The organism is Streptomyces beigongshangae (genome assembly GCF_019710745.1).
Lineage (GTDB): Bacteria > Actinomycetota > Actinomycetes > Streptomycetales > Streptomycetaceae > Streptomyces > Streptomyces beigongshangae.
The window spans coordinates 1-57,671 of sequence record NZ_JAHKJW010000028.1; the positions used below are offsets into that span (position 1 = coordinate 1).

46 protein-coding genes and 5 pseudogenes (1 of these 51 running past the window's edge) are annotated in these 57,671 nt (G+C 67.6%); 31 read left to right on the top strand and 20 right to left on the bottom strand.

All coding sequences use genetic code 11. The annotated features are described in order from the left end of the window. Positions 1-16 precede the first annotated feature (16 nt). A complete protein-coding gene (locus KM933_RS22020; RefSeq protein WP_221354805.1) occupies positions 17-577 on the bottom strand; it encodes an FRG domain-containing protein in 561 nt (186 codons plus the stop codon). 516 nt (positions 578-1,093) lie between these two features. On the opposite strand from KM933_RS22020, the gene KM933_RS22025 reads away from it, so the two are divergent. The 4 genes and pseudogenes from KM933_RS22025 (at position 1,094) to KM933_RS22040 (ending at position 8,695) form a co-directional block, all read left to right on the top strand. Then, a complete protein-coding gene (locus tag KM933_RS22025; RefSeq protein ID WP_308013504.1) occupies positions 1,094-1,969 on the top strand; it encodes a hypothetical protein in 876 nt (291 codons plus the stop codon). Then, positions 1,966-6,531 carry an NACHT and WD repeat domain-containing protein gene (locus tag KM933_RS22030; RefSeq protein ID WP_221354806.1) on the top strand — a complete coding sequence of 1,522 codons (4,566 nt, stop codon included), beginning with the start codon at positions 1,966-1,968 and terminating at the stop codon, positions 6,529-6,531. Before KM933_RS22025 ends, KM933_RS22030 begins: the two co-directional genes overlap by 4 nt. Before the next feature lie 139 nt (positions 6,532-6,670). Continuing rightward, a pseudogene (locus KM933_RS22035) lies at positions 6,671-7,851 on the top strand (IS3 family transposase). Between the two features lie 589 nt (positions 7,852-8,440). Continuing rightward, positions 8,441-8,695: a helix-turn-helix domain-containing protein gene (locus KM933_RS22040; RefSeq protein WP_308013507.1), complete on the top strand. Its 255-nt coding sequence runs from the start codon at positions 8,441-8,443 to the stop codon at positions 8,693-8,695. Between the two features lie 15 nt (positions 8,696-8,710). Here KM933_RS22040 and KM933_RS22045 read toward each other — a convergent pair whose 3' ends face one another. Beyond that, positions 8,711-9,364: a hypothetical protein gene (locus tag KM933_RS22045; RefSeq protein ID WP_221354809.1), complete on the bottom strand. Its 654-nt coding sequence runs from the start codon at positions 9,362-9,364 to the stop codon at positions 8,711-8,713. A gap of 32 nt (positions 9,365-9,396) precedes the next feature. Further along, positions 9,397-9,831 carry a hypothetical protein gene (locus KM933_RS22050; RefSeq protein WP_221354811.1) on the bottom strand — a complete coding sequence of 145 codons (435 nt, stop codon included), beginning with the start codon at positions 9,829-9,831 and terminating at the stop codon, positions 9,397-9,399. Positions 9,832-9,914: 83 nt separating this feature from the next. Between KM933_RS22050 and KM933_RS22055 the strand changes: the two genes are divergently transcribed. Continuing rightward, the gene (locus tag KM933_RS22055; RefSeq protein ID WP_221354813.1) at positions 9,915-10,076 is read left to right on the top strand and encodes a hypothetical protein; all 162 of its coding nucleotides are present in this window, start codon (positions 9,915-9,917) and stop codon (positions 10,074-10,076) included. Positions 10,077-10,477: 401 nt separating this feature from the next. Then, positions 10,478-10,708, top strand: a complete 231-nt coding sequence (locus KM933_RS22060) for a hypothetical protein (protein ID WP_221354815.1) — start codon at positions 10,478-10,480, stop codon at positions 10,706-10,708. Positions 10,709-10,759: 51 nt separating this feature from the next. Here KM933_RS22060 and KM933_RS22065 read toward each other — a convergent pair whose 3' ends face one another. The 4 genes from KM933_RS22065 to KM933_RS22080 all read right to left on the bottom strand — a co-directional run bounded on the left by KM933_RS22065 (position 10,760) and on the right by KM933_RS22080 (position 14,085). Continuing rightward, on the bottom strand, positions 10,760-12,223 hold the full coding sequence (locus tag KM933_RS22065; RefSeq protein ID WP_221354817.1) for a UvrD-helicase domain-containing protein: 1,464 nt from the start codon (positions 12,221-12,223) through the stop codon (positions 10,760-10,762). 76 nt (positions 12,224-12,299) lie between these two features. Further along, positions 12,300-12,773 carry a hypothetical protein gene (locus KM933_RS22070; RefSeq protein ID WP_221354819.1) on the bottom strand — a complete coding sequence of 158 codons (474 nt, stop codon included), beginning with the start codon at positions 12,771-12,773 and terminating at the stop codon, positions 12,300-12,302. Next, entirely contained in the window at positions 12,770-13,651 is an 882-nt protein-coding gene (locus tag KM933_RS22075) for a DUF6083 domain-containing protein (RefSeq protein ID WP_221354821.1), read from the bottom strand. Before KM933_RS22075 ends, KM933_RS22070 begins: the two co-directional genes overlap by 4 nt. A gap of 161 nt (positions 13,652-13,812) precedes the next feature. Continuing rightward, positions 13,813-14,085 carry a helix-turn-helix transcriptional regulator gene (locus KM933_RS22080; protein ID WP_221354823.1) on the bottom strand — a complete coding sequence of 91 codons (273 nt, stop codon included), beginning with the start codon at positions 14,083-14,085 and terminating at the stop codon, positions 13,813-13,815. 167 nt (positions 14,086-14,252) lie between these two features. Between KM933_RS22080 and KM933_RS22085 the strand changes: the two genes are divergently transcribed. Next, positions 14,253-15,263 (top strand): hypothetical protein, encoded by a 1,011-nt coding sequence (locus tag KM933_RS22085; protein ID WP_221354825.1) that lies wholly within the window; start codon positions 14,253-14,255, stop codon positions 15,261-15,263. Between the two features lie 13 nt (positions 15,264-15,276). Here the strand turns inward: KM933_RS22085 and KM933_RS22090 are convergent, their stop codons facing one another. Continuing rightward, positions 15,277-15,699 (bottom strand): hypothetical protein, encoded by a 423-nt coding sequence (locus tag KM933_RS22090; RefSeq protein WP_260333972.1) that lies wholly within the window; start codon positions 15,697-15,699, stop codon positions 15,277-15,279. A gap of 355 nt (positions 15,700-16,054) precedes the next feature. Between KM933_RS22090 and KM933_RS22095 the strand changes: the two genes are divergently transcribed. The 4 genes from KM933_RS22095 to KM933_RS22110 all read left to right on the top strand — a co-directional run bounded on the left by KM933_RS22095 (position 16,055) and on the right by KM933_RS22110 (position 19,483). After that, positions 16,055-16,690, top strand: coding sequence for a hypothetical protein (locus KM933_RS22095; protein ID WP_221354827.1), 636 nt, complete (start codon positions 16,055-16,057; stop codon positions 16,688-16,690). A 37-nt stretch (positions 16,691-16,727) separates the two neighbouring features. Continuing rightward, positions 16,728-17,819, top strand: coding sequence for a helix-turn-helix domain-containing protein (locus KM933_RS22100; RefSeq protein WP_308013505.1), 1,092 nt, complete (start codon positions 16,728-16,730; stop codon positions 17,817-17,819). A gap of 96 nt (positions 17,820-17,915) precedes the next feature. After that, a complete protein-coding gene (locus KM933_RS22105) occupies positions 17,916-18,416 on the top strand; it encodes a hypothetical protein (protein ID WP_221354832.1) in 501 nt (166 codons plus the stop codon). 5 nt (positions 18,417-18,421) lie between these two features. Then, complete coding sequence (locus tag KM933_RS22110; RefSeq protein ID WP_221354834.1) at positions 18,422-19,483, top strand: protein kinase domain-containing protein; 1,062 nt, start codon at positions 18,422-18,424, stop codon at positions 19,481-19,483. Here KM933_RS22110 and KM933_RS22115 read toward each other — a convergent pair. Then, positions 19,429-19,836 carry a hypothetical protein gene (locus tag KM933_RS22115; RefSeq protein WP_221354836.1) on the bottom strand — a complete coding sequence of 136 codons (408 nt, stop codon included), beginning with the start codon at positions 19,834-19,836 and terminating at the stop codon, positions 19,429-19,431. The genes KM933_RS22110 and KM933_RS22115 overlap by 55 nt on opposite strands. 370 nt (positions 19,837-20,206) lie before the next feature. Then, positions 20,207-20,644, bottom strand: a complete 438-nt coding sequence (locus KM933_RS40655; protein ID WP_430727353.1) for a TniQ family protein — start codon at positions 20,642-20,644, stop codon at positions 20,207-20,209. Between the two features lie 361 nt (positions 20,645-21,005). Between KM933_RS40655 and KM933_RS22120 the strand changes: the two genes are divergently transcribed. Then, positions 21,006-22,643, top strand: coding sequence for an IS1182 family transposase (locus tag KM933_RS22120; RefSeq protein WP_308013508.1), 1,638 nt, complete (start codon positions 21,006-21,008; stop codon positions 22,641-22,643). Positions 22,644-22,804: 161 nt separating this feature from the next. On the opposite strand, the gene KM933_RS40325 is transcribed toward KM933_RS22120, so the two are convergent. After that, complete coding sequence (locus KM933_RS40325; RefSeq protein ID WP_221354840.1) at positions 22,805-23,059, bottom strand: helix-turn-helix domain-containing protein; 255 nt, start codon at positions 23,057-23,059, stop codon at positions 22,805-22,807. A gap of 75 nt (positions 23,060-23,134) precedes the next feature. Between KM933_RS40325 and KM933_RS22130 the strand changes: the two genes are divergently transcribed. Together KM933_RS22130 and KM933_RS22135 are read left to right on the top strand one after the other, a co-directional pair. After that, on the top strand, positions 23,135-24,910 hold the full coding sequence (locus KM933_RS22130; protein ID WP_221354842.1) for a TniQ family protein: 1,776 nt from the start codon (positions 23,135-23,137) through the stop codon (positions 24,908-24,910). Beyond that, the gene (locus KM933_RS22135; RefSeq protein WP_221354844.1) at positions 24,907-25,197 is read left to right on the top strand and encodes a hypothetical protein; all 291 of its coding nucleotides are present in this window, start codon (positions 24,907-24,909) and stop codon (positions 25,195-25,197) included. Before KM933_RS22130 ends, KM933_RS22135 begins: the two co-directional genes overlap by 4 nt. Before the next feature lie 287 nt (positions 25,198-25,484). On the opposite strand, the gene KM933_RS22145 is transcribed toward KM933_RS22135, so the two are convergent. Further along, positions 25,485-25,739, bottom strand: coding sequence for a helix-turn-helix domain-containing protein (locus tag KM933_RS22145; protein ID WP_221354840.1), 255 nt, complete (start codon positions 25,737-25,739; stop codon positions 25,485-25,487). A gap of 68 nt (positions 25,740-25,807) precedes the next feature. Here KM933_RS22145 and KM933_RS40660 point away from each other — a divergent pair. The 5 genes and pseudogenes from KM933_RS40660 to KM933_RS22165 all read left to right on the top strand — a co-directional run. After that, positions 25,808-26,266: pseudogene (locus KM933_RS40660) on the top strand (TniQ family protein); the annotation flags it as partial. A 75-nt stretch (positions 26,267-26,341) separates the two neighbouring features. Further along, positions 26,342-27,598, top strand: a complete 1,257-nt coding sequence (locus tag KM933_RS22150; RefSeq protein WP_260333975.1) for a hypothetical protein — start codon at positions 26,342-26,344, stop codon at positions 27,596-27,598. Further along, positions 27,595-28,362, top strand: a complete 768-nt coding sequence (locus KM933_RS22155; protein ID WP_221354850.1) for a TnsA-like heteromeric transposase endonuclease subunit — start codon at positions 27,595-27,597, stop codon at positions 28,360-28,362. Before KM933_RS22150 ends, KM933_RS22155 begins: the two co-directional genes overlap by 4 nt. Next, positions 28,362-30,506, top strand: a complete 2,145-nt coding sequence (locus tag KM933_RS22160; RefSeq protein ID WP_221354852.1) for a transposase — start codon at positions 28,362-28,364, stop codon at positions 30,504-30,506. The genes KM933_RS22155 and KM933_RS22160 overlap by 1 nt, the downstream gene beginning before the upstream one ends. Before the next feature lie 5 nt (positions 30,507-30,511). Beyond that, positions 30,512-31,699, top strand: coding sequence for a TniB family NTP-binding protein (locus KM933_RS22165; protein WP_221354853.1), 1,188 nt, complete (start codon positions 30,512-30,514; stop codon positions 31,697-31,699). A 371-nt stretch (positions 31,700-32,070) separates the two neighbouring features. Here the strand turns inward: KM933_RS22165 and KM933_RS22170 are convergent, their stop codons facing one another. Continuing rightward, positions 32,071-33,030, bottom strand: a complete 960-nt coding sequence (locus KM933_RS22170) for a S66 peptidase family protein (RefSeq protein WP_308013506.1) — start codon at positions 33,028-33,030, stop codon at positions 32,071-32,073. Positions 33,031-33,508: 478 nt separating this feature from the next. Here KM933_RS22170 and KM933_RS22175 point away from each other — a divergent pair, with 478 nt between their 5' ends. After that, entirely contained in the window at positions 33,509-34,885 is a 1,377-nt protein-coding gene (locus KM933_RS22175) for an IS1380 family transposase (RefSeq protein WP_221354856.1), read from the top strand. Between the two features lie 427 nt (positions 34,886-35,312). Here KM933_RS22175 and KM933_RS22180 read toward each other — a convergent pair whose 3' ends face one another. From KM933_RS22180 to KM933_RS22200, 5 genes are all read right to left on the bottom strand, one after another. After that, complete coding sequence (locus KM933_RS22180; RefSeq protein ID WP_221354858.1) at positions 35,313-36,185, bottom strand: PhzF family phenazine biosynthesis protein; 873 nt, start codon at positions 36,183-36,185, stop codon at positions 35,313-35,315. Beyond that, a complete protein-coding gene (locus tag KM933_RS22185) occupies positions 36,182-38,869 on the bottom strand; it encodes an AMP-binding protein (protein ID WP_221354860.1) in 2,688 nt (895 codons plus the stop codon). The genes KM933_RS22180 and KM933_RS22185 overlap by 4 nt, the downstream gene beginning before the upstream one ends. Positions 38,870-39,202: 333 nt before the next feature. Then, positions 39,203-40,543, bottom strand: a complete 1,341-nt coding sequence (locus KM933_RS22190) for an MFS transporter (RefSeq protein WP_221354862.1) — start codon at positions 40,541-40,543, stop codon at positions 39,203-39,205. A gap of 901 nt (positions 40,544-41,444) precedes the next feature. Continuing rightward, positions 41,445-42,644, bottom strand: a complete 1,200-nt coding sequence (locus KM933_RS22195; RefSeq protein ID WP_221354864.1) for an ATP-grasp domain-containing protein — start codon at positions 42,642-42,644, stop codon at positions 41,445-41,447. 280 nt (positions 42,645-42,924) lie between these two features. Beyond that, positions 42,925-43,533 (bottom strand): LmbU family transcriptional regulator, encoded by a 609-nt coding sequence (locus tag KM933_RS22200; RefSeq protein WP_221354867.1) that lies wholly within the window; start codon positions 43,531-43,533, stop codon positions 42,925-42,927. Positions 43,534-44,335: 802 nt separating this feature from the next. Between KM933_RS22200 and KM933_RS22205 the strand changes: the two genes are divergently transcribed. Together KM933_RS22205 and KM933_RS40665 are read left to right on the top strand one after the other, a co-directional pair. Beyond that, the gene (locus KM933_RS22205) at positions 44,336-44,614 is read left to right on the top strand and encodes a hypothetical protein (protein ID WP_221354869.1); all 279 of its coding nucleotides are present in this window, start codon (positions 44,336-44,338) and stop codon (positions 44,612-44,614) included. 9 nt (positions 44,615-44,623) lie between these two features. After that, positions 44,624-44,784, top strand: a pseudogene (locus KM933_RS40665) (ISKra4 family transposase); the annotation flags it as partial. Positions 44,785-44,974: 190 nt separating this feature from the next. Here the strand turns inward: KM933_RS40665 and KM933_RS22210 are convergent. Continuing rightward, a complete protein-coding gene (locus KM933_RS22210) occupies positions 44,975-47,575 on the bottom strand; it encodes a DEAD/DEAH box helicase family protein (RefSeq protein ID WP_221354871.1) in 2,601 nt (866 codons plus the stop codon). Between the two features lie 500 nt (positions 47,576-48,075). On the opposite strand from KM933_RS22210, the pseudogene KM933_RS22215 reads away from it, so the two are divergent. The 6 genes and pseudogenes from KM933_RS22215 to KM933_RS22240 all read left to right on the top strand — a co-directional run. After that, positions 48,076-48,489, top strand: a pseudogene (locus tag KM933_RS22215) (TadA family conjugal transfer-associated ATPase); the annotation flags it as partial. A 32-nt stretch (positions 48,490-48,521) separates the two neighbouring features. After that, positions 48,522-49,358: a type II secretion system F family protein gene (locus KM933_RS22220; protein WP_221354940.1), complete on the top strand. Its 837-nt coding sequence runs from the start codon at positions 48,522-48,524 to the stop codon at positions 49,356-49,358. After that, entirely contained in the window at positions 49,355-50,239 is an 885-nt protein-coding gene (locus KM933_RS22225; RefSeq protein WP_221354873.1) for a type II secretion system F family protein, read from the top strand. The genes KM933_RS22220 and KM933_RS22225 overlap by 4 nt, the downstream gene beginning before the upstream one ends. 91 nt (positions 50,240-50,330) lie before the next feature. Beyond that, complete coding sequence (locus tag KM933_RS22230) at positions 50,331-50,567, top strand: DUF4244 domain-containing protein (RefSeq protein ID WP_221354875.1); 237 nt, start codon at positions 50,331-50,333, stop codon at positions 50,565-50,567. Positions 50,568-50,643: 76 nt separating this feature from the next. Then, positions 50,644-51,015, top strand: a complete 372-nt coding sequence (locus tag KM933_RS22235) for a TadE family type IV pilus minor pilin (RefSeq protein ID WP_221354942.1) — start codon at positions 50,644-50,646, stop codon at positions 51,013-51,015. Between the two features lie 26 nt (positions 51,016-51,041). Beyond that, on the top strand, positions 51,042-51,524 hold the full coding sequence (locus KM933_RS22240) for an Rv3654c family TadE-like protein (RefSeq protein ID WP_221354877.1): 483 nt from the start codon (positions 51,042-51,044) through the stop codon (positions 51,522-51,524). On the opposite strand, the gene KM933_RS22245 is transcribed toward KM933_RS22240, so the two are convergent. Continuing rightward, positions 51,521-54,082 (bottom strand): DEAD/DEAH box helicase, encoded by a 2,562-nt coding sequence (locus tag KM933_RS22245; protein WP_260333977.1) that lies wholly within the window; start codon positions 54,080-54,082, stop codon positions 51,521-51,523. The genes KM933_RS22240 and KM933_RS22245 overlap by 4 nt on opposite strands. An 80-nt stretch (positions 54,083-54,162) precedes the next feature. Here KM933_RS22245 and bldG point away from each other — a divergent pair, with 80 nt between their 5' ends. From bldG to KM933_RS22260, 3 genes and pseudogenes are all read left to right on the top strand, one after another. Then, on the top strand, positions 54,163-54,504 hold the full coding sequence (bldG, locus tag KM933_RS22250) for an anti-sigma factor antagonist BldG (RefSeq protein ID WP_003975386.1): 342 nt from the start codon (positions 54,163-54,165) through the stop codon (positions 54,502-54,504). A gap of 150 nt (positions 54,505-54,654) precedes the next feature. Then, the gene (locus tag KM933_RS22255; protein ID WP_221354881.1) at positions 54,655-55,098 is read left to right on the top strand and encodes an ATP-binding protein; all 444 of its coding nucleotides are present in this window, start codon (positions 54,655-54,657) and stop codon (positions 55,096-55,098) included. Between the two features lie 528 nt (positions 55,099-55,626). Next, positions 55,627-57,671, top strand: a pseudogene (locus KM933_RS22260) (sodium-translocating pyrophosphatase); it runs 410 nt beyond the window's last position.

Genomic DNA, 57,671 nt, shown 5'->3' on the forward strand with positions numbered 1-57,671 from the left:
TGGCGACCCGCCCCGTCTACTCCTCGCGGGCGCAGTTCCTCCACTCCAGCCGTTGCCGGGGAGGCGCGAGGGAGATGGTGTCCGGATGGCCGTTCAGCCTAGCCGGAAGCTCGATTACGAAGAGGCGGCCGTCTAGGCCCAAGTCGTGGTCGACGGCGAAGAACAGAGCTTCGAGTGGCAGGTCGGACACGTCGATGAGACGGGTGGGGATGCCCCAGTGCTGGAGGACAGCGAGCAGTTCGCCGTCAGTCATCCGCCGACCGATTCCTTCCTCGGCCCTCATGTGGCGAATTAGGGTCTGCTCGGCATGGTTCATGTCCTCCTCGGTGGCCGTCTCCTTGAAATTCATAAGAGTTCTGAAGAGGCTGGACGAGAGGTTGTTGTCCGCGTTCGACTGCCTGCGGTAGTAGATTCGGTCGGAATCGGAGGGAGGTTGCATAACTCCCTTCGGGCGTGGCGCGGGAGTATCCGCTTCTATCCACTGCCAAAGGGCTTCTTTCGAATCAATTCCGACCTTGTCGTTTATTTCTCGCTCGCCGAAGAATCTCCGAGTCAAGGGGGACTCATCACGGTCCATGGCAACTTCTCGTGCCGCGCGCACCCCTGGGTCGAGCGTGCCACGCCACCCCGGCGCGCGCGGCAGCCGGCCTGCGGCGGCGGGGCCGTCGAGCAGTGCGATGGGTATTTTTTCGGCTATCGGAAGGAAGGGCGACTGACTTGACCGCCGAATGCTAGAGCCGTGAGGAAGATCGGGTGTGAGCTTCCCTTGCTTGTCGCGCTGGCGACGGTGACGGTGTCCGAGTCACTCGCAAGGTCAGTGCGAGTTCTTCGTACGGTCCCTACCGGACCGGCTCCGGCAGCGCCAGCCGGGCGCGGCGGGGCACAAGTGATTGCCCTCGGTCAATAGGCCACAGCCGTGGCGCGTGCCGCTCGGAGTCATAGGCCAGCAGATACGTGAGTACTGTCCACGTTGGCCTCCGGCGTTGAAACGCCCCTGTGCCCACACCACATGCAGCACAATGGTCCTCAGCCCGGAGCGGGCTAAAGCAGATCCGGGGCTTGCAGGCACACGGTGAGCGAGGCGGGGTAAGGCGTGCAGACAGTACGGGTCGTCGGCGTGCACGGCATCGGGCAGTCGAAGACTTCCCAGCATCAGTTGACCGCCGACTGGGGCCGTGCGCTTAAGCGCGGCATCGACTCGTTGCCCGACGTAACAGCCTGTGTGGCGTCCCTCGAAGTACCGCATTGGACGGCACTCCTGGCGAGGGGAACAGACCGTCTTGGCCCCGAGGACGACATCTTCGGCGAGTCCGTGCCGATGGATCCAGCGGAAGAGGAGTTCGTCGCCGAGGTCTTTGCCGACCTTGTACGGCCCGAGGACGTAGTCTTCGCCGAAACCCAGCCCCTGGCCACTCTGGGGCCGCCCAAGCTGTGGTCACCGCGCCTGACCCGGCTGGCGATGGCCTATGACCGCCGTCGACCGAGCGGTGGCGTGCAGTTCATCGTCCGGCGCATGCGTGAGGTGCGCTATTACCTCACCAAGCCGGCCCTGGCCGCCGAGGTCCGGGCGTTCATCCGAGACGGGTTCACGCCGGATGACGCCGTGGTCATCGGCCATTCGCTCGGCAGCGTCATCGCCTACGATCTGCTTCGCCACAAGGAGGTCGGTGCTGCGGGCACCGGCTCTGCCCTCCACACACTGGTGACCTGCGGCTCGCCACTGGGCATCCCCGCCGTGCGACGGCTCATGGGCATCACCGATGGCACGCCCCTCCAGCTCGACTCGCACATCAGGTGGGTCAACGTCTTCGACCCCGACGACTTCATCACCGGGGGCGCATGCCTGTCCGCCATCGCGCGGGAGCTCACTGAAGTCCAGGTGGACAACGGCATCGGCGACCCACACAGCGCCTTGCGGTATCTCCGCAGTGTGCCGGTGGCCCGCGCCGTGGCGGGCGGCCGACCGTGACACGCGCGCCAGCCCCGGATACCTTCGCCCGCCGCCTCGTCGTCATCGCGGTCTCGGAGTACGACGACGGATCTGCCGCCGAGCGGGAGGCGTTCCGCAAGGAAATCACCGCGCAGGTGACGACCGTGAAGGATTGGTGGGCACACCCCTCTCTCGACGGCGCGCGCCGTTTCGAGCCTTCCGAAGCGAAGCAGTTGCACGACCTGCGCGATCTGCGCACCTTCCTCATAGAAGAAGACCTCGGGAACGCGGACGACGACGAAGCCCTCGTTGTCTACATCACCGGGCACGGTTTGGCCCCGACGAACTCCCCTCAGCATTTCCTTCAGTTGCGGGACACGTACGTGGAGAGGCCGTACGCCACTGCGTTCCCGACCGCCGAGATCATCACCACCGTGCTGGACTCTCACGCCTCGCACGTCCTGGTGATGGTGGACTCATGCTTCTCGGGTCAGCTCGAGTCCGAGCTCAAGAGCATGCTGAAAGGCCTGCGGCAGGAGCGCCGCGACCTTGCCTCGCTGGTCGTCCTTGTTGCCGGGAACGATCAGAGCACGCCCCGCACGAACGCCTTCGTCAACGTCCTGCGGGCCGTGCGCGCACACTGTGAGGACGAGACGAACGGCTTCGCCGAGCCGCACCTCAGCTGGCAGGAATGGAAGAGCATCGTTCGTGAGGTGTTCGACCAGAGCACCATGGCCGACCCAACGTACGTCTGGCCCACGCTCTCGGCCAGCACGGAGAGGGCGCAGGAACAGTTGAGTCCCTGCCTGCCCAACCCCGGCTACACGGGGAGCGAACCGGTGCTGATGGCTTCCTCCCGCCAGGTCGGGTGGACACGGGCCCAGCTCGACGTGTTCTGGATCTCACGTGCGACCGGCACCTCCGAACCGGACAGTCCGGGCTGGTACTTCACCGGTCGCACCGAGCTGGTCAAGCGCATCCTCGCCTTCATGACCGGAACCGAAGGCGTACTGATCGTCACCGGCGTGGCCGGCTCCGGGAAATCCGCCCTCCTCGCCCGTACTGTGACCCTCAGCGACACCCGCTTCCGGGCTGACGAGACGTACCGCGCGCTGGTCGCCGGGATACCGGAGGAACTCCAGGTTCCGGAAGGCTCGGTGGATGCTGCCGTTCTTGCCCGCAACACCGACCCGGACGATCTCGCCCGGGTGCTCTGCGAGGCGCTCGGCGACTCCCCGGGCCTGGCAACCCCATCTCGGACTGGCGGCGACGAGAGCGGACATCTCGCTCGGCTGCGGAGCCTGGTGCAGAGCACGGCTCGGCAGCGGGGCGAGCCGCTCACCCTCGTAGTGGACGGCATTGATGAAGCCAGGAATCCGACGCGCACCATCACCGACCTTTTGCGGCCGCTGGCGGATCTGCGGATGCCGGACGAACGGCCCGCCGTCCGGCTGCTGCTCGGCATCCGCAGCAGTCGGCTCGGTACTTCGGCCGAGGCCGACGCTCCGACCGCCCGCGCCCAGACCTTGGATCTCCTCGACCTGCTGGTACGGGCCACTGCCGCCGGTACCCCACTCCGTACGGACGGTCCCGACGCCGCGCCGGACATTGCCGCGTACGCCTTCGCGTTGCTGGAGGCGCCGCTCGGGGACCAGGAAGGCGGAGAGGTTCCGTCGGCGTCGCTGCTGGACCGTTACGGAGAACTGGCCGAGGCAGTGGCCCGGGAGGTGGCCCCTTCCTTCCTGGACGCACGCATCGCCGCCCAGCGGCTCCGGGCACGGTGCACCCTGCCCGATCCGGAGGACCCTGGATGGCTCCAGACCCTGCGTCAGGGCACCGAAGCCCTCCTGCGGGAAGACCTCATCGAGGTCGCCGACACGCACTCCACGGCCGCTAAGCAACTCATGTCCGTACTGCGCGCCACCGCATTCGCGCACGGAGCCGGCCTGCCATGGGCCGACATCTGGCCAGCCGCCGTACAGTGCCTGTCACCGTCCTCCGTCACCGACCCAGACGACGTCATCCGGAAGGTTTGGGACAGCCGCCTTTCCGGCTACCTCATCACCGCTGTCGAGGACGGCCGGACTGTATACCGGCCAGTGCACGAGCGGATCAGCGAAACACTCCGGTACACCCCGCATAGACTCGTCGGCGCCCCGGAAACAGGCGGGCGGGAGAGACTCTCGGACGAGGAGATCTCGGGCACTCACCGGTCGCTGGTCGAGGCATTCGAGCGGCTGATTCCCCGCGCGGGCCAGCATCAGGCACCGCACCCCTATCTGCGGCGTCACCTGGTGGCCCACTGCGCAGCTGCGAAGGCCCTCGACGGCAGTCACGTTCCGACGCACTTCCTCCCCTGGGAGACCAGCGGCACCGTACGGGGCGCTCTCGGGCTCCCTGCGAACCCAACGTCCCGGACGCTGCACCTGGCCTCCTGGGCGCGTGTCGAGCCTTTCCTCGCCGATGCCCCGCACTCGGCACGCGCCGACAGCCTGGCCCTGGCCGCCCTCGGAATGGCCAGCGAGTACGACGGCATCGCATTCAGCGCGCAGGACCTGACGGTGGACGAAGCGGGGCCGACCACTCGCAGAGAGCACGATGAGGCACCTGCGCAGCCCCGTCTCGCCCCGCAGTGGAACGAATTGCGGCTGGCCGGAAACCTGCTGGGTCGCTCCTACGCGCCAGTCTCCTCCCTCGTGTCCTTCAATCTGCCCGACGGCACCCTCCTCGTGGCGGCAGGAGACACCAGTGGTGAGGTCCGCCTGTGGGACCCGCTCTCCGGCACCGACTTCGGGCTGCCCGTACGCCGCGCTCCATACGCACGTGCCCTGGCTGTGCTAGCTGGCCCCCTGGGAGAACCCCTCCTTGCGGTCGGCTGCAACAACGGCGCGTGGCTCTACGATCCGCAGAGCGGCCGGATCGACCACCTCCCCGTTTCAGTCCCTGTGCACGCCTTGGCCGTCTTCGCCACAGCGCGCGGCAGTGCCCGGCTAGCGCTGGGCACCACCGAGGGCCTAGTGATCTGCGATCCTCTCGCCCGGCAGGTGCTGTCCAGAACACCCCGGGCAACCATGTGGGGCAATTCAGTCAAGGCCCTTGCGGCGCTACGGCTGCCCACCGGCCAGCACCTGCTCGCGGTCGGCGGAGAAGGCAGCACGGTCGAGATTCTCGATGCCGATTCGCTCCGGCCGGTCGTTGAGGTCGCGGGCCAAGGGCGAGGTGTCTCGGCGCTCGCCCTGCACCTCGACCCTCATGGCAGGCCGCGGATGGCCGCGGCCTCACGGTCCACGGGGTCCGTGCGCAACTACAACGCGTGGACAGGCGAGCAGACGGCACCTGTCATCCGCGAGTCTGCTGTGGCCATCTGCTTGTACCCCGTCGGCCCCGATCACCGCAGAGGAACGCTGCTTGCTCTAGGCCCCAGCCGAGGAGGGACTGTACGCCTCTGGGATCCAGAAACCGGGGCGGCAGTGAGCGAGTTCGCAGCCGACCACGACAAGAGGGTCAAGGGCCTGGCCATCCTCGACACAGGTGGGAGCGCACCGCTGCTGGTGTCCGGATCCGACGATCACACCGTGCGGATCTGGGACCCTTCCGCCCCCGCGTCACACCGAGACACACGCTGGGAAGAGCCGAATGACGGCTCACTCCTCGCCGCGCTGCCCGTGCCGGGAGGAGCGACCCGCCTCCTGAGACCGATCTCCACACGCTTCCTCAACATCACCGCAGCCGCCACCGGAGAAGTACTACAGCAGTTCAGTCTGCCCGAAGAAGCGGCCCCCGAGGGACTGACCGCTATCACCAGCCACCTGTGGCCCAATGGATCGGTATCAGTGATCGCGGGCACGTCCCGCGGCGACATCTTCCGGTGGGACCAAGAATACGGCTGGTTTCGCATGCATGATCCGATCCAAGCCACAGACCGGATCATGCCGGTACATAGGCTGACCCGGACACGTGCCCTGACCACGTTCCAGGCAGATGACCCGGACCAGGTGTTCCTGGCCAGCGGTACCAGTTCAGGCACCGTGACCTTCCACGACTTGGACACCCGCGAGCCGTGGTCTGTCATCCATGAAAGAGGAGCCGTCCGCGCCCTGGCAGCCCTACCACACCCAGAAGGCATGATGGTGGCCTTCTCGGCCGCTGCCGCCGTACGGTTCTGCCGTCCCGAGCAGCCATCCGCACCACTCCTCCCCCGGCGTATCGGCGTCGTCGGCTGCCTGACCACATGGGCGGCGGAGGACGGGTCTGTCCTCCTCGCCACCGGAGGCTCCGACGGCACCGTCCGCTCCTGGTCCCCGGAGGCACCGAGGCGGGAGGCGTATCCCGTGCTGCACGGCCATCAGGGCCCGGTCACCGCCATTACTAGCTTCCAAGCTTCACCCACCGCACCATGCCTCCTTGCCACGGCGGGTCAACAGGACACCACCGTGCGCGTGTGGGACCCCCGCACGGGCGATGAGCTGGCGCGTGTCGTCACTGGCGCTGCTCTGACGTCGCTCTGCGCCCTGCCCATCGGGGGCGATCCGCAGCTCTCGGATCCACTGCTCGCCTTCGGCGGACCGGCGGGCGCGGGTGCGATTTCGATCAAGCTGTGAGCCAAGGCAACTCGTAATGCGTAGGGCGCGGGTACGGGCCCTACAAGCAGGTCTGTTGATTGAGGTAAGGGGTGAGGGGCCCCGAAGTTTCCGGACAGGGACCCAATAGGGTTGTCCTGGACAAGGAAACGAGGAAGAAGTGGTGCCACCCAGTAAGTACTCGCCGGAGTTCCGCGAGGAAGCCGTCCAGATCGCGTTGAGGTCAAGCAAGACGATCTCCGAAGTCGCCCGGGAACTTGAGCTGAACTCGGAGACGCTATGCGGCTGGGTGAAGAAGCATCAGAAACAGCAGGAACCGGCACCCGATGCGGAACTGACGGTGAACGAGCGGGCGCGCCTGAAGGAACTCGAACGACGCAACCGCGAGCTGGAGATGGAAAACTCCTTCCTGAAAAAATGCGCGGCGTACTTCGCGAAGGATCCCCGGTAGAAAGCAAGTACGAGTTCATCGACGAGATGTGGCTCGACACTGCGGAGTGCGCATACAGCGTCGAGTTCATGTGCGGCCGACTCGGCGTGTCCAGATCCGGCTACTACGACTGGCGATCCCGCCCGGAATCCGCGACGGCCCAGCGGCGCGAGGAACTGAAACTGCTCATCAAGAAAGCCTTCGACATGTCCGACAGCACCTACAGCGACCGTCGCATCCAGGCCCAGCTGCACCGCTGGGGCGTCGCCGTGGGCGTGAAGTTGGTCCGCCGTCTGATGCGCGAGCTGGGCCTGGTGCCCTGCCAGCCGCGGCCGAAGAGGTTCAACCTCACCAAGGCCGCGGCCGGCCAGGTGCCGGACCTCGTCGGCCGTGACTTCACCGCGGACGCCCCCGGCTAAAAGCTCGTCGGCGACATTACTTATATCGCGACCGGGGAAGGCTGGCTGTACCTCGCAACAGTCATCGACTGCTGCACGAAGGAAGTCATCGGTTATGCGATGGACGACCACTACCAAACCCCACTGATATCCAGGGCGATCCGCAATGCGGCACGGAACAGGAGCCTCTCGGCTGGCGCGATATTTCACTCGGACCGCGGAAGCAACTACATGTCGACTGAGTTCGGGAAGACGCTCGACCGGTTTGGACTCCGCAGATCTTCCGGCCGTACCGGGATCTGTTTCGACAACGCCATGGCCGAATCGTTCTTCGGTGCCCTGAAGAACGAGCGCGTAGCAAGGGTGACTTACCTGACTCGCGAAGCTGCCCGGCAGGACATCACTCGGTACATCGAATTCTGGTACAATCGCAAACGCCTCCACTCGGCGGTGGGTTACCGCTCTCCGCGCGAAATCCATGCCAAGTGCGAAAAGTTGCGAATCTCTGCGTGAAATAGACGGTCAGACTCTTGTCCGGAAAACGCGAGGCCCCTCACAACATCCCGCTCTACCGATGACGGATGCCGCCCTTGTGGGTTTGGAACTCGTCCGTTGGCGATCGCAGAGACTGTCCTGAACCCCGCCAGCGCGAGGCAGCACTGCCCTCGGACCGACGAATTGCGTGATCCACGTTGACCAACCCGGGATCGGCCACGCAAGTCGAACCTGCGCACTGCTCTGCACCGGCGCGGGAAATGCAACCTCGCCCCCATCCCGGACACGCAAGTTGACGAGGAAGCCCATCCTTCGTCCCGCGGCCCCGAGGACCGCCGCCTGCGGCTGGACGGCTATTGAGTTGGTCTTGAGTTCACGTTTCGCCACGTGAGTCGTCGTTCGTTTCAGATTGCGGTTTGGGCCGTGACGGCGGTTGACGGCTGCGGTCTGTTGGAGGAGTGGGCGACAGCAGGCTGCAGCCCTGGAGTTATTTGAGGACGAGCGGCTGATTTTGCAGGGGTGGGCGAAACGTCGGACTGTCGCGCAGGGCCTCGCCAAGCGAGCACGCATCGTGCTGGCCTGTGCGGACGTGCTCAGCAACACCGCGGTGGCCGCGCGGCTGGACACCGATCGCGGGACCGTGCGCCGGTGGCGGACCAGATTCCTGCGGGACCGGCTCGACGGACTGTCCGACGAGCCCCGCCCGGGAGTGCCCCGCACCCTCACCGATGCCCAGGTGAAGGAGGTGGTAGTGCGCACTCTCGAAGAGGTGCCCGCGGGTGCGACCGCTGGTCGAAGCGGGAGCTGGCCAAGAGGGTGGGTATCTCGCCCACGAGCGTGCTGCAAGGAGCCGACACCGTAGCGATGGCACAGCGCTTCAGTAGCCGGCCGTGTCCATGGCCTCCATGTACTCGATTTGCCAGTTCTCATACTCACCGAGATGAGCCGAGTAGCCACCCGACAGCAGGTGGGCCAGCTTGTGCAGCTCGTTCACCTGCTCGTAGAAGTTGACGTTCTGCTGCACGGGCCGGGCGGGAGCCCGGCCAGGGCCGTGGCCGACCACGGCATACCGGTAGGTCTCCCCTGTCGCATCCTCGCTGTCCAGCCAGTTCAGCTGACTCCAGGATTCTGGATCGATGCGCTGTTCCACCTTGGGCAGGTCAAGCAGGGCCAGGTACCGGTTGAGGCAGTCCGCCAGTCTCCTGATGTTGTGCGTGCGTAGACGCTTGTCCAACTGGTCGGGGCTGAGGTCTTCTTCTCCTCTGTAGCCCTCGCTCAGCGCGCACTGGGCGGCCTTGCGGATCAGCCACTTCAGCGACAGCTCGATGCTGTGCCGGTAGTTGTAGAGGATGGGGAGGGGCAGCAGGTCGTCCGGGCCGTGGGCGATCCAGTGTCGGGCGGCGGTTTCGGCCACTCGCAGATAGCCGTCCGCGAGGGCGAGATCGTCCTCGCTAGCACCTCCCCAGACGGCAATCTCGGCATTCGCCCAGCGGGGCCGGGGCAGGCTCAACCGGTCTTCTGCTTCCTCCATCCCGTCAGGATGGCAACCGCCCGCCTCATCCACTACCGCTTTTGACAACTGCCCGCCGCCGCAGCCTCCTTGGGCGTCGCCGACGGCCGTCCGCGTGGGGCCGTCGTCGTCGCACTCATCCCACTCCTCCTCGAACGCGCCACGCCGCAAAACAGCCGGGCCTCGCCGAAAGCGCCCAGCGTGCCGTCGGCGCCGACCCGCGACGGCTGCTGCCCCTGGCCACCCAGAGGGTCACCGCCGAACTGAGCACCGACCGTGCCCGCCAGTGGCTTGCCGGCATTAAGCAGGCAGTCGTCCACCGCGCAGCTCAGCCCGGCGCCGACCCGGACATCTACCGATAGGCCGCCGACCTCATCACCGAAGTCCAGCACCGAGTCGAAGAAGACGACGCTCTGGAAGACCTCGTAGCACCCCTTCTGCAAGTCGCTGCTGCACCCGACGACGAAGTCGGCCCGGAGGCCGACCACGAGATGGCCCAGGCACGCTGCTCACCCCCGATGACCGCTTCGTCCTGGTCAAGCCGCAAGCACGCTGGTCCATCAGGACCGTTGTGACCGCACTCGCCCTGTGCCATCTGGTCCTGGTCACCGGCGTCACGTCCTACGTGCCGCTGACCACCGACCTCAAGGACGACGGCTGGGTGCTGTCGTTCTTCGTGCCACTCAACGTGTTCATGCACCTGGCCGTCGCCAGTGTCTTCGGCGGCCGGTAACTCGGCCGGGTGCCGCTGACCTGGGTCGCGTCGCTCTTCGCTATCGGCTTGACCACCCTCACCGCGCTCATGGCCGACCTCCCGCTGCCCCTCCCAGGCCGCCCTGGGCGCTGTGGATCACCGTGTTCTCCGCCGGCCTGTGCACCCTCACCTTCGCCTGGTGCCTCTGGTTCGGCCAACGGCAACCGCGCGACGAACCCGCGCCATAGCGCCCGAGCCGGTTGACCGCCCGCACCGCCACGACGCAGAAGCAATTGATCCGTTGTGGGGCTGGAGCCCAGGACTGCAGACCGGCTGCCGTGCGGGTGCCCGGCGCCGGGGCGTTATCCACAGGCCGGCGGGAGGCCGGCCGCAGGCCCGTACGGTATGGGTTTCGCTGATCACGAGCACGGGGGTGCGTTGTGCCGTACGAGGTCGATTTGGCGGTGCGGGTGGAGGATGCGCTGGATGAACTGCCGCCGGAGGGACGGCAGGAAGTCATGGAGACGGTTGCCGCGGCGCTGGTGCGGCCTCGCGAGTGGCCGCAGCCCGGCGGCTGGCACGCTGCGCTGGTCTTCGGGCCTCGCTCGTGGGTGTCGTTCACCGCCTTCCTCGGCGGCATCGAGGTGATCGATGTCGGCTGGGCCGGCTGACATCGGCGGGCGGCCTGCGGCACCGGGCTGCTGGCCGCCGCCTTGCGCGGATCATCCGCTTTCTGCCTGCTGGGCGGGGGCGGTCCACGCCAGGCCGCCGAGGTCGAGTCGGTGGCGGGCACGGGTGACGGCGACGTAGGCGAGACGGGCGTCCGCGTCGCTCACCTCAGGGGCCTGGCCGGCCGCAGGCGGGCCAGCATCGGGGTCCTTCGGCTGCGGAAAGTCGTTGCCGATCCTGACTGTCGGCCATTCGCGGCCTTTGGCCTTGTGGGCGGTGGAGACGGTGACGTCGGCGTGGGCCTCCTCGGCGAGTTGCGACACGGCGGCGAGGATGGAGTCGGGGCCGTGGGTGTCGACGAGGTCCACGAAGGGCTGCAGGTCGCGGCCGGCCGGATCGTAGGCGGCGTAGTCCTGCAGGTCGCCCCAGGACGCGAACAGGACGAGTTCGGGGTGGTGAGTGCGGCGGCCTTCCTTCAGATCACGGGCAGCGAAGGAGAGTTGGGCCAGTTGCTGTCCTCCCCGGGTGAGGGCGACGCGGTGTCCCTCACCGAGCAGGCGCATGACCTCCGTCATTGCACCGATGTTGGTCCGGCACAGAACGGCGTCGGGGTGGTCGACGCTGCTGACTTCCGCGGGAATGCCGGTGGTTCCCGTCAGGCGGATGGGGGCGTCGGCGAGCGTGAGCCACCGGTTGGCCTCTTCGGCGATCTGCGGCCCAAAGCGGAACGAGCGGGTGAGGGTCAGCTGTTCAGCGTCGAAGCCGGTCATTACGTCGGTTGCGCCCCGCCAGCCGTAGATGGCCTGCGCCGAGTCACCGACCATGACGAGCTGGGCGTGTTCCCGCTGGGCGGTGAACACCTGCTCCAGCACCGGGTTGGTGTCCTGGGCCTCATCGAGGAAGAGGAAGTCGGCTTCGATCTTCGGGCCGGTCAGCGCCCACATCTTGAGGTAGTGGTCGTGCTCGAAGCGGACGACGCCGTGGTCGGGGCGTTGCAGGTCTGCCCAGGCTTTGGCCGCGAAGGGGAGCACGAGTTCGGCGAACTGCTGGTGGTCGGCGGGCCGGTCGAGGCCACGCAGGCGCGGCACGTGGTGGCGCACCAGGGTGGCGTCGGAGGAGTGGCAGAAGCGGGTGACGGTGTGCAGCACGTTGTGGGACAGGGTTCTCTGGCTGATCTCGTGGTCGGCGATCCGCACGGGGCGCAGGATGCCGAGGGCCTGGCCGGTCTTCCAGGCCGGCTGGCGGGGGCTGTTGAGCCGGTCGGCGTAGCGGTGGCCCAGTGCGGCGAAGGCGGTGGCGTGGGCGGTGCGGCACTGCACCGTGGACGGGAAGCGGGCGGCGGCGTCGCGCGCGATGTCCTTGTTGAAGGCCAGGTAGCGGCCGCGGCGTTGAGTGTCGGCGGCGAGCAGGCACAGCGTGCTGGTTTTCCCGGTTCCGGCGCCGGCCTGCAGCGCAAGGTGCCGGCCGGCGTGGAAGGTGTCCGCCGCGTGGACCTGCTCGGGGGTGGGAGTGTGCAACAAGGGCTCCTTGGGATGGGAACGGTCAGACCGGGGCGCAGCTGGTGCTGCGGCCGTCAAGGCAACGGCGGCGGGTTCAGGCGTGCGGGCGCGCTTGGAGAAGGCGGCCTGCGGCGCAGGCCAGGACTTCCTCCGGGGTGTGATGGGCGAGCAGGCGCCGCAGCTGTGACTCGAGGCAGTGACGCCGTTCGCGCTGCTTTCGTGCAAGGTCGGCGGCGATCAGCTCGCGCAGGACTTCTCCGGGGAGGCTGCCGCTGGCGGCAGCCTTCTGGCGGATCTGCGCGTCGGCGCGGCGGCTGAGGACGACGTTGAGCCGGACGTGGCCGTGGCGGTCGGGGTAGTGCGTGGTGAGCACGTCGATTGGCAGGACCGCGTCCAGCTGGCGCCGGAGTCGGTGCAGGGCGCGGCCTGGGCTCTTGGCGCTTTGCACCGTCATCAGGCGGCTGCGGTCGGCATTCGCGGCGAACGTCACGCGGTGGCGGGCCCGGTGAAGCTCCCGGGCGGAGGCGGGCCGGGTCAGGGCGATCTCGACGGCGTACTGATGCGTCACGGCCGGGCCTGCCGTGGGGCGTGGCCGCCGGGGCGGCGTCCACGCGAGGGCAGGCGGGTGCCGATGTGTTCGTGGTGGCGGATCGGGTCGAAGGGCTCCCAGTCGGCTACCGCGAGGTCGCCGGCCACGGTGGCGGCGGCATGCTGTTCGCACCGCTGGGCGCGCCAGCGCAGCTGTTCCTGGTACGGCAGCGCGGACAGGCTGTAGACGGCCATGACATCCGACGGCAGGGCCAGCTGACCGTGGTGCGCGCTCACCGGCACCAGAGTCCACACACCTTGTAGAGCGCCGGGTCCGAGGACCTCGGCGGTGCAGCGGGTACGACGCAGGGTCTGGGCGACGCACTGGATCTCGTCGACGGGACGGGAGGCAAGGTAACGGACGAACAGCAGCTGCACGACGGGCCGGGCCGGACGGCAGACGGCCTCGCCCGGCGGCGGGCCGCCGGCCGGTGTGGCATGCGGAGCGAGGACTCCGGCATCGAGCAGACGACGCGTGCGCAGGGCGAGAGAACGGCGCAGCCCGGACAACTGCTGCGCGGCCGGCGATGTCGGACGGGCGGGACACAGCAGGGCGTGCGCGAGCCGGCACCAGCCGCTCCCGTCTCCCACAGGATGGGCGATGCCGCAGCTGACGTGCCAGCGGCAGGACTCCGGCACCCGGGCTGCGGATAGTTCGTGCGGGTGCAACTGCACCAGACGGTCGTCGGCGCGCAGGTACCACTCGACCGGATTGCCGCATTCGCGACAGGAGGCGGTCTGGCCGCAGCGCAGCAGGCGGCTGGTGCTGTCGGGGGCGATACGCAGGGACCGCCGCCGAGGCGCGCTCGCGCGGCTGCCGTCCCAGCGCCGTGCAGAAGGAGAAGATGAGGAGCACATGCGGGCGAACCTGCCAGCCGACACGCCGCACCGGCGGCACCTGGCCCGGAGGATCCCCCGGGCAGAGCAGAACGGGGCGGCAAGAGTGCGAACGACTGCTCAGAGGTTCGAAACAGGGTTGCCGGATCGGGTGAATCGCCACGGGTGCAGGACGGCCCGGATCAGCTGCCGGAGCTGTAGCCGGCTCCGGGCAGGTCGTGCTCGTGGCAGAGGGTGACAAAGAGCTCGTCGAAGGGTGTGTCCAGGGCATGTGCGAGGGCGTGCCACGTCTTAAGGGTGCCGATGGTGCGGCCCTGCTCGATCTCGATCAGGGTGCGCCTGGCCAGGCCGCTGCGGGCGGCGAGCTCGTCGTAACTCCACCCGCGCTCAGCCCGCAGACGCCCCAGCTCCAGCCGGAGCGCGTCGAGGTCGGGATCGGGAGGCAAGATCGTCACTCGACCATCCGACGGTGCAGACCCCTGCCCTGTCAGTGCAGACCTCTGCCCTATTTCTCCCAATGGCTCCCCGGCAGGAGGGCAGGGGTCTGCACTACGGTGTCGGCCGCCCCGCCGTACGGCGCGGTAGGGCCGGCGCCGGATCGGGAAGGGAGGGACACACGCCCATGAGGCTGCGCACCGTGCGTCCTCAGGCGCCGCGGACCTGGACGGTGGAACTGAGATGCCAGACTGGCGGGCTCGTCCTCGTCTGCCAGCACTGCCCCCAGGACGGTCGCCGGGTCGCCGCGGAGTCCGCGCGCTCGGCGGCCCTCGCCCACCTCGCCCTGCACGCCCGCAGCGATCTCCGGGCGCCCCACCTGCGGATCTGCCAGTGTCATGAACGCGGCTGCCGCTGGCACCGCCGCCACCGCGGGTGTACCGGCCCCATCCGCCTGCTCCTGGCCTGCGAGCGCGGTGGCCGCATCTGGCGCCTCGCCGACGCGTGCGGAGCCTGCGCCGCGGCAACCGCCCAGGCCGCCATCGTGCCCGACACCGTGCTGGCCGTACCGCTCCACCCGCTCCCTGCGCGACCGCGCCGCCCCCGGCGGCCCAGGGGGCCAGGAGAACGCGTCCGCGTCAGCGAGATCCTCAGCTACCTGGCCGCGGCCCTGCCCGCAGACGCATCCGCCGGGGCACGGCTCCTCGCCCTGCAGTGCGCGCTGCGCATGAACGCCTACATGCGAGTCGAATTTTCCGCGGGCCTGCTGCGCGGTCTGTGCATCGACGCGGAGGAGGCCTGTCACGAGTTGGAGCGGGCGCGGTGGCTGAGAGCGGTGAACGGCCCCGGAGCGGCTGGGGTCGCCGCGGAGCTTCGCGATGCCACACTGCTCGCCCAGTCACCGGCCCGCCCCGACCGGCGGCGCGCCGCCGAATGGGCAGTGCGCACCGGGTGCCCCGCCCGGATAGGGGAGGCCGAGCCCTGGCTGCGGCTGTCGGGCGTCTATCTCGCGGCGCACAGCGATCCGTCCTCCGGAGCGGGGCAGCGTGAATGCGACCGGATCATCCGTGACTGCGGCCTGCACGATCAGGGGTTCCACGGTGTGCTGAGCCGCCTGACGGCGAACGGCGTCCTGGAGGGGTGGCGGATCTGCCCGGACTCGGGGGACGTGCACTGGACGCTTGCGCCGGGGCGCTGACGAAGGGGCCGCCTTACCGGCGGGCGCGGGGCCGCGAAGGGTCCGGGGCGTGGACTGCCCACGGGGCCGGCACCGTCAATCGTCCCTCGCGGCAGCCTGTGCCAGTCGGGAAAGGCCTTTCCCGTACCTCGCGGATGTGACGGCTGATCAGCCAGCGCAGGACGGGCCACTGCTCAACCAGCAGTTCACGATCAAGGAACGCGATCAGATCACCCTGCTGGCCCTCGGCGAGCATGGTCCGGTACAGGCCCATCCGCGATTTGGGCCCGTCCAGGGCGAAGCTCGTACGCCCCGACCAGGCCACGTGCAGGGGAAGTGCCACAATGCCGCAGATGAGGCCCGCCAGATCCTCGAGCCGCTCGGGCAGGCGGCGGCGGTAACGCGCCCGAAGGATCTCGCCAACGGCCGCTGGATCGACCGGAGTGCCCGTGTCCATGCCGTCAGTATCCGCCGGACCCCACCGCCGCGACGGACCGCCGGCGTGGCAGGCCAAGCCCGATACCCGTCGGCAGGGCAGGCGGCCCCGGCGGCACCGAGCAGCCGCACCGCCAGGGCTGCGGCGGACTGCAAAGAGGCTGCCACGCGGGCCGCAGGAGAGCGCGGAGGCACGGAAAGTCCGCCGAAGCGGGATGATCATGAGCGGGCTGCCGCACGGACGCCTGGCCCCTGCGGACGACCGGGGGGGCGGAGAGATGACATATTCGAACTGACATGCGATGATAATCGAGGTTTCAAAAACGCCACCTCGAATGAGGTATGGTTTTTGAAACCCACGGTTGTCTGGAGGGGCTGTGCAGAACCTGGATCCCGAGTGGTGCGTGCAGCGGCTCGCGCAGCTCGACTTCTCGAACGACCTCTTCCACGGGGCGCTCGACCTGGCGGCGGCTGATGTCCGCAATTGCACCGACTTCGATGCGCCGGCCATGGCCGGGTTCACGTTCTGGAGCCGCACCAACCGGTACCTCGCCGAGGCGCTCGACCCCGACGGGTGGGGCCGCACCTCGCGGGACAGCATCCTCCGGATGATCCACCCCAGCATGAGTCACGCGGTCACGGCGATCAGCGCCCAAGGAGGCGTCGGCGATCTGAAAGCCAGGGTGAAGTCGAAGAACCCGAAGGGTCCTGCCATGGCCCGCCTGGTGGAGAGGAACGGCCAGATCGCGTTCCTCAGCCACGACGAGGTGCTGTACGGCCGTGAGCTCGACCAGATCCCGACGTGGTGCCTGCTCTACAAGTGGGACAAGGGAGTGATCTCCGCCGAGCTGTCGCTGCCGATCAAGATGAACGGGAAGTTCGTTGACGAGTGGCAGGAGCGCATCCCTCTGGTGCTGCCCGACCTGGGCGACCCCGGTGCGGACATCGCGCTGCTGGACGATCCGGGCGACGACAGCGGCCCGGAGGTTGTCGTGGAGCTGCTGGGGGGCTGACCGAAATGTAGGAGTGCGGACGTGGGAGCTGAGGAAAGTGTTCACCCCTGAACGGCTGGTCCTTGCCCGTAAGAGGCGACGGATGACGTTGGCCGAGCTGGCCCGGCGGTCGGGGTTCTCGGCGCAGAGCATCACTGCCTTCGAGAACCACCGCAGACCACCGTCGCCGGAGACGCTTTCCTCCCTCGCGGCCGCACTTCACTACCCGGTCACGTTCTTCGAGGCCCCTCCACCCCCCCAGCTGCAGCTGGACGCCGTCAGCTTCCGGGCACCTTCCAAGATGTCGGCCGCGGAGCGCGACAGCGCGCTGAGCTCAGGGGCCGTGGCGGTGGCGCTCAACACCTGGCTGGCAGGGCTGTTCAAGCTGCCGAAGCCCAACGTACCGACCTATCCGCACCTCAAGCCGGAGGCGGCCGCAGAGCAGGTGCGAGCCGCGTGGGGCCTCGGGGAGGCGCCCGTCCCCAATACGGTGCACCTGCTGGAGGCCAACGGCGTGCGCGTGTTCTCTCTGCCGTCGGACTGCCTGGACATCGACGCCTTCTCAACGATCAACGCGGGCACCCCCTATGTCTTCCTCAACACGCGTAAGACCGGGGAGCGCGGCCGCTTCGACGCCGCCCACGAGCTCGGGCACCTTGTACTGCACTGCGAGCACCGCATCCCCCACGGACGGGACTCCGAGGGGGAGGCCAACGACTTCGCCTCCGCCTTCCTCATGCCGCGTGCCGGGATTCTCGCCCAGAGACTCAACAACGCCTCTCTCGACCGGATACTGAGCGCCAAGCGCAAGTGGGGGGTCTCGGCCATGGCGCTGACCTACCGGCTGCGCAAGCTCGAGCTGCTCTCCGAATGGCGTTACACCCAGACCGTCAAGGAACTCGCGCGGCGGGGATACCGCCGCGACGAGCCGGGCTCTTCCCTGGTCCGCGAGAGCAGCCAGTTGCTGGCGAAGGTGTTCGAGGCCCTGCGCCAGCCCTTGAGCATGTCTCCGGCAGATGTCGCGGCCGAGTTGAACATCTATCCTGAGGAACTCAATGAGTACGTCTTCGGCCTGGTACCCATCGGCGTCGACGGAGGTGGCAGGCAGTCCGCGCCCGTGCGGCCCGACCTGCGGCTGATCAAGGGGTAGCTGGCGCGGCTCACCGCCGCGCACGAAACAACGAACCGCTCTCAACCCGGCCTGCCCGCAGGCGCGTAGGCCGGTCTTCCCGGAAAGACGTGATGTATGAAGGTCCTGGGTGTGGCTGTCTCATCAGGCGCGATCCACTACGGTGCGCTGACCGCCGCCGACGACACCCAGGACATCTCTCACACACCCGGCGCCCCCGAACGCCTCGTACCCGCACTCGGCCTGACGGGAGCTCAGCGATTGGGAGACACCCATCAGAGGATCTCCCAGGACATCCGCGTGCTGCAGCCCGACGCCGTGATCATCGTGGCCACCCGCAAGAACAACCAGTGGGTGTACCGCGAAGCCTTCGACCGCATCTCGCTGATCTCGGCACTCATGCTGTCCTGCGTGGAGCAAGGGATCACATGCGAAGAGTGGAGTACGGAGCGGATCGGTAAGCTCGTCGACGTTCCCGCGCCCAAGCTGGCCTTGTTCGACTGCAAAGAGGTTGGGTTCCCTCAACTCCCCCTGTACTGGACGGCGGGGCGCGGGCCGGCGTTCGCCGCGGCCAAGGCCTACGCCGTCGAAACGTCCAGCGAGAGCAGCGAAGGATAAGGGTCGTGAACGAGCGCGAGAGACCGCTCATCCTGGACTACGAGTGCCTCCACAGCATGCCGGGCGGCCTGCGTGAGGTGCGCGTGTGGCTGGATCCCGTTCTGGAGACGTGGCTGGTCGGCAAGCGCATCGATCTCTCCGAAGTCCAGGGCGCGGACCTGGTGGAGCCCCGGGTCATGGAGATGATCAGTCACCCGAACGTGGTGAAGGTGCGCTCGGTCGCGGCCGTCCCCAGCTACAAAGCACCCATGCAGGTCGTCGAAGTGTTCATGCCCTACTACGAGAAGGGCAGCATCACCGACGCCATGCTGAGGGGCGAGCACTTTACGGCAGCCCAGTCGCTGCGGATCATCCGGGCGGCCCTGCAGGGCCTGACCGAGATGCACGAGCGATACAAGATCCTGCACCGGGACGTGAAGAGTCCGAACCTGTTTCTCACCGGCGACGCCGACACGGTGAAGATCGGTGACCTGGGCCTGGCCGGCGCTATGGACGACACGGGCAGAGCCCCGTGCGTGAACGCGCCCCACCTGTACGCTCCGCCCGAGCTGCTGACCGCGGACGGACTCACCCGTTCCTCCGACCTGTACTCCCTCGGAGTGGTCCTTATCGAACTACTCAGGGGTAAGTTCGACTACGCCGCGTACACGACCACCGACGTTGTCGACGCGCTCCTGGCCGGCCGGCCCCCTCTGTGCAAAGAAGACGCGGTCCTGCCCCCCTGGGTGTGCAAGTCGTTGCGGAAGCTGGTCCACAAAGCCACGGACCCCGATCCGGCCCGCCGCTTCCAGACGGCCCGGGAGATGAGCGACCAGATCGCCAAGATCCGCATCGCGGACTGGCAGAAGACCGAGGAACAGGTATGGGAGGCACCGTTCCTCCGCAACCCCAAGACGCGCGTGCGCATCACGGCCAGACCCTCCGCAGAGGGAGGAATCACACTGGCCACCCACCGCAAGAAGACGCTCTCATGGCGTCGGCTGGAGAAGGACGTGACCGTCCCCGGCCTGGATCACAGCGATGCGTGCGCCGTCTTCGAGAGAGCCAACAGCCTGGCCGTAAGCTGACGCACAGCGAAGTCGACGGCCTGCCCCTCCTGCGGTGACAGGTCCCTGGCGGCCAGTGCCTCGGCGAAGTCCGCCGCCTCGTACTTCGCGGCGTTTCCCGCACCGACCGGCACCAGGGCGCCCGAACGTGCCAATTCCCAGATCTCGGCCCGCACCCGCCGCGCATCAACACGCCCCTGCCTGATCAACGGGGCAAGCACCTCACGCCAAGCGTCGGTGTGTTCGCCGGGCAAGCCTGCCCAGAGCTGCTCGACAAGAACTTCGGCCGCCCACGCATGCCGCGGCAGGGAACGCTGAGGCAGCCGGGAAATGCACGACACGAGCAGGGCCCCTTGAGGTGAGAGCGCTTCCACAGCTGGCTCCTCCTCGATAGCAGCGGCATTGCTCGGTCAACAGTCTGCGGAGGACTTGTCCTTTCAGCGTGCCGGACAGGCTACCGACACGCAAGACTCACCACCATGACTTATTGTACGCTTGTTCGATTCTGATGGAGTTGAGTCCACCGGAGTCTGTAACGTCTGTCCGGTTGTTCCGGTGGCACCGGACTTTGACCGGGTTGCCACCGAAGATGCACGGGCGGCCGTTTTATGGCACTGAACCGTTAACCGACCACCCTGCTCCGCGCCGTGATCATCAACGGAGACTTCGAGGAATACTGGCTGCACCACATCGAACAAGAGCATCTCCGCACTCGGCAGGCCCGCCACCAGGACGGATACGCTCTCACCGCTTGACCGAGCAGGTCACTACGAAAGAGCCGCACCCAAGTTGGAGTGACGGCGAAGAACCCAGGCCCCGACGGCCCACACGGTCAGCTCTCCCCGGACGCCGGTAGGGCGCGGGCGGGAGATTGGGCAGAGCGGTGTCGGCAAAGCGTGACAGCAGCATGCCGCTGAGCGTTTCTGCGGGCACTCCCGTTGCCGCGCTCAGCGTGTCAGCGGTGGAGGGGGCAAGGCCCAGGCCCGCCGTAGTCGGGCGCATCTCCCCTCGGGCTGTGAGCTCCAGGCAGGCCAGGGTATCCGGCTGGCGTATTGCGTAGAGGAGGCCGATTCGGTTGATCCAGCTGGGCAGCGACTCCCGTGTGCCGGGCAGGGGGACGGCGGGCAGCCGACGCGGCGCCCCGGCCTGTGGGGTGGGCGGGCAGATGTCTGGGTCCGGCATGAGCGCGGGCCTTTAGAACCCGACGCTGTCGGGGATCTTGGAATCCGGTGTGGCGGATCAGGGTGAGCGCTGTACCCAAGTGACGCGTTCGTCCTGGTCAGATTGCTTCTCGACGCGGCGGTCGACGGCCGGGTAGCTCCGTTCGGGCCTGGTGACCGTTGGGCGAACGGAACGTTCGTGGTTGGAGATGGCCGTGTTGCTGTGGCGACGGTTGGGGCGATGAGGGTTCACTCGTTCGTGGTGAGCGTCCCGGGATCAGCGGATCCGGCTGCTGGTACGAAGGCACGGTTGGGCCCCGCGACTTCGGAGGCCCGTGATGTGCGTTCGCTCCCGTACTGGCTGTGACGTTCCCGAGTTGACGGTGCGGGTGGCGCGGGCGTGCAACCCGCACGGCACCACGGCGATGACGATCCGCGACCATCTCAAGGGTCTGTGGAGTGATGAGGACTTCGAGGAGTGGTACCCGCGCGACGGCAGGCCGGGCCTCTCGCCTGCCCAGTTGGCGACGGTGTCGGTCTTGCAGTTCCTGCTGGAACTGTCCGACCGGCAGGCGGCTGAGTCTGTGCGCAACCGGATCGACTTCAAATACGCCCTGGGAATGGAGCTGGAGGACCCCGGCTTCCACCACAGCGTGCTCACCGACTTCCGCCAGCGCCTGGCCGAGGAAGGACGGGCCGACAAGCTGCTCGACCTGGCACTGGAGAAGATCAGGGCTGTCGGCCTGGTCCGCGAGCGCGGCCGGCAGCGCACCGACTCCACCCATGTCCTGGCTGCGGTCCGCGACCTGACCCGCCTGGAGCTGGTGACCGAGGCCACGCGGGCCGCCCTGGAAGAACTCGCCCGGCGGGCACCGCACGAGCTGGTCGCGCTAGTGAATGAGGAGTGGGCCAAGCGCTACGGACGTGCGGCCCGGCTCGGGAAGAATCCGTCCAAGCCGAAGACCCGGATCAAGGAGACCGGCGAGGACGTCCGCCTTCTCCTGCGTTATGTCCACCGCTACCTGCCCGCGCTCCGTGGCGGCGAGCAGGTCCAGGCCCTACGGCAGATCTTCGTGCAGAACTACATCCTCGATGCCCAGGACCGGCCGAAGTGGCGGGAGCCCGAGGACGCCGGCCTGCCGCCCTCGGCCCTGGCGATCGTCTCGCCCTACGACACCGGCGCCCGCTACGCACGCCGCGGCGAGACCCGCTGGAAGGGATACCTCGCCCACGTCACCGAGACCTGTGATCAGGGCACTCCGAGCGTGATCACGGACGTCACCACCACCAAGGCGCCCGTCCACGACACCAAGGCTCTGCCCGGCATCCTGACCAACCTCCAGGATCGGAACCTGCTGTCGAAGGAACACTTCGTCGACAGCGGCTACCTCTCCGTCGCCCTCAAGCAGCAGGTGGCCCGCGAGCACGGCATCGGCCTGGTCGGACCCATCCGGGCCAGAAGCACACGGCAGTCCCGCAAGGGCACTGTCTTCCCTCGCGAAGCCTTCACCATCGACTGGGACAAGAAGACAGTTGCCTGCCCGCAGGGGAACATCAGCCGCCGGTGGTCGACACCCCCCTCCCTCGCGCCCTACGTCACCGTCGAGTTCTCCCCGGACGACTGCCGGACGTGCCCGGTGAAAGCCGCATGCACCCGCGCTGACGCTCTGAAGGTCGTATTCCTGCCTCGCGATCTCCACGACATCCAGTCCGAGTCACGGACCGAACAGCAGACCCAGGAATGGCTCTCGCGCTACTCGCTGCGAGCCGCCATCGAGAGCACCATCAGCGAGTTCGTCAACGGCCATGGAATGCGCCAGTGCCGCTACCGAAGCCACAGCAAAGCGCACGTCCAGCACGTGCTGACCGCCATCGCGGTCAACCTCGAACGCATTGACGTCCACCTCCCGGCACCGCCGACCCGCCAGCCCAGGACCCCCACAGCACTCCAGAACTTCCTCGACTGGCAGCGCATCCCCCGGCCCAGGTCCTGGCGCGTCGCCACCCACCCCGCAGGCTGAAGTGATCGTTCTGAAGGTGGCGGTCACCACCTTCACCCGGGCCCCTGCGAACTCTGCCTGCACAGCCAGCTTCACATCGCCACGGACGTCCCGAACAACGCGGCCATACGCAACTCTCCGCCAGATCAGTACCTTCCAAGATCCCCGACAGCGTCAGGTTCTTACTGGTGGTCGGGTCCCATGTCCTGGAACAGCTCAGCGGGTGTCACGCCCAGCGCCTTGGCCAGTGCGGGAATGCGGTCGACGGAGATGCTGTGGACGGAGGCTTCGACCTCCGCGTAGAAGGATCGGTCCATCCCCGCCGCGGCCGCCGTCGCGGTCTGGGTCATTCCCGCGCGCGTACGCAGAGCCCGAAGACGTCGCCCGAAGGCCAGCCGCTGGGCCGGGACGCCCGCATCGGAATCGTTGTTCGCCACAGACGGAACCGTAGTACAGTCCCACGTTTGTAGGAGATCTCCTACAAACGTGGGACTGGGACCGGGAGGGGTGGGGTGCAGGACAACGGGCTGCCGCGGCGGCTGCCCACGGTGCCGGTTCCCGAGGCGGGTGAGTCGTTCGCGTCCTGGCTGACGAGGGCGGCGGCGGACTGGGAGCTCTCGCCGGGGCGGGCCGCGCAGGCCATCGGGCTGGAGTGCCGGCCGGGCTCGGTGGTGTGGCCCCGGTTCTTCGGCGTCATGCTGACACCGCGCAGCCTGCTGAGGGCGGAGGCGGCCACGGGGCTGGACGCGGCGAGCCTGCACGCGATGCAGCTGGCCCGCTACCGCGGGACGGTGCTGGACCTCGGTGGGCTGGACCTGGCGGCGGAGGCCTCGCTCACGCCCGTTGCGAACCGGGAGTGGGCTCTGTTCACGGGCAGCCGTGTCTGCCCGGAGTGCCTGGCGGAGCGGCCGGTGTGGCAGCTGTGGTGGCGCCTTGGGATAGCGGCGGTCTGCCCGGTGCACCGGGTGCTGCTGGTGGACGTGTGCGGCCGGTGCGGGCTGAGGGTGGGCAGTGGCTACGCGGGTCACCCCCGGGGCCTGATCACCCGTTTCCCGGTGGCCGAACCGACCCGTTGTCACAACCGGCGCCCTGCGGGCCGGGGGCGTAAGGCCGGGCTGTGCGACCAGAGGCTTCAGACGCTGTCCGCGGTGCCGGTGCCCGCCGCGCTCGCGGACCTGCAGCAGCGGGTTCTGGACGTCGCCGACGGCGGCATCGGACAGGTCGTGGGCACTGCGGTGGAGCCGACTGAGTTCTTTGCCGCGCTGCGGTTCACCTCGGCGGTGGTCCGGCTGGTCGCCTCCGAAGACGACCTCGCCGCGTGCAGCGCTCTGCCTGGCCAGATCGCGGACAGCTTTTTGGCACATCAGCGCGAGCGGGAGCAGGCGCGGCAGGGAGGCGGTGGCTGCAGGCTGCAGGCCAGTCCGCTCAGCGCGGCCCACGCCGCGAGTGTGCTCGCGCTGAGCGCGAAGGTGCTCTTCGCTCAAGGCGGGCAGACCGCTGGGCAGGTGCTGGCCACGTGGACCCGGCGCGCGGTCACACTGCGCCGCACACCCGGCAAGAGCGACCCGTTGCGGCTCCTGGTCCGTCCGCCGTGTCTGCAGACGCTGGTGCGGGCGGCTGAGCCGCCCGCCTCGCGCGTCGCCGGAGCCCTGGCCGTGCGGCCCTCCGCCGCCCTGCGGATCACCGCCGGTCACCTGCCTCAGCTGGTCGACGCCACCGACTACACCGACCTGATCGCCTGCCACCTGCCCGGCACCGCCCCGGCCAGCGGCAGGCGCCTCGCCGCTCTGGCGCTGGCCCGGCTCGCGGGCGCGGCGAGCTGGCAGCGGGCCGCCGCCGATCTGGACATGAACCCGCAATGGGCGGCCCGCGTCGCCAACACTCTGGTCCAGCGCATCAGCGACCCAGACGCCTTCTGGAGGGACATCGAGCGGCTCGGCGCACGGATCCAGGCACGCGGACGGGTCGACTACGCCGCCCGGCGGTGGGGGCTGGCAGGTCTCACCGCGGTTCCGCACGCCGTCCTGTACCCGGTGTGCCGTCCGCTGGAGCATGACGTCACCCTCCAGCGTCGGCGTCACGCGGCGGCCTGGGTCTGGCAGCACTTCACCGGTGGCGATGTCCGCGAAGCCCCCGCTTACGCCCGTGCCCTGTGGCCGCGGGCCACCACCGAATCGCTCCGGGAGGGGTGGCGCCGCTTCGCCGCCTGGATTCCTGCCCCGGTTGCCCGTGAGCTGACCGCCTTCGGGCGGGACCTTCTCGACCTCGACGTGACGAGAGGGGCATGAGCCCGAAACGCCCTCAGACCCTGCGGCCCGTACGGAACGCCTCGCACCAGTTGTACGTCCACTTCTACGAGGCTGGCGGTACCGAACGCCTCCTTCCGGTCGACCAGGCTGGCGAGGTGCGCTTTGAGACCTGTCTGCCAGCTCACGAGTTCCCTACCTACGCAGGGCAGGAATACACCCCCGGCTCCTACTGGGCGGCCAGCAGCGACACCGTCCTGGACTACGAGAGCTTCCTGGAAGCCCGCTGGATGAAACTCCTCGACTTCGACGCTGATGAGGCTCCATGAATTTCAAAGATCCTCATCAACGCGAAAATCGCAGGCAGGCGAAGCTCCACGGCAGCTTCCAATCCAGCTGCCACTGTGCGTCCCGGGCCAGGCACTTGGGGCAGGAGTTGGAGTGGCGCCGAAGAACCCAGGCGCCCGCAGGCCACGCGGTCAACGCCCGCGGCCTCAGACAAGGACCGGAGCAGCGACTCCCGTGTGCCGGGCAGGGGGACGGCGGGCAGCCGACGCGGCGCCCCGGCCTGTGGGGTGGGCGGGCAGATGTCTGGGTCCGGCATGAGCGCGGGCCTTTACTGGTGGTCGGGTCCCATGTCCTGGAACAGCTCAGCGGGTGTCACGCCCAGCGCCTTGGCCAGTGCGGGAATGCGGTCGACGGAGATGCTGTGGACGGAGGCTTCGACCTCCGCGTAGAAGGATCGGTCCATCCCCGCCGCGGCCGCCGTCGCGGTCTGGGTCATTCCCGCGCGCGTACGCAGAGCCCGAAGACGTCGCCCGAAGGCCAGCCGCTGGGCCGGGACGCCCGCATCGGAATCGTTGTTCGCCACAGACGGAACCGTAGTACAGTCCCACGTTTGTAGGATATCTCCTACAAGATCATATTGGGGAGGGGTCGGTGGACAGGCGCGGACTGCCACGTCGGCTTCCCTCGGTACCGGTTCCTGCCGAGGGTGAGTCGTTCCCGTCCTGGCTGAGCCGTGCGGCAGCCGACTGGCAGATAGCCCCGGGACGGGCAGCACAGGCGCTCGGCCTGGAATGCCACCCGCGCTATAGGGGAGTAAGGCCGCTGCGGTTCGGTACCGCGCTCACGCCGCTAAGCCTTCAGAGCGTGGAGGCGGCAACCGGCCTAGACGCGCCGGTGATTGAGGCGATGCAGCTGTCGCGATATGCGGGCACCGTGCTGGATTTCACCGGGCGAGGGGAGCCGGGACGGCAGGAAGAGAGCTACTTCAGGCTCCGCAACCGCGAGTGGGCACTGTTCTCCTCCAGCCGTGCGTGCCCCAAATGCCTGGCGTCCGCTCCGGTGTGGCCGCTGTGGTGGCGGCTGGGTATGGCCGCCGTGTGCCCAGAGCACCACGTCCTGCTGGTGGACACCTGCCCCCGGTGCAGTGCGCGTCTTGGCTTCGGATACACCGGCCATCCTCGGGGCTTGACCACCCGAGACCTGATGCTCGATCTGGACCTGTGCAACAACCGACGGCCCGCGAGCAGGGGACGTAAGGCCGGTCTGTGTAGCCAGAAGCTGTCCGCACTGCCCGCCGTCCCGGTCCCGGCCGAACTCGCCGATCTGCAGCAGCGCTTCCTCGACATCGTTGGCGGCGCTCCCGCCCAGGTGGCAGGCAGCCCGGTGACGCCGGCCGAGTTCTTTGCCGCCATGCGGTTCACCGCGTCCGTGGTGCGGCTTGTCGCCACCCCTGACGAAATCAACTCGTGTGCCGTCCTGCCCGTTGTGGCAGCCCAGGTGTTCACGGCCAACCAGCAGGAGCGGCTGCACGCCGACCGGGGCGGCCGGGTCAGTCAGTTCCGGACCATCCCGCCGAGCGCCGCGCATGCCGCAGCCGTACTCGCCCTGAGCGCACCTGCGCTCTTCGCCCCCGACCTCACAACTAGCCAGAGTGTTCTGACTGCCTGGATGGACCGCGCCGTCGCGCTGCCCCGCAAGCCCGGCAGGAGCGACCCGCTGCGCCTCATACCCCGCCCTGCCTGCCTGGAGCCGCTGGTACGCGCCGCTGTTCTTCCTGCCTCCCGCGTCGCCGGAGTCCTCGTCAACCGCCCTCCAACCTCACTCCTGTTCACCGCAGACCACCTGCCCCACCTCATAGACGCCGACGACTACACGGAATTGATCGCCTGGCATCTGCCCGGGACCGCCGCGATGAACGGACGGCGCCTGGCCGCTCTGGCCCTGGCCCGGCTCACGGGCGCCACCAGCTGGCAGCGAGCCGCCACCGCACTGGCCATGGACTCCGTCAAAGCCTTCCGCGCAACGAACACGCTCGTCCAGCGGATCAGCGACGCAGATGCTTTCTGGCAGGACATCGAACGACTCGGCGCCCGCGCCATCGAGCGCGGCCTGATCGACTACGCCGCCCGCCGCAGGGCGCTGGCCGAACTGACCATGGTTCCGCACGCCGTGCTGTTCGAGGTCTGTCACCCCTTGAGGCGCGACGTCACCGAACAGCGCCGCCGCCACGCCGCCGCCTGGACCTGGCAGCACTTCACCGGTGGCGACGTCCGCGACGCCCCCGCCTACGCCCCCGACCTGTGGGGTTCTACCAGCAGGTCCTTCGTTCGAGAGGGCGGCCGACGTTTTTCGTCCTGGCTCCCGGAGCCAGTCTCCCGCCAACTGACCGCTTACGGACAGACCCTGCTCGATTCGCCCACCCCAGGAAAGGCATGGGCATGAGCCCGAAGAGACCCAACACACTTCGGCCCGTACGGCACGTCTCGCACCACCTGTACCTCCACTACTACGACGCCGGAGGCGCCGAACGCCTCCTTCCGGCCGACCAGGCTGGCGAGGTGCGCTTCGAGACCTGTCTGCCGGCCCGCGAGTTCCCTGCCTACGCAGGGCAGGAGCACACCCCCGGCTCCTACTGGGCGGCCAGCAGCGACACCGTCCTGGACTACGAGAGCTTCCTGGAAGCCCGCTGGATGAAACTCCTCGACTTCGACGCGAAGATCGCCTGCTTCGCCGCCCAGCCGTTCGTCTTCGAGGGCGTCGACGCCGACGGATCCTGGACCCACTACCCGGACCTGTTCGTGCGGCGCACCGACGGCTCCGTCCTGCTGCTGGACATCAAGAACCCCGAACAGCTCGACAAACCCAAGGTCCGCCTCCAGGCCGCCCGCACGTCCTCCGCCTGCCGACAACTCGGCTGGGACTACCAGATGGTGGGCGAGCCGGACCCGCAGCTGTGGGCCACCGTCGAATGGCTCGCCGGCTACCGCAGACCCTTGAACGCCGCGGCCCCCGTCGCGCACGTCCTGCTCTTCCGTGCCCAGCATCCCGTCAGCATCGCCGAACTGCTCTCCCTGTGGCCCGAACCCGACATCGAACGGGCCGTCACCTACCACCTCATGTGGCACCACCGCCTGCTGTTCGACCTCACCCGCCCGCTGCGTGACCACACCCAGGTGTGGGCCGCACCTGCTCCGGAGCACGCCTAATGGATCAGCGCTACCGCATCGCAGCCGAAGACTGGATCGAATTCGAGGAAGAACAGCACCAGGTCACCGGCCTCACCGGCGCCCTGGTCCGTCTGCGCTCGATCTCCGGACACCACCAGACGATCATGCTCAGCACCCTGCTGACCGACGCCTCCTTCCGCGCCCTGACCGCACCGCCAATGCGGGCCGACAACGCCACCGCAGGTCTCGACCCAGGTGGCGTCCTGGCGACGCTGAAGAACAAACGGGCCCGCGACGATGCCCTGGAACTCGAAGCCCACCTGCACGAGGCCACCACCGGCTACCGCTCAGGCTCCCCCTTCGAGCCCGAACCCGGCGAACCCCGCCCGCAGTATCACCCCGACCTCCTGCTCACCGACCGCGTCGCGGCCAAGGCGGCGGAACTGGATCTGACCGAGCGTCGCATCTGGCAACTGCTCGAGGAGTGGGAAGAGAAGGGCCTATGGGGACTGGTCGACGGCCGCAAAGCCCGGTTGAAGAACCCGCTGCGCAACATCGACGAGCGGGTGATCACCGCGATCCGCGAGCAGGCCGCCGCAGAGCGCCTCGACAGTTCCTCCAGCGTCTCCACCCGCTTCAGGCGACGCTGCCAGAACCGCCTGGACGAGGACCACGGCGCCGACACCGTCGCACTGCCTAAGCCCGACACCTTCCGCCGCGCGGTCAAACTCCTTCTCCACCGCAGCCCCTCAGACCCCGCCTACCAGCGGATCTCGGACGCCAACCAGCCCGACCGCACGTTCGGCAACGTCATCGCCCACCGGCCCGGCCAGGTCGTCATGCTCGACACCACTCCGCTCGACGTCCTGGCCTACGACCCCACGATGAACGACACCTACAACGTCGAACTCACCATCGCCATCGACGTCGCCACCCGCTCCATCCTCGCCTGGCGCCTCACCCCGCTGGGCACCAAAGCGATCGACATCGGCCTGCTCCTCGCGGACGTCATGACACCCGAGCCGATGCGCCCGCTGTGGGCCGACGCCCTGCGCTACCAAATGCTCCGCGTCCCCTACGAGCGTCACCTCAGCGTCGATGAACGCCTCGCCGAAGCCGCCGCCCGGCCCGTCATCTACCCCGAGACCCTGCTCTACGACCACGGCAAGCCCTACAAGTCCGACGTCGTCAAGCGTGCCTGCCGCACATGGAGGATCGACCTGCAGGACGCCCGCAAACTCAAGCCCACCGACAAACCCCACGTCGAACGCCTGTTCGGAACAATCCGGGAACAGTTCTCCATGCACGTCGCCGGCTACAAGGGCTTCAACGTCGCCCACCGCGGCAAGAACGTCGAGAAGCAGGCCCGCTGGACCCTGGACGAGATCGCCGAGTTCTTCGCCGAATACGTCGTCGCGGTCTACCAGAACCAGCACCACTCCGGGTTGCACCTGCACGGTTTCCCCGACCTGCACGTTTCACCTAACGAGGCATACGCCATGGCACTCGGCTCGGCCGGCTACGTCGACTGCCCCCGCGACCCCAACCTGTACTACGAGCTGCTGCCCATCGCCGACAACGGCCGCACCATCAACTCCTACGGCGTCGAGCTCAACTTCCTGATCTACAACGCGGACGTGCTCTACAAGTTCCGCCGGGCCAAGTCTCCCTACGACAACGGGCGCTGGCCCATCCGCTATGATCCGCGCAACCTGCTGCACGCCTACTTCCACAACCCCCGCGACGACACCTGGTACACGCTGCGGTGGACCAAAGCACTCAGCGACCTGCAGCCCTTTACCGACATTACCTTGCGCGAGGCCAAACGCCTGGTCGAACTCCGCGGCGGCGACCCGAAGGACAAGGACTACCAGGAGCAGATCGCCACAGCCCTGTGGGACCTGCAAAACCGCACCGACGCTCCCGAGACGTGGACCAAGACCGACCGCACACGCCACACCCGCGACCGGCACCGCGCCCAGGCTCAGGCCCAGGACGAAGCACGCTCCACTCCGGCCGTCCCCGCAGCGGCGCCGCCGACGCGCCCGGCGGCGGACACCGCGAGGCCGGCCATTCCCGCACTACACGCAGTCCCCGACCTGACCGGTGAAGACGACGACTTCGACCCGTTCACCGTCCAGCCCGCCGAGGTCTGGAACCCACACACCAGCCAGGAGGGCTGACCGCCATGCTCACCCCCGACCCTTCCGACGACAAGCCCGAAGATGCCTTCGGGCCAGGCGACTTCAGACACCCCGGCCTGTCCGAACCGCGCACCAAGGAGGAATGGCGCGAATACCTCGACAACGTCCTCCCGCCCAGGCCGGTCCTTCTGCCCCTAGCCGTCTACGAACAGCTCAATGCCGAGGAGCGCCACCTGCACAACGCGGCCCGGGCCGCCCACCACAGCGCCCTGGTCATCGTCCGCACCAGCCAGATGCAGACCATCCATCACCAGATCCGCCGCCGGATAATGACCAACGCCTTCCAGCCCGCCGGCGCCCGGCGCAGCATCGTCCTCGACGGCCCCGCCACCCTCGGCAAATCCACCCTGGTCAAGACGTTCGCCTACGACTTCGAGCACGGACTGCGGCGCAGCCACCCCGAGCGCTTCGACAAGCGCTACGTCCTCGACGGCCGGCTGATCGACTACACGCCCGTCGTCTACATCAACATCCCCTCCCAGGCCACCCCGAAAGACCTGTCGATCGCGCTCGCCCAGTACCTTGCCCAGCCCTACCGCTCCGGCGCCACCAAGAGCGACATCACCCGTCTCGTCCTGGAAAACATGCGCCGAGTCGGCGTCGAGCTCGTGATCATCGACGACGCCCACTTCATGGACCTCTCCCTCAAGGAGGGCAAGGTCGTCAACGACCACCTGAAGCACATCGCGAACCACACCGCGGCCACCTTCATCTACACCGGCGTCGACCTCAAGCACTCCGGCCTCTTCCTCGAAGGCACCGGCGACGCGCGCGCCACCCAGACCGCCGGCCGCAACACCCTTTTCCACATGACTCCCTACCGCGTCCGGACCAGGGAAGAGAAAGCCGACTGGGTCTCCGTCATCACCGCGATGGAAGAGGCCCTCGTGCTGTACAAGCACCGGCCCGGCACTCTCGTCAGCGAGTGGAAGTACCTCTACCGCCGTACCGGAGGCAACATCAGCTCCCTGGCAGAACTCATCCGCGAAGCGGCCGCCGACGCGCTGCTCACCGGCGCGGAGCGGATAGACCGGGCACTCCTCGACACCATCGTGATCAACGAACACGCGCAGAGCACATACGACGCGATGTGGCGGGAAGACCCTCTGCCGCCCTCGCCGGATCAGTATCGCAACCCCGGGGAAGAGGACGGTGAGGCCGCAGCCAGCTAGAGCCTCTTGTGTGAGCCGGGCTGTGACGAGCATGCAGGCGAGCAGAATTCGCCCGAACTACGTTCACAGCCTCTGCGGCTTCGAGTCCTCCCGTGAGGCCGTTCGGGCCCGCTCCTTCTACGACGGCGCTTGGTCGCCGAGGCGATCACGCAGCCCGAGGAGCCGCTCACCGTGCCCGTTACCGGTGAGGCAAGGCAGCGACTTGGTGCACCAGTGAAAGCAGCACATCACCCATCTCTGATCGTGACCGACCTCAGCGCCGGCTGATGCCAGCCAGACACGTGTCGGACCAGGCCCTCCTCAGCGAGAACCCCTCCCTGACTCGGCGTCAATGCCCGGGTACCTCAACGGCACGGGGGTTCATTCCATCCCTACGCGACGACATCACGCATTGAAGGTTGGTGGGCACGCAACCTCAGCGCCCCGGATGTCGCGTCAAGTTCAGCGTGCGCCCCCAAAGGCACGGTCATCTGGGTCGGTCCATGACCAAACGGCAAGCCGGTGACGATGGGGATACCCAACCCCCCCAAACGGTCGAGCAGGATTTCGACGACCTGCTCGGCGGGCCGGCAGTCCTCCCAGGAACCGCAGGCAATGCCTCGAGCCTGCTCGAACCAGCCGCCTCGGACCAGCTGCGTGAGCATCCGGTCGATTCGGTAAGGGCTCTCCTTCACGTCCTCCAGCAGGACGATCGAGCCGGCGGCCGAACGGAACTCTGGGGCCCCGGCGAGCGAACAAAGCAGGGTGAGGGTGCCACCGGTGGTCACACCCTCAGCCTTGCCGGGCACGATGCAGGCGCCACCGGACAGGTTGACGGACTTACCTGGAGAGAACAAGCTGTCGGCGAAACTGCGGACAGTCTGCAGACACGGGCTTGGCTCGCCGAGAATCGGACCGGCGACGACCGGACCGTAGTAGGTACGCACGCCAAGGTGCAGCGCCAGTGCCCTGTGCAGAGCAGTGATGTCGCTGGAGCCCACGAACGGCTTCGGGGGATTATTTGCAGCAATCTTTGCAAGCTGCTCCCAGTCGAGGATGTCGAGCAAGCGTACGGATCCGTATCCGCCGTGCGCGCACAGTACGGCCCGGATGTCCGGGTCGGCCCATGCCTCTTCCAGGTCGCTGGCGCGCTGTGCATCCTCGGCAGCCAGATAGCCACGAACCGGTCCCAGGAGGTGCCGGCCAAGCACTGGCTCCAGGCCCAACCCACGCAGCAGTTCGCAACCACGTTCGAGGCGTTCCGGGCGGACCGGTCCGGCGGGTGCGATCACCGCCACCTTGGAGCCGAGAGGAACGGGGGTGGGGTCGGTCGCTAAATATTTGACTGGCACACGGTCAATTCTACAGCTCGACGCTGTTGTGAATCTTGGTGTTGGTTGCCTGCAATCATGAAGCTGCGCCAGTCTCACGAGGGTATGGGCCGTGAGATATCCGATGAGTTGCGGGACTTGCGGAGGCTGCGGCATCTCCATGTACCGGCTCGCCGGACAGGAGCAGTAGCACGCATGACGGCCGCCGCGCCCACGGTTGAGGGGATGTGGCGGCCGTCGTGCGTCGTCAGCGAGATCGGTCGTGTCGGCGGGCGGCTTGGGCCACGAGATCGCGGCAGAAGGCACCGAAGTCGAAGCAGCCTCCCACAACGCCATGGGGCAGGTGCTGGTCTCCGTCATCCCCGGGGTGACGTTAGCCTCGCGCTTTCACGAGACGGGCTGTCCAGCTGGTGATCAAGAAAACAGAAAGTGCCTCTGACCAGCGAGAATGAGGATTGCTGAGGTCCTTGTTCCCGCCATCGCCGGAGGCACTTTCCAGGTGAAGAAGCGTATCGGGTCCTACCCGTGTGTCCGCGTCGAGGGCGGCGGTCGCGGAGTCGTCTTGCAGGCCGGTGCGGTGCTGCTGGTCGAGACGGTCCGCAAGTCCAACCTGGATGCGGCGATATCGGCGGCGCTCATGCCGTGGCGCAAGCCGCGGACGGTGCACGATCCGGGCAAGATCCTGCTGGATGTCGCGCTCACGGTCGCACTCGGCGGGGACTGCCTGGCCGATGTCGGCATGCTGCGGGCCGAGCCGGCCGTGTTCGGGCCGGTGGCCTCCGACCCTACGGTCTCCCGGCTGATCAGCAAGCTGGCGGCGGGCGGACAACGGGTCCTGGCCGCGCTGCGCACCGCCCGTGCTGAAGTACGCGAACACGTATGGCGGTTGGCAGGTGACACAGCACCGGACGCCGGCGGGCAGGTGATCGTGGACATCGACGGGGTCCTCGTCCTGGCGCACTCCGAGAAGCAGGACGCAGCCGCGACCTGGAAGAAGACGTTCGGGCACCACCCGCTGATGGGATTCGTCGACCATGGCCGCGGCGGGTCCGGAGAGCCGGTCGTGGGCATGCTCCGGCCCGGCAACGCGGGCTCCAACACCGCCGCCGACCACGTCGAGGCCACCAGGCTGGCCCTGGCCCAGCTGCCGAAACGGTTGCGGCGCGGACGGCAGACGCTGATCCGCACCGACTCCGGCGGTGGCACCCACGAGTTCGTCGCCTGGCTCACCCGGCGCGGACGGTGGCTGTCGTACTCGGTCGGCATGACCATCACCGACGCCATCCACGCTGCGGTCCTGAAGGTCCCGGCCTCGGCATGGACACCGGCCGTGGAACCCGACGGTGAGATCCGCGACGGCGCCTGGGTCGCCGAACTCGCCGGCGATTGCCTGACGGGCCGGCCGAAGGGGCTGCGGCTGATCGTGCGCAAGGAACGGCCGCACCCCGGCGCCCAACTGCGCTTCACCGACGCCGACGGCATGCGGCTTACGTGCTTCGCCACCAACACGGAGGGCGAGGCGATCGCTGCCCTCGAACTGCGCCACCGCCAGCGGGCCCGGGCCGAGGACCGCATCCGCGCCGCCCGCGCCACCGGCCTGCGCAACCTCCCCCTCCACGACACCGCACAGAACCAGATCTGGCTGGAGATCGTCCAGATCGCCCTCGACCTGCTCGCCTGGATGCCCCTGCTCGCCCTGACCGGCACGGCCCGGCTCTGGGAGCCCCGCCGCCTGCGGCTTCGGCTGTTCTCCACCGCCGCCCAGCTCGTCACCACCGGCCGCCGCCGCTACCTCCGCCTCGCCAGGCACTGGCCCTGGACCGACCTGATCACCAATGCCCTGAACCGGCTCCACGCCCTCCCGAACCCTGGCTGACCAGCACGTATCCGTCCCTGCGAGCAGCACCATCCCGCCGGAGCCGTGGAACCCGGCGCACACCCGACGCGACAGCCGGGCCCTCAACCTGCCCAGACTCCGAAAACCCCCACCAACACTCACCACAAAGGGTCCGCCAGCAAGCTGACGGACCCTCATGAACGATCGAGGTTAGCCATCCAGGATGACGACCTTCCCTGCCGAGGTGACGATCGCGTCCGTGCATGACAGGTACCCCAGCGCCTGGTGAGCGGCGACTGTCACCTGGGCGGCCTCCTGCGCCAGATGGGCCGGACAGCGGAAGGTAGCCGCAGCTGGGGTGCAACGGGCGATGCATTCGTGCAGGCCGTCCGTCATGATCTCTACCCCGGGCAACGCGCGCGGCCCGTCGCCGAGATCGGCTCCCCCCACGGCGATCTCCGCGCCGTCACACCGCTGAAGAATCGAGGTCCATGCCCCATATTGCACTCGTGTTCACGCGGCACTCACTGGTGACGGAAACGCGCCCTCGAGTGCGAGATTCGAGCTCAAGTGCGCCGCCGCGAGGAGAGGGCTGCAGAGCCTTCAGTTTTTGACGTGCTAATCGCTGAGTCCAGAACGGATATAACGCCAAGTGCGCCGAAACGCAGACCTCGTCCTCGGGTATCGCGATCCTCGGCGCAAACATCCGGGAAACGATGTCGTAGTCCAGTTCCTCTCCAGTCATCGACGGGTATTCTGCAGTCACGATCACCCCGCGGCACGCCAGGCGCTCGATGGCAGCTATGTCAGGCTTAAAGTCCATCACTTTCTCGCCAGTGTCCAATACGGCGAGATAGTCGTCCCCCGCGACATAGCACTCTTTGGGCTGCATCCCCAGCGCAGCGGCCAGTTGTCGCGTCCTCTCAGAGTCCATGGAGTGTAGCGGCGTTTCAGGGAAGCTCACTCGCACCTTGCCATCGGCCTGATCGGCTGTCAGTACGCCGGCCTGGGTGTGCCATTCCGCGGTCATTCCGTCGCCCAGCCGCCCCAGCAGCCATGCACTGGCAGCCAATGTGGCGTGGCCGCAGATGCGTAATTCGCAGTTCCGGGTGAACCACCGTAGGCGGTAGCTATTTGAGCCAGCTCGCTGAGTCAGGAACGCGGTGACAGGCTCGTCCAGCAGCTGAGCGAGTCGCAGCAGGGTCGAATCCGGCAGTTCGTGGTCCAGTTGCACGACCGCCGCCGGGTTGCCCTGGAGGCTGCCTGAGACGCACGCATCAACGACCCCGTACGGCGTGCCGTTCAGCATGCGGAATTCACCGTTGGATGTCGGATTCATACTTCCTCCTTGGTTGCGCGTTCCTTGACCAGTGCCTGGGCGGGTGCGAGCAGTTCTGGCTGCAGCAGCGCGTATGGGTTGCTCCGTAGCGCCGGGATGGCGATCTCCTCGAATGTCCGCACGTCGATGACGGTGGCCTCGCACATGCCCAGATTTCGTCTGGATACTGCGTGCCCGCCTAGGCATAAAATGCTGTCCGTGTTCACCCCGAATACCTGGGCATCGCGGCTCTCAGGAACATCTCTTGCATAGACGTAGGCGCCGCCCTGCTTCGTGCCGGTGTCGTCGGTGATAGTTCCTTCCATGTACACGTGTGACATGTACGGGACCTCGGCCAGGTGCTCGGACCTGTGCACCTGTGCGTATGCGTGCGTGCCCAGGAGGATGTATTTCGTATTCCTTGCCGAGAACCACCCGAAGACCGAGTCATCCCCGAAGGTCGACCGCTTGGTCCAGTCGATGTCCGCCATCGCCTGGGCTTCAGGTCCGACGACCACGAACGAGTACACCGGATGCCGGGTCCGTCGGCCTCCGATGGCCTTCATCACATGGGTGGAAGCCATGCCGGATTCGGAGGGATCACTGGTGAGATCCACCGTCCGGGTGCAGATGTAGGAGAAGGTGTAGGCCGGCAGGGCGACGGTGATTCGCTGGGATACGCGGTCGATCTCGGACAGCAGCATGGAAAGGACATCGTGCGGGGAGACGTTCTTGAAGTCCGGCAGCGAACTCTGTACAACGAGGAACTCGGTATCGCCTTCACACGCCTGGTCGAAGACTTGCCTCAACTCATCTCTGAGCGCAACCAGATCGGCGCCGGTGCGGCCCACCGTCCCGGGAGCCCCAGGCATGCGCTCGGTTCGGCTCATGGCGGCGGCGACTTCACCGACAGCGGCCGACGCCATGGAGCAGAGTTCCGCGGGCAGGACGTAGCCACGGTCGGCCGTGGCGACCTGCAGTTCGAGACGTCCCAGCGAGTCGAGGCCGAGGCTCCCCAGGGTCTCGTCCGCGGACGGCAGGCGGCCGATTAGCCCTGCGAGAGTCCCCTTGAGTACGTCCTCCGCAGATTCGGCCGTGGGCGTGTGGTGTGCCTCCCGCGTGCCTTGATCATGAGCAACGGCAGCGGGTTCCGCTCCCGGGCCCGAGCGCTGTGCCAATGCCAGCAGCGCCGCTTCGTTGACCTTTCCGTTCGTGGTGGCTGGCAGGCTGGCCAAGGCATGGAAACGACGAGGCCACCGGTCCTTCGGGAGGCGTGACTGAACCTGCCGCTCCAACTCGTCGGTGTCGACGGTGGCGGGGGTGACGAAACATTCCAGCGCGTTCGCAGTCGAATCGGCCGGCCCGGGGACTGCGGTGACCCGGCACTCGTCGCACAGACCTGTTCCCTTGACCGCGGCCTCGATCTCGCCGATCTCAACACGTATGCCCCGCAGTTGCACCTGCCGATCGCGGCGCCCAATGAATTCCAGGTTCCCGTCGTCCAGCGCACGTACGAGGTCACCGGTGCGATACACATGGTCCGCGGGCTGCTTTCCTCCGTCTCCCGGGCGCACGTAAAACGAACGCTGCGTCTCGGCCGGGGCGCCGATGTAGCCGTCCGCGACCTGGGCGCCTGCGATCCACAGCTCGCCGATAGTTCCGGTGGGAACCGGTTCGAGGTCTGCGGACATGACGTACAGGTCCACGTTGGGCATCGGAGTTCCGATGATGTTCGGCAGGATCTCCTGCTGTTTGGAGCAGCGGTGCCAGGTGACCGCGACACATGCCTCGGTGGGGCCATAGGAGTTGACGAGCGTCGCAGTCGGGAGGACCCGCGCCACGTGCTGCCGGAGCGGATCAGGAAGCGCCTCGCCATTGCAGACGATGGTCGAGATGGACTTCAGCTGGTCCGCCATGGGCGGAACAGCATCCAGGAGGTTCACAAACGGCCGCAGCAGTGTGGGCACGAACTGAAGCGTCGTCACGCCCTGCTCGATCAGGTACTCCGTCACCTGAATCAGGCCGCTGTCGATAGGACGCGGAGGAATGATCATCCGAGCGCCATGCAGGAGAGGCAGGAAGATCTCGGGGATGGAGAAGTCGAACGACGGGCGCGAGAGCTGCGCGAAGCGGGCATCGGGCGTGAGGGACAACTGCTCGCCGTACCAGCTCAGGAGACTGGTGAGCGCAGTCATGGAGAGCGCCGCACCTTTGGGCCGACCGGTGCTTCCCGACGTATGCAGGATGTACGCGAGCCCCGACGCCTCTCGCTGCAACGGCCCCGCCTCACTCAGGCGCGAGACTGCGGACTGCCCCGAGGGCGAGAGCCTCACACGGGCCACGGCATGAACCCGCCCCACTATCTCCGCGACCCTCGCCTCCGGCTCGCCCTCCGCGACCGGCACGAAGTGACAGTCGTGTGCCAGAGTTGCGAGTACTGCGACGATGTATTCGATGCCACGCGGGAGCTGAACGACGATCGCGGACTTCGGCGGGAGATCGAGCGACTCGAAGCGGTGTTGCAGCTCGAGGACGCGGCCCATGAGTTCTTCGTAGGTCACCTCAATATCGCCGTGTACCACAGCGAGTCCGGCGGAATGGCGCACCGCAATGTCGGTTATTCGCTCGTAGACGCCCTGGATCCCGTCGAGTGAACGTCGGGCTCCGGACAGTGTCGGCTTGAGGTTAGGCCATTCTATGGACACGTGTAATCATTCCTTCACGTAAAGGGAACCGTGCAGACGAACTCGGCGGCTTGGGTAGAATTAGCTAAGCTGTCGGAAATGTCAAAAGGATTTGCGTATCGAAGATATGTGAGCACTGTCGACAGCGAGGCAGTCGTTTTCGGGCTTGCTTGGCAAACCCCAGGCCGCGGTTGGTATTGTTCCAGTAGGCCCAACAATGGGTGCGTTGACTCAAATCCGAAACGCATACCAAAGTCGCCCTATCCGGGCACTCGATGCTTGCCGAGCCGCAGGTAAGGTCGGGGCACCACGAAGGTCGGCGAGAACACCAACTCGCGACCGCTCCGTCCCCGATTAGCCCTTCAGTTCCGGCGCACACCCCGGGATCACGTCAGCACTGGGCACTTCTGCAGCGGGCGGCCGGGTACGCTCGCCCCAACGCGTGACAGCCGGCCCCAGCAGGCCAACGAGGGCGAAAAGGATGCCTAGGCAAATCCAGCCCCCACGCCCCGCGCTCAGCACCGCGCCGACCAGGACTGCTGGCGCCGCCGCTCGGGCCGCGCTTATGCCGATGCCGGACAGCCCCTGGTACTGGCCCTGCGCATGTGCAGGGGCCAGGCCGAACTCCAGGGCGAAGGTGGCGGAGGCGTGCCACAGCTCACCGACCGAGTGCACAATGACGGCTCCGCACAGCACCGCGAACGCCACCCACTCCGGCAGCCCCGCCGCCAACCCGATCGCGGAGCAGCTCACCAGGAAGTACAGTCCGGCCCGGCGCAGTGCGCGGCCACCCTCCCGCACAGTTGCGACCTTCTTGCCTATGTGCACCTGCAGCAGCACGATGATGACCGCGCTGATCACCACCGCCACGGAGGCAGTCCACCGAGGCGCGTTGGTACGGTCAACCACCCACAGCGGCAGAGGCAGCATAAGCACCGAGTACTGCAGGGTCATGACACTGTTGAGCGCGGTGACTGCGACGAACGGCACGTCTCGAACGGCCGTCCAGCGAGGGCCCTTCTCTGGTTTGGGTAGCGGCGCGTAGCGCGGCAGCCGCCTGGCAATCACCCAAGCCACCACATAACCAAGCGCGTTGCCAAGCAACAGCGCCCGGTAGGCGTCCGGGGTGTCCAGGCCGACGGCGATCGCGACGACCACCGAGCCCACGGAGATGGCGATATTCATTATCACCCGGGTGATCGCGCGGTATCGGGTGGCCTCGGCGAGATCATGCCCGCCTATCCGCCGAGTCAGCGCCCCAGCCGTTGCCAGCGAAGCGCTCATCGCGAGCAGGTCTACCACTGAGATCACTACGAACGCGATGAAACTATGCACGAACAGGTAGGCGACTGTGGCGACGGCCTGTACCAGCATCGCGGCCCTCAGCACCGTGCCGGGGTCCCGCCGATCGGCCATGTCACCCGCGGGGATGCCAGCGGTCATCCCGATGAGCCCTGCCACCGTCAGGCCCACGCCCACCTCGGCGGCCGACAGGTGCGCAACTCGAGTGAAGTACAGGACGGAGGAGGTGAGCAGGAGGGCGATACCGAACCAATTCACCAGGAGCACCCAGGCGAAGAGCCGCTGCGGTCCGCGCGGCGGCAGCGCGGACCGCAGCCGGCCTGAGCGCCCTCGGACGCCGCTGAGTTCGCTTGCGCCCGACCCCTCTTTGTCCGCCTGGCTCGGTCGCTTCATGCCTTGCTCACGAATGTGAACTTAGTCGTGCCATCATTGTTCTCGATGGGTGGTGCATAGTGCTTGGCGACCTGCGCCATAAAATATCCTGCCTTCCCTTGGTATAATGACTGATCTGCTCAGTAGTGCGTCGATGACCCTAAGTCGACAACACCCTCCAAGGCAATCGCTTTCTCTGTGAATGTATTTTTTGGTTGCTCGATTGGCTTGTTCGCCCGAGATCCGGTAGAACTTTGATCTGCAGGAACTTGTCCTAGCGCTTCTAGCGAGGACGCACCCGCGCGATAGAACTGTCGAGTAGCGGAATTTTTCAGCCGATGGACGAATTGCAATTTACAGACAAGCGGCTTGCGGTCGAAATGTCGGACGAGCACTCTGGAAGCTCACGAGGCGTCACGATTGCAGCAGTGTGAATCAGAATTTTTGTGCTGGCCTCGATTCGGCAGCGCGCTTCGGTCGCTGACCCGGACTGATTCAAAGTCCTGGCGATCACGTACGGCTGCTGGTCGTGGCAATTCGATCAGTCCGGCGGACAGCAGGTGAAGGGCAGGGCTTCGGCGTCGTCGTGTGGGGGCCGGTTCGTGGTGATCTGTCAGCTCGGTGGCACCCCGGAACGTGGCAGGCGCGGGCTTCCAAGATCGTGGAGTTCTCTCCGTGATCCGAGTGGAAGACCGTGCCTGCCGACCCATCATCGCTGATCCCACCTGCCCTCGACCGCTCCGCAAGAATCCTGAGGTCGTATCCGGCGATGTCCCGCACCTGAAGCGGCTAGCCGAGGTATTCCGATCCGCGAGATCCGCGCGATCGAGGCCGAGCGTCTGGCCGAGACGATGAGCGTCTTCGGGATCAGCCGAAACGGGCCGCTGAAGAAGCCTTCGGAGAGTCGCGAAGCGTCGATTCGCTAGACACTTTCAACTGAGATGTCGATGCGCTCTTCATACGCGGTGAGAAGATCAGCCACCTTTGCCTGGTTGTCCGCTTGGACCGCAATGAAACCCATCCGAGCTCCCGAGTCGTCGAGAGGAAGAAGGTCCTGACCAGGAGTTGCGCACCAATCGACCCCGATTACTCCAGGTGACCCCAGGGAGGGCATTCCGTCTATTTTCACATACCGCCCCGTTGGATGCTGAATGAACGCAACGCCGGCCGATTCAGTTTTGTTTTTTGCCAAATTGAAATCCCTTCCTTGCAGGGAATCAACCCAGGCCTGAGCCAAGTTGACACCCGTAGCGTTTTTGATAAGAAGAGAGAGCTCATCACCAGGATATCGAACGGCAAACTCGATCGGCCAGCATTTCGACCCATCCACTTTCCATTCTGCATGCACGATCCCGCGTTCTATCCCAACTGCCTTGGCTAGGAGGTGCTGAGCATCCAGTAGAGTCCGAGACTCTGTGTCCGAAAGTGGGGCCGGTACAATGTGTCGCACCGGGGTGAATCTCCCACCACCCACTAAAGTCTGCTCGGTCACATTGTGAAATACGCCATCTTTGAAGAATACTGATTCAACTGAATAATCTTTTCCGGGAACCCATTCTTCGGCTATGTACTTCCAGTCAAGCTCTCGGTCGATGCTCGCCGTCCCTTCCCCGGCCGTCGTTGCGGCACGCCAGGCGTATTCGATGTCTTCTGGACGGGAGATCTGAATCACCCCGATGGAGGCGTGACGATTTGCCGGCTTGAGGACAATGGGATTGCCCCCCCAGAAGCGTTTCACGTCAGCTGGGCTGCGGACGGGTTCACTTCGCACTGTAGGCAGTTCGCTTTGCTCGAGCTCTCGCCGGAAGGTGGCCTTGTCCGTGCTTGCTCGAGTAGCGACATTTCCTACACTGGGCAGCGAGTACCTGTCGCTCAGCCATTGCGCCGCCACTACTCCGTATTCCCGCCCTGCGAGAATCAAATCGAACGATGTCGGTTCACCGAGTCGCGCGACCGCCTCCCGGTAATCAGTAGATTGTTGGTACCTGGCCTCGATGCGCGGATATCGAGCTGGCACGACCGAAACGAGGCTCGGCTCCTCAAGTACGGTCACCGAAATTGAGGGGTCCTCCGTAAGGTCCCGTACAAGATCCCAAAACCAGCCGACGATAAGAATGTTCATTGTCTTCCTCCCGGATGGATCACCGAAATATTGCTGACTAGTCATGACTACCGTATTTCCACTAACAGCGCAGCATCGGTGAAGTTTCCGTAAGGTGGGTGCGGTTATTTGCCGCCGTCCAACACGGAATAGATGGATGCGCGATACGCGTACAGAGGGTGTTGATACCCGGGTCGACGTCGGAGTCGTGGATGCTTCTGGAGAATGTCCTGCGGCCGGCCGATCCCGTGGTTTCGCTGGGCCCGAAGGAACCCAGAAACCCGCCAGGGGGTGAGTGTCTTTAGGGTCTTGGCGCGCCCTGTAGGTCCGCCGCCTGCTCGAGGCAGAGGACGATCCACTCCGTCAGTTCCCGGCCCTGGCGCCCGGCGGCGCTAGCCCATCTGTCCCCTTGCTCGGTGCTGACGTGCATTTGGACAAGGGCCCGTTCCGTGGGCTCTTCCTGCGGAGCAGTTTGCGTCAGCACCTGCTGGCGGAGCATATTCCGCGACCAGCCCTTCCGGGCGGCGCGTTTCAGCCACATCGCGCGTTCGAAAGGCTCCAACGAGGCCACCTCCGCGTGATGCTGAAAGCTGACGTTCGCGTGTCGCTCAGACACTCTATAATGCCTGGCGACCCAGGCGTAGTTGCGTAATTTCCTATAATCTAGCCCTGTTTCTTCCGTTGCCTGCCGGTATCGGGCGGGATACTTCTCCTGGCCATACACCAGCCAGTCGCCGATCCACCAGCTAGACGAGTCGGATATGAGAAACAGCTGCTTCCCGAAGCGTTTCCATTCAGTCAGTGAGAAGTCAGGAGGAAGAGACAAGCTGGTTCGGTGAGTGAATGCTTGAGGGCTGACTCCAGATGTGGGTGCAACTCGAGAACCGAGTGGAGCGACTGCTTTCCCCATGCAGAATACTTCCTTGGTGCAGGGCTGGTTGATCGTTCGATGCGAGGAAAATGAGAACCGGGCATGAGTCGGCGGAGCGCCTTGAGTGCGGGCGTGTGCCGGTTATTTTTTCGCAGCAGTGAAGCTCGGAGAGGCATAGGGTGGCTGCCCTGCGAACCTCAATGTGCTGACTAAGAGGAGAGACCCGCGCTGACGCGACAGCAGCGTGCGTACGCGCCCTCATCGCTACAGTTCGACAATCCGACCTCTTCCGATTCGCAGCATTTGGTCCCGTGTCAACGGCTCTCGTGGCATGCCCTGAAGTAATTGCTCACTTCAACCCGTGAGTACATTGTGACATTGCGTTCTAGTTGTGGTCTAGATCGTTTGGCTGCCGTCATTGGATCTGACTTGCAGATGCTGCTCCGCGGGCAAGGATTGACATAAATCGTTCCGTTTTACCCCTTTGCTGAAGCGAAAGTTTCAGTCGCATCGAGGGGATACCTTGACAGGGCACGTAGTCCGCTCGAAGGGTGGCATGACGATTCAGCCTCGATGCTTCCGAAGGCTGACGTTGTCGCGGTGGGCGGCTGGCTGCCTGATATGTCCCGTGCCGTGTCGGGACTGGCCGTCGCGTGACGCTGCGGGGGCGTCAGGTTCCACGGGCCCGGGGGTGATGGGGTCCTCTCCTGTCCGGTGTCGTCGGGGTGGTGCCGGCCGTCAGGTGAGTGCCTGTTCCTGAGGCCGACAGATGTGAGGGCGATCGGGAGCGGCCCGGAACCGAACTGCTGCAGCGCACGTCTCCCGCACCATCTGGTGCCGGATGAGTTGTGGGTGCTGTTTCGGCGGGTGGTGCGGCCGACTGAGATCAGGCGCCCGCGAGTATCTCTGGAAGGCATCCTGGTGCTTCCACGCCAAGGACGATCCGGCCGCCGAGGACTGGGTCGCCGAGCATGCGCTGGCCCTCCTGGACGGCCGTTGTGCCGAGGCGGCCGCCCGCATCGCGCGGCAGGCCGACGACCTGTGGCTGACGACCGAACGGCGCGAGAGCGACGAGGGTGCGTGCGCTACCTCGCGAACAAGGAGCCCCTACCTGGACTAGGCGCAGGCCCTGGAGCAGGGCTGGCCGATCGCGACCGGGGTGGTGGAGGGCGCGTGCCGCCACTTGATCGCGGACCGGTTCGACATCACGGTGGTGGAGCGTCGAGGGTGGCGAAGCCCTCCTCCTGCTCCGCGCCGTGATCATCAACGGAGACTTCGAGGAATACTGGCTACACCACATCGAACAAGAACATCTCCGCACTCGGCACGCCTGCCACCAGGACGGATACGCCCTCACCGCTTGACCGAGCAGGTCACTACGAAAGAGCCGCACCCGTCGGACTATGCCCGCCCGTATCTGATGGCCGCGTTGGAGGCGGTGCCGTGGACTGCGAGACCGCCTGAATAGCACTGTTTGGCATCACGTCGACGGGAAGACGTCGCCTACATCATCTGCGGTGATGAGTCGCCCGCGAGAGGGGGCGAGTAGTTTGCCCAGCCAGCGGTCCTCTTGTGGCAGGAGCGCTTCGATCCTCGTGCGTGCCGCACCGCGTGCTTCGGCGTTGTTGTCACCGCACAGCGCGTCGTACTGGCGGAGCCGGTCGGCCAGCACGTCGTAGAGCCTCACAGCCGCACCGTGGTTGACCAGCACAATCCTGTCGTGAGCCGCTTCGGCAGCGTCGTCCTGGGTGACGGTCGCCGGGGTGAGCAGGCAGCCGAAGACGCGGGTCCTCGCAGAGCGCTTGGTCTCGACCTCGATCTGTCCGAGCAACTGGTTCACATCGGTGCGGTTGAGCGGATAGGGCTCGCCCTTCGGGACGGTCTTGACCTCCCAGACGCGGCGCTCGGCCCGCTTGACCGTGGACCACGTCCAGCGGCAGTCCGTAGCACTCTGCTCCTTACCCGGAGGGCGCTCGCCGATGGCGCCCACGAGGCGGGCAAGCCTGGTCAAACCCTCGCACTGCTGATCGTGGCTACCGGTGAGCAGAGCGCGCCCTTCAGACAGGACACGGTCGAGCCGGGCACCGGTTTCACGCCGCCACTCGTCCCAGGCAAGGAAGAATCGGTCAGTGTCGTCAGCGGTGTGGGCGCAGCCTTCGAGGTCGGCGACGGTGCGTGCCAAGCGGCGGAACCAGGTGGTCCGGGGGCCGCCAGTGATGGCCTCCTGCAGTGCACTGCGCGCGGCGGCACGGTCTTGGGGGCGTCCTCGGTCGAAGTGGGCGTGGGCCTCCACGTAGCGCCAGAACGCTGCGTGCTCGGTTTCTCCGGCCATGGCGAGTTGGGCGGCTGCTTCTCTCGCTTTCTGGGCCGCTCCCGCGTGGTCGCCGAGCCACAGGTCGGTCGCTGCAGAGACCTCGGCGTCGGCGCTGGAGACGTCGCTGTTCCCACTGGAATTACGGCCCGGCCGAACTTTGCGACGAGGGCTCGCTGGCGCAGTGGCTTCAGCAGTTGCGGAGGGCTGCGCGGCTGGTTGCCAGAAGGCGGCGCAGGCCCTAAGTGAGCCTTCCCAGCCCTGGTCATAGATCTCCAGCGCGGCGCGGATGGTGGGTTCGGTGCCTGCGGGGATCGACTTGCGGACTGCTGGGTCGGCGAGCATCTGGGCGAAGCTCGGGTCCAGTCCGAGGTAGAGGGAGCGGTCAGTCCGTTCGCGGTTGGCGCGGCCCAGTGCCTGGGTAACTCGTTGGCCGACGCGGTGACGCATGAAGCTGGCGTCGCCAAGGTAGGCAACGACGAACCGCTCGAACTCGCTGCTGGCTTGCGGGACCGTGGTGATGATGACCAGCTTGCACAGGTCGCCCGCGAGGTCGAGCCCGTCGTAGCGGCCGGCAGTGATCAGGTGTCCGCTGGCGACTCCACTCCAGGTCTCGACCATCGAGTCGTCGCCGGGACGAAGACGGTAGACCTGCTGCCCGTAGGCGGTGAGGGTCTCCTGAAGGGTGTCGGCCTCGGCGTGACTAGCGCACAACCAGGCGGCTCGGCCGCCTGCCGCATGGGTTTGGGCGAGTGCCCAGCCGAGGACGTTCGGGTCGAAGGGGTGCTCGGCGCTGGGGTTCAGCACCAGCAGTCGCTCGCCCGTCGTGCCAGACGGCAGCGGTGTGTCGGTAGTCAGGCGGTTGACCGGCCCGCCGCCGACTCGCCGCTGGAGGTCGTCCATCGAGCCGAGGGTGGCCGACAGGTAGATCCGCTGTTTGGCCCGACTGTACTGGGTGTTGAGGGCAGTTGGCGGGTGGTAAGGGCGGATTTCGATGCCAGAGGGTCCGATGAGGATGCCGCATTGAGTGAGGTGGTCGCGGACAGTGGGCCAGACGTACATCGCCTCGTCCTTGAGCGCACGGTCCGTGACAAGTGGTGATGCCTCGATGGCGTCGCGCGTTGGGCCTGCGATCGCGTCCCAGTCTCGGAAGGACAGGAGTTCGGGTGGGGTGCCGGGCTGGGCGGTGCCGTCGAGCATCGCGCGCAGGCCGGGGTATGCGTCGGTGTGCGCCACCACCAGCTCGCAGATCGTCTGGTACAGCTGGCGGGCGGGGCCAAGCTTGTTGGGGATGCGCAGGGTCTGTAGTCCGCTAAGGGGCTGCTCGGCGAGATGGGCGTCGTCGAAGATGACCAGGTCGGCGGGCTTCGGGATGGGGCTGCTATTGAAGTAGACCCAGTAGTTCATCACGCCGACGGCCTGGGCTTGGTGGTAGTCATCGAGTTTGGCACCGCCGTAGTCCTTCGAGGCGAAGCGGACGACATCCAGTCCCAATGTTTCGGCTTCCTCTTCGACACGCTCGGCGAGTTGCCGGGTGCCGGTCAGGTAAGCCACTGACCACCCACGTGAGAGTGCGTGATCGGCGATCAGCAACGCCAGCAGTGTCTTGCCCTCGCCGGTGGGCATCTCGATGGCCAGGTCTGTAGCGTCGAGGTGCTGCTCCGCGTACGCGGCGAGTACCTGGCGCTGACCAGGCCGAAGCCGCGTGAACCTCGCCGAGCCGAAATCCGCGAGATTATGTTCGAAGTCCGGCTTCGCTGCGTATGCCACCGTTCACTCCTCACTCGTAAGGCGAGAACTCTACGGCGCTGGGCGGTGACTTGGCCGCGCAACTACTCATTCGTGCGGCGGTCGTTAGCCGAACCAGCGCCGGGTCATCAGCGAGATCTCTCCGGCTGCCAGAACATGCATCGCGATCCGGGGCCCGCGTCGGCGGCCCTGTCCCTGCTGGCCACAGGCCAGCCGCGGTACTCAAAGCGGCCAACTGATTTTCTGAGCCACAAGAGGCCGCCTCGTCGCGCTGGCGATCGGGCGGGCCTCCCCGCCCCCGTGTTCCGGAATTGCCGTTCAGCTTCGGTCCGTCGGGCGCTCGTTGAACCCATCTGAACTGGTCTGATCGCGGTGAGTGACTGACCTGCGAGGGCTGATCTGTGCGCGGGTCGGGTACTGAAATCTTTTGTGCGGCGAACATGATGCAGGTCACTGCACAAAAGATTTCAGTGTCCTGGTCAACGACGTGCCGACTGAAAACTTTCCCGCAGTCCGACAGCTGCGGGACCGTGCACGCCAACGCCGCGTCGGGCGTCCCCGCCCGTCTGGAGGCGCTGGGCACGGCGGCGGGGCTCGACCGGGCGGCGCTGCACAGTCAACTGGCCGCTGCGCTGTCGGTGGTGCTCCATCTCGTACGTGACGGGACCGGGCGGCGGCGGATCGCCGAGGTGCATGTGCTGGAGCGGGACCCGGCGGGGCTGGTCGTGACGGTACCGGCCCTGCGGTGGGGCACGGAGGCATTCTCGCGCGGGCCCGGCTGGGAGCGGCTGCGGCAGCTGCTCGGTGACGCGGGTGATGTGGGTGGCGTATGCGGTCCGAGTGGTCCAGGTGATCTGAGTGATCTGGGCGGTCTGAACGCTCTGAGCGCTTCGAGTGGACCGACCGGTCCGGGAGTGCGGAGGGAGGGGCGGTGACGGGGATCGCCGAGGTGTCGCTGGGAGCGGCGATGACATGTGCCGGGGCGGCCGCCTGGCTGATGGGCGGGCCGAGCCCCGGGACGCGGCGGGTGCGGTTCGTGTGCGGTGGCGGTGCGGCGGAGGCCGTACCGCCACCGTGGAAGCGGGCGGTGCGGACCGGGGATCGGCTGCGGCGGCTGCACGGGACGCGGGGAGAGTGGTGGGCACTCGTCGCCGGGCTGGCGGTCGGCCTGCTGGGGGCGTCGGTGGTGCCGGTCGTCCTGGGGGCGCTGGGGGTCCCGCTGGTACGGCGGGCCCGGCGGGCCGGAGCGGCGCGGCGAGCGGGCGAGCGGCGGGCCGCGGCGGTCATCGCGCTGTGCGGGGCGCTGGCGGGGGAGGTCCGGGCCGGGCGTCAGCCGGGCGAGGCCCTGCTGGGTGCCGCCCGGGACTCGGGAGGGCTCGGTGACGCACAGGCGGTGGTCCTGGCGGCGGCCCGGTTCGGCGGGGACGTGCCGGGCGCGCTCACCGAGGCGGCCCGGCGGCCCGGAGCCGAAGGACTGCTGGGGCTCGCCGCGTGCTGGCGCGTCGCCGTGGACAGGGGAGCGGGACTCGCGGCCGGACTCGACCGGTTGGAGGAGGCACTACGGGCCGAGCGTGACCAACGCGCCGATCTGCGGGCCCAACTGGCGGGTGCGCGGTCGACGGCGGTACTGCTCGCGGGATTGCCGGTGCTGGGACTGCTCCTGGGCACCGCGCTCGGCGCCGACCCGCTGCATGTCGTACTGCACACGGGGGCGGGCCTCGGCTGTCTGCTGGCCGGCGGGGTCCTGGAGGGCGCCGGCCTGTGGTGGGCGCTGCGGATCGTACGGGGAGCGGAGGCGGGATGAGCGCGGAGGTCGTCCACAGGCTGGGTACGGCGGTGTGCGTGGCGGCGGGGGTGTGGGCGCTGGCCCGCGCAGTGAGCACGGCCCGGCGGGAACGGAGAGTGCGCGGACGGCTCGGGGCACTGGTGACGGCCCTGGCCGACGGATGCGGGGCGGGTGGACGCGACCCGGAACCCGGACCGGCCGGACCGGCCGGGTGTGGCCCGGCCGGGCGCCGCCCGGCTGTGAGGGGCGCGGACAGAGGGCGGGAGCCCTTCGCGAGGGGCCCGCGGATGCGCGATGCCGTGCGGCGATGGCTGCCGGTGGTCGGCGCGTTGAGCGCCTGCGGGGTGTTCGTCGACGGTGCGGCCGGGATCGTGGTGGGACTCGTGGCGGCGTTCGGGACGTGGTGGTGGCAGCGCAGACCGGTGCCGGTGGAGGAGTTCGACGCGGAGCGGGCCGCGCGGCAACTGCCCCTCGCCGCGGATCTGCTGGCCGCCTGCATCGCGGCGGGCGCGAGTCCGGTCCTGGCCGCCCGGGCGGTGGGGGAGGCACTGGACGGTCCCGTGGGGGAGCGGCTGGCACGGGGGGCCGCCGAGGTGCGACTCGGCGGCGAGCCGGCGGAGGCATGGCGGGGACTGGCCGCGTTGCCCGGGGCCCTGGCACTGGCCCGGTTGCTGGAGCGGGCCGGCGAGTCGGGCGTACCCGCGGCGGTACCGGTCGCGCGGCTCGCCGCCGAGGCCCGCAGGGAACGGGAGCGTGCCGCCACGGCCCGTGCGCGACGGGCGGGCGTTCTGATTACCGCGCCCGTCGGGCTGTGCTTCCTGCCCGCGTTCATCGCGATCGGCGTGCTGCCGGTGGTTTTGGGGCTCGCGAGCGGAGTGCTGGGCGGGGGTGACGGATGACGGGCTGAACGGCGAGTGATCGAGACCAAGACCGAGACCGAGACCGAGACCAAGGTCGAGATCAGCGAGACGGAGCTGCACGGGGGTTCGGATGGGCAAGGCAGTACGGGTACGAGTGCGGGTGTGGGCGCGGGACCTGGCCGGTAGGGCCCGGGACGGCTGGGCGCGCGTGGGGCGGAGGGACGGCGGGATGGTCACCTCCGAGTACGCGATGGGGCTGATCGCGGCGGTGGGATTCGCCGCGCTGCTCTACGAGGTGCTGACCAGCGGGCAGGTGCGCGGGGCCCTGCAGGAGATCGTGGGGGAAGCACTCCATGGACGGTTCTGAGGACGGTTCTGAGGAGGGGAGGACGGTTGCGGCGGCCGGGGTGACCGAGGTGATCGGTCCCGGCCCGGGACAGGACATGGTCCCGGGCCCGCCCGCCGCGGCAGGGGACCGCGGCTTCGTGACGGCGGAGGCGGCGGTGGTGCTGCCGGTGCTGGTGGCGTTCACGATGGCACTGGTCTGGGCGTTACTGGCCGCGGCCGCGCTGATCCAGTGTGTGGACGCGGCCCGGGCGGGCGCCCGCGCGGCGGCCCGGCAGGAACCGCCGGGCACGGTGCTGGAGACCGCCCGGCAGGCAGCGCCGTCCGGCGCCCGGGTCTCCGTCCGGCGGGAGGGCGACCTCGTGCACGTCCGGGTCGAGGCCGACACCCCGGGGCCGGACGCACTGGCGCTGGACCTGTCGCAGGAGGCCACCGCCCTGGCCGAGGAGACGGTGGGGGCGGTCCGGTGAGGAAGGCGGAGGGAGGCGGTCTCCGGGTGCGCGGGAGAGCGCGTGCGACGGGTCGTCCGGAGTCGGACCGGGGATCGGCGACCGTCTGGACCGTGGGTGCGCTCGCGGTGCTGTGCGTGGTTTTCGGAGCCGTACTGGCGATGGGTCAGGCGGTGGTGGTCCGTCATCGAGCGGGCGGTGCGGCCGACTTGGCGGCCCTTGCGGCGGCCGACCACTGGACGGTGGGCGGGACGAAGGCGTGTGCCCGGGCGGACCGGGTGGCCCGGGCACAGGACACGAGAGTCGTGCGGTGTGCCGTCAGCGGTGACATCGCGGATGTCACGGTCGCGGCGGGCCGGGGGCCGTTGACGGCGGAGGTGCGGTCACGGGCGGGCCCGGCGGGAGCCGCTGTCCCGCGCGGTTCAGCGCGGGCGACCGTTCCCGGTGGTGCGGCGGAGGCGCCGGTCGGTTCCCCGGGGCGAGCGGATCCGGGGACGAAACCCTGGCTCCCGCCCGCTGCCGGGCCCTAGCCCTCAGCGGCCTCGCCGACGTCACCGTGTTGCCGGCCGTCGGCTCCCTCAGGGACGCCGGCACGCTCCTGCGGTGCTTGCGGTGCTTGCGGTGCTTGCGGTGCCGTGGGTGTCTCCGGGGCTCCTCGCAGGAGCACCGTCAGCAGCCGTACCGCGCCCCGCTTGTGCAACGGGTCGTTGCCGTTGCCGCACTTGGGGGACTGGATGCAGGACGGGCAGCCGGCGTCGCACTCGCAGGAGGCGATGGCCTCGCGGGTGGCGGCGAGCCACTCGCGGGCGGTGTGGAAGGCACGCTCCGCGAAGCCCGCGCCCCCCGGATGGCCGTCGTACACGAAGACGGTGGGCAGGAGGGTGTCGGGGTGCAGAGGGACGGAGACCCCGCCGATGTCCCAGCGGTCGCAGGTGGCGAAGAGCGGCAGCATGCCGATGGAGGCGTGCTCGGCGGCGTGCAGGGCGCCGCCGAGGATCTCCGGACCGACCCGGGCGGCGTCGAGCTGGTCCTCGGTGACCGTCCACCACACGGCACGCGTACGGAGCGTGCGAGGAGGGAGGTCGAGCTTCGTCTCACCGAGCACCTCGCCGGTGATGAGACGACGGCGCAGGAAGGAGACGACCTGGTTGGTGACCTCGACGGAGCCGTAGCACAGCCGGCCGTCGCCCCAGGGAATCTCGACGTCCGTCTCCAGGACGGAGATGGCGGTGGTGTCACGGGCGACCGTCGAGTACGGCGGGTCGGCCTCGTCGACGAGGGCGACCGAATCGTCCAGGTGCAGCTCCTTGACGAGATAGGTACGGCCCTGGTGGAGGTGGACCGCGCCCTCGTGGACGGTGGTGTGCGCGGCCGAGGCGTCGACCGTGCCCAGCAGGCGGCCGGAACCGGCTTCCACGATCTGCACCGGACTCCCGCCTCCGCCGCGGATGTCGGCCAGGTCGGCGGCCCGTTCCCGGCGCGTCCAGTGCCATGCCTTCGTACGGCGGCGCAGCAGCTTCGCGGCTTCGAGCTGCGGCATCAGTTCGGCGGTGGCCGGGCCGAAGAGGGCGAAGTCGTCCTCGGTCAGCGGGAGCTCGGCGGCGGCGCACAGGTGGGGCGCGAGGACGTACGGGTTGTCCGGGTCGAGGACGGTGGACTCCACCGGCTGGTCGAACAGGGCCTCCGGGTGGTGGACGAGAAAGGTGTCGAGCGGGTCGTCGCGGGCGACCAGCACCGCGAGCGCTCCCTGCCCGGCGCGGCCCGCGCGGCCCGCCTGCTGCCACAGGGACGCGCGGGTGCCCGGGTAGCCGGCGATGACGACGGCGTCCAGGCCGGAGACGTCGATGCCGAGTTCCAGGGCGGTGGTGGCGGCGAGGCCGAGGAGTTCCCCGGAGTGGAGGGCGTTCTCCAGCGCGCGGCGCTCCTCGGGGAGGTAACCGCCGCGGTAGGCGGCCACGCGGCGGGCCAGGGAGCGGTCGACCTCGGCGAGACGTTCCTGGGCGATCACCGAGATCAGCTCGGCCCCGCGGCGGGACCGTACGAAGGCGACCGAGCGGACGCCCTGCACGGTCAGATCGGTGAGGAGGTCCGCGGTCTCGGCCGTGGCGGTACGGCGGACGGGGGCGCCTCTCTCGCCGTGCAGGTCGGTGAGGGGAGGCTCCCAGAGAGCGAACACCAGTTCCCCGCGTGGTGAGGCGTCGTCGGAGACCTCCACCACGGGGAGGCCGGTCAGGCGGGAGGCGGCGACCGAGGGCTCGGCGGCGGTCGCCGAGGCCATGAGGAAGACGGGGGAGGAGCCGTAGCGGGCGCACAGGCGGCGCAGCCGGCGGAGGACCTGGGCGACGTGCGACCCGAAGACGCCCCGGTAGGTGTGGCACTCGTCGATGACGACATAGCGCAGGGCGCGCAGGAAGGAGGCCCACCTGGGGTGGGAGGGGAGGATCCCGCGGTGCAGCATGTCGGGGTTGGTGAGGACGTAGTTGGCGTACTGGCGTACCCACTCGCGTTCCTCGACGGGTGTGTCGCCGTCGTAGACCGCGGAGCGCACGGCGTGGCCCAGCGGTTGTGAGAGTTTCTTCACGGACCGGCGCTGGTCCGCGGCGAGTGCCTTGGTCGGGGCGAGGTACAGGGCGGTGGTGCCGCGGCCGTTCGGAGCCTCGGAACCGTCGAGGAGCGCCGACAGGACCGGGACGAGGTACGCCAGGGACTTGCCGGAGGCGGTGCCCGTCGAGACGATCACCGACTCGCCGTCCAGGGCGTGCTCGGCCGCGCGTGCCTGGTGGGCCCAGGGGTGCTCGATACCGGCGGACCGCACCGCCGCGACGACCTCGGAACGGATCCGGTCGGGCCACACGGCATGGCGACCCTCACGCGGGGGCAAGTGCTCCGTATGAGTGATGCGCGAAGCCCGGCTCGGCCCCGGGGCGAGCCGGTTCAGGATCTCGCCCGGCGAGGGGCGGGAGGCGGTGTCCGTCGAGGTGCGATCGGGTCGGAGATTATTGGCCATCGGCATCGAGTGTGTCACTGGCGTGACGGACAATGGACCCAAGGCGTCGTGCACGCCCGCCGGTAAGTGATTGAATGCCATCGCGGCTGGCGAACCGTCCCGGGGGCTCCGCCGAGGTGTCCCTTGGGATGACCGCTCGATAGCAAGGTGCTGGAGGATCCGTGGACCTGTCCCTGTCGACCCGTACCGTCGGCGATCGTACGGTCGTCGAGGTCGGTGGCGAAATCGATGTATATACCGCGCCCAAGTTGCGCGAACAACTGGTCGAGTTGGTGAACGACGGCAGTTTCCACCTTGTCGTCGACATGGAGGGCGTGGACTTCCTCGACTCCACCGGTCTCGGCGTGCTGGTGGGCGGCCTGAAGAGGGTGCGCGCCCACGAGGGCTCGCTCCGGCTGGTCTGCAACCAGGAGCGCATTCTGAAGATCTTCCGCATCACCGGTCTCACCAAGGTGTTCCCGATCCACACCTCGGTCGAAGAAGCGGTGGCGGCCACCGACTGAGCGGCCGTCGTCCGGCCGGTCACCGACCGGCCGGTCAGCCGCCGGCAGCCGGATCCCGGGCGCGGCCCGGGAGGCAGAAGTCAATGGAGGGGGGTCAGGTCTCGGCGACCCGGCCCCCCGACCGCACGCCCGTAGTTCCGAGGGGGATGCATGGCCACCGTTGAACTCCGCTTCAGCGCGCTGCCCGAGCACGTCAGGACCGCCCGACTGGTGGCGGCAGCGGTGGCGCGCAGGGCCGGAGTGGACGAGGCCGTCCTCGACGAGGTGAGGCTCGCCGTCGGCGAGGCCTGCACCCGAGCCGTCGGCCTGCACCAGAGCGCCGGAATCCCGGCGCCCGTGCGGGTCTCGCTGATCGAGGAGGAGAAGTCGTTCTCCATCGAGGTCGGTGACGAGGCGCCGCACACGGTTCCCGGTGAGAACGCGCCGGGTGCCCATGGCGGAGCCGACGGTGTGGACGCCGAGACCGAGGAGGACGAGATGGGCCTCGCGGTCATCAGCGGCCTCGTCGACGACGTGGAAGTGACCGCCGGTGAGAACGGCGGACTGATCAGGATGAGCTGGCCGACCACGCCGCCGGCCGCGCTCGTCACCTGATCCACCCCCAGGCACTGCCTGAACCTTGTGCGAAAGGGCCCTGCTCACCAGGGCCCTTTGGCATGTCGCCCCTCCGGTCCCCCGGGCCCCTCAAGGCCCTCAGATCAGCCAGGCTCCCCCTCCCGGACCGGCCGGGCCGCCCCCGCCACAGAGGCGCCCGCTCGCGGCCCCGGCGTCCTTCGCCCCTCGCCCCTCGCCCTTCGCCCTTCGCCCCTCGCCCCTCGTCCCTCGTCCTGTCGACGGTGCCGCTTCCCGTCCCCGCGAGATCAAGCCATGCGCAATTCGTGAAGCAATTCACGATCCGGATTACCGGCAAGAATAAGATCAGCTTTACGGCGTGCCATACGCTAATGGAGCTGGCGTCAATGCGTTTGGGGCATTACCGCTTTCGGGTGCGCGCTGATCCCCGGATCATTTGCTGAAGAGCACGTGAAGGCCAATTCCGCTTGCCGCGCACTGTTTTGATCAGGTTCCGGTACCTACAATCCGTCCACATCTTGAGCTCGGTCCAAGCGTCAAGGAGGACGAATGGCGGGGCTTTCTACCCCTCATCAGTTTGACCAGCCCACTACCCTCGCAGCCGCAGTACTGACAGACGACAACCGCCTCATCGTAGTGATCATCGCGGTCGTCGCCCTTGCGGCGCTTGCCGTCGCCGGCGTCCTGGTCCGCCAGGTGCTCGCGGCCGGCGAGGGCACCGACAGCATGAAGAAGATCGCTGTGGCGATCCAGGAGGGCGCGAATGCCTACCTGGGGCGGCAGATGCGTACCCTCGGGGTATTCGCCGTCGTGGTGTTCTTCCTGCTCATGCTGCTGCCCGCGGACGACTGGAATCAGCGCGCCGGCCGATCGGTCTTCTTCCTGATCGGTGCGGCGTTCTCGGCGACCACCGGATATATCGGCATGTGGCTCGCCGTCCGCAGCAATGTCCGCGTGGCCGCCGCGGCACGGGAAGCGACCCCGGCGGAGGGTGAGCCGGAAAAGGATCTCACCGCCGTCTCGCACAAAGCAATGAAGATCGCTTTCCGCACGGGCGGCGTCGTCGGCATGTTCACGGTGGGGCTCGGTCTGCTGGGCGCCTCCTGCGTGGTGCTGGTGTACGCGGCCGACGCACCGAAGGTCCTGGAGGGCTTCGGGCTCGGCGCCGCACTGATCGCCATGTTCATGCGTGTCGGCGGCGGCATCTTCACCAAGGCCGCCGACGTCGGCGCCGACCTGGTCGGCAAGGTCGAGCAGGGCATCCCCGAGGACGACCCGCGCAACGCCGCGACCATCGCCGACAACGTGGGCGACAACGTCGGCGACTGCGCGGGCATGGCGGCAGACCTGTTCGAGTCGTACGCCGTCACGCTTGTCGCCGCACTGATCCTCGGCAAGGCGGCGTTCGGCGACGCCGGGCTCGCCTTCCCGCTGATCGTGCCCGCGATCGGCGTCCTCACCGCGATGATCGGCATCTTCGCGGTCGCTCCGCGCCGTGCGGACCGCAGCGGGATGAGCGCGATCAACCGCGGCTTCTTCATCTCCGCGGTGATCTCGCTGGCGCTGGTGGCGGTGGCGGTCTACACCTACCTGCCGTCCACCTACGCCGGCCTGGACGGCGTGACGGACGAGGCCGTCCTCGCCAAGTCCGGCGACCCGCGGATCCTCGCGCTCCTCGCGGTCGCCATCGGCATCGTGCTGGCCGCGCTGATCCAGCAGCTGACCGGCTACTTCACCGAGACCACCCGCCGTCCGGTGAAGGACATCGGCAAGACCTCGCTCACCGGCCCGGCCACCGTCGTCCTCGCCGGTATCTCGATCGGCCTCGAATCGGCCGTCTACACCGCCCTGCTGATCGGTCTCGGCGTCTACGGGGCCTTCCTGCTCGGCGGTACGTCGATCATGCTGGCCCTGTTCGCGGTGGCCCTCGCCGGAACGGGTCTGCTCACCACGGTCGGCGTCATCGTCGCCATGGACACCTTCGGGCCGGTCTCCGACAACGCACAGGGCATCGCCGAGATGTCCGGCGACGTCGAGGGCGCGGGCGCGCAGGTGCTCACCGACCTGGACGCCGTGGGCAACACCACCAAGGCCATCACCAAGGGCATCGCCATCGCCACCGCGGTACTGGCGGCGGCGGCGCTCTTCGGCTCGTACCGCGACGCCATCCTCACGGCCGCGAACGACGTGGGGGAGAAGGTCTCGGGTCCGGGCGCCCCGATGAACCTGATGATGGACATCTCACAGCCCAACAACCTGGTCGGGCTCATCGCGGGCGCCGCGGTCGTCTTCCTCTTCTCGGGGCTGGCGATCAACGCGGTGTCGCGGTCCGCCGGGTCCGTGGTCTACGAGGTGCGGCGGCAGTTCCGCGAGCGCCCCGGGATCATGGACTACAGCGAGAAGCCCGAGTACGGGCGCGTCGTCGACATCTGCACCAAGGACGCGCTGCGCGAGCTGACCACGCCGGGTCTGCTCGCCGTGCTGACGCCGATCGCGATCGGGTTCACGCTCGGGGTCGGCGCGCTCGGCGCCTTCCTCGCGGGTGCCATCGGCACCGGCACGCTGATGGCGGTCTTCCTCGCCAACTCCGGAGG

Bases quoted from the DNA above. Each gene is read 5' to 3' on its own strand.
- KM933_RS22020 (WP_221354805.1), bottom strand. From the start codon at position 577: ATGGACCGTGATGAGTCCCCCTTGACTCGGAGATTCTTCGGCGAGCGA.
- KM933_RS22045 (WP_221354809.1), bottom strand. From the start codon at position 9,364: ATGGAGGAAGCAGAAGACCGGTTGAGCCTGCCCCGGCCCCGCTGGGCG.
- KM933_RS22075 (WP_221354821.1), bottom strand. From the start codon at position 13,651: ATGTGCTCCTCATCTTCTCCTTCTGCACGGCGCTGGGACGGCAGCCGC.
- KM933_RS22085 (WP_221354825.1), top strand. From the start codon at position 14,253: ATGAGGCTGCGCACCGTGCGTCCTCAGGCGCCGCGGACCTGGACGGTG.
- KM933_RS22090 (WP_260333972.1), bottom strand. From the start codon at position 15,699: ATGGACACGGGCACTCCGGTCGATCCAGCGGCCGTTGGCGAGATCCTT.
- KM933_RS22105 (WP_221354832.1), top strand. From the start codon at position 17,916: ATGAAGGTCCTGGGTGTGGCTGTCTCATCAGGCGCGATCCACTACGGT.
- KM933_RS40655 (WP_430727353.1), bottom strand. From the start codon at position 20,644: ATGCCGGACCCAGACATCTGCCCGCCCACCCCACAGGCCGGGGCGCCG.
- KM933_RS22135 (WP_221354844.1), top strand. From the start codon at position 24,907: ATGAGCCCGAAACGCCCTCAGACCCTGCGGCCCGTACGGAACGCCTCG.
- KM933_RS22155 (WP_221354850.1), top strand. From the start codon at position 27,595: ATGAGCCCGAAGAGACCCAACACACTTCGGCCCGTACGGCACGTCTCG.
- KM933_RS22160 (WP_221354852.1), top strand. From the start codon at position 28,362: ATGGATCAGCGCTACCGCATCGCAGCCGAAGACTGGATCGAATTCGAG.
- KM933_RS22165 (WP_221354853.1), top strand. From the start codon at position 30,512: ATGCTCACCCCCGACCCTTCCGACGACAAGCCCGAAGATGCCTTCGGG.
- KM933_RS22180 (WP_221354858.1), bottom strand. From the start codon at position 36,185: ATGAATCCGACATCCAACGGTGAATTCCGCATGCTGAACGGCACGCCG.
- KM933_RS22190 (WP_221354862.1), bottom strand. From the start codon at position 40,543: ATGAAGCGACCGAGCCAGGCGGACAAAGAGGGGTCGGGCGCAAGCGAA.
- KM933_RS22195 (WP_221354864.1), bottom strand. From the start codon at position 42,644: ATGAACATTCTTATCGTCGGCTGGTTTTGGGATCTTGTACGGGACCTT.
- KM933_RS22200 (WP_221354867.1), bottom strand. From the start codon at position 43,533: ATGGGGAAAGCAGTCGCTCCACTCGGTTCTCGAGTTGCACCCACATCT.
- KM933_RS22205 (WP_221354869.1), top strand. From the start codon at position 44,336: ATGAGTTGTGGGTGCTGTTTCGGCGGGTGGTGCGGCCGACTGAGATCA.
- KM933_RS22220 (WP_221354940.1), top strand. From the start codon at position 48,522: ATGACATGTGCCGGGGCGGCCGCCTGGCTGATGGGCGGGCCGAGCCCC.
- KM933_RS22225 (WP_221354873.1), top strand. From the start codon at position 49,355: ATGAGCGCGGAGGTCGTCCACAGGCTGGGTACGGCGGTGTGCGTGGCG.
- KM933_RS22230 (WP_221354875.1), top strand. From the start codon at position 50,331: ATGGGCAAGGCAGTACGGGTACGAGTGCGGGTGTGGGCGCGGGACCTG.
- KM933_RS22235 (WP_221354942.1), top strand. From the start codon at position 50,644: ATGGTCCCGGGCCCGCCCGCCGCGGCAGGGGACCGCGGCTTCGTGACG.
- KM933_RS22245 (WP_260333977.1), bottom strand. From the start codon at position 54,082: ATGGCATTCAATCACTTACCGGCGGGCGTGCACGACGCCTTGGGTCCA.
- KM933_RS22255 (WP_221354881.1), top strand. From the start codon at position 54,655: ATGGCCACCGTTGAACTCCGCTTCAGCGCGCTGCCCGAGCACGTCAGG.